This is a genomic window from Aquabacterium sp. (assembly GCF_049317225.1).
Taxonomy (GTDB): domain Bacteria; phylum Pseudomonadota; class Gammaproteobacteria; order Burkholderiales; family Burkholderiaceae_C; genus Aquabacterium.
Window position 1 is genome coordinate 114386 of sequence record NZ_JBMOIR010000004.1, and the last position, 56959, is coordinate 171344.

The 56959-nt window shown below is 60.5% G+C and carries 54 protein-coding genes and 1 tRNA gene (2 of these 55 cut by a window edge); 41 read left to right on the forward strand and 14 right to left on the reverse strand.

Annotated elements, in window-relative coordinates; all coding sequences use genetic code 11:
- The 10 genes from ACOYNB_RS04875 to ACOYNB_RS04920 form a co-directional block, all read left to right on the forward strand.
- Positions 1-368: the 3' portion of a low molecular weight protein-tyrosine-phosphatase gene (locus ACOYNB_RS04875; protein WP_422838004.1), read on the forward strand. 157 nt of this gene lie to the left of the window's left edge; 368 of the gene's 525 nt are visible here — the last part of the coding sequence; its start codon lies beyond the left edge, outside the window; it ends in the stop codon at positions 366-368.
- Positions 369-547: 179 nt separating this feature from the next.
- Positions 548-1081 (forward strand): Fe-S cluster assembly transcriptional regulator IscR, encoded by a 534-nt coding sequence (gene iscR, locus ACOYNB_RS04880; protein WP_374258987.1) that lies wholly within the window; start codon positions 548-550, stop codon positions 1079-1081.
- Positions 1082-1184: 103 nt separating this feature from the next.
- The gene (locus tag ACOYNB_RS04885) at positions 1185-2405 is read left to right on the forward strand and encodes an IscS subfamily cysteine desulfurase (protein WP_422838005.1); all 1221 of its coding nucleotides are present in this window, start codon (positions 1185-1187) and stop codon (positions 2403-2405) included.
- Between the two features lie 33 nt (positions 2406-2438).
- The gene (iscU, locus tag ACOYNB_RS04890) at positions 2439-2825 is read left to right on the forward strand and encodes a Fe-S cluster assembly scaffold IscU (protein ID WP_422838006.1); all 387 of its coding nucleotides are present in this window, start codon (positions 2439-2441) and stop codon (positions 2823-2825) included.
- 76 nt (positions 2826-2901) lie between these two features.
- Positions 2902-3225, forward strand: coding sequence for an iron-sulfur cluster assembly protein IscA (gene iscA, locus ACOYNB_RS04895; RefSeq protein WP_374258986.1), 324 nt, complete (start codon positions 2902-2904; stop codon positions 3223-3225).
- A gap of 76 nt (positions 3226-3301) precedes the next feature.
- On the forward strand, positions 3302-3826 hold the full coding sequence (gene hscB, locus ACOYNB_RS04900; protein ID WP_422838007.1) for a Fe-S protein assembly co-chaperone HscB: 525 nt from the start codon (positions 3302-3304) through the stop codon (positions 3824-3826).
- Positions 3827-3841: 15 nt separating this feature from the next.
- Positions 3842-5710, forward strand: a complete 1869-nt coding sequence (gene hscA, locus ACOYNB_RS04905) for a Fe-S protein assembly chaperone HscA (RefSeq protein WP_422838009.1) — start codon at positions 3842-3844, stop codon at positions 5708-5710.
- A 6-nt stretch (positions 5711-5716) separates the two neighbouring features.
- A complete protein-coding gene (fdx, locus tag ACOYNB_RS04910) occupies positions 5717-6055 on the forward strand; it encodes an ISC system 2Fe-2S type ferredoxin (RefSeq protein ID WP_420816268.1) in 339 nt (112 codons plus the stop codon).
- A gap of 20 nt (positions 6056-6075) precedes the next feature.
- Positions 6076-6801 (forward strand): DNA polymerase III subunit epsilon, encoded by a 726-nt coding sequence (gene dnaQ / locus ACOYNB_RS04915; protein WP_422838010.1) that lies wholly within the window; start codon positions 6076-6078, stop codon positions 6799-6801.
- A 58-nt stretch (positions 6802-6859) separates the two neighbouring features.
- Positions 6860-6934: transfer RNA gene (locus ACOYNB_RS04920), tRNA-Val, on the forward strand.
- 143 nt (positions 6935-7077) lie between these two features.
- Here ACOYNB_RS04920 and ACOYNB_RS04925 read toward each other — a convergent pair.
- Positions 7078-7824 (reverse strand): winged helix-turn-helix domain-containing protein, encoded by a 747-nt coding sequence (locus tag ACOYNB_RS04925; protein ID WP_422838011.1) that lies wholly within the window; start codon positions 7822-7824, stop codon positions 7078-7080.
- Positions 7825-8114: 290 nt separating this feature from the next.
- On the opposite strand from ACOYNB_RS04925, the gene ACOYNB_RS04930 reads away from it, so the two are divergent.
- The 5 genes from ACOYNB_RS04930 to ACOYNB_RS04950 all read left to right on the forward strand — a co-directional run bounded on the left by ACOYNB_RS04930 (position 8115) and on the right by ACOYNB_RS04950 (position 11971).
- The gene (locus ACOYNB_RS04930; RefSeq protein ID WP_422838012.1) at positions 8115-8534 is read left to right on the forward strand and encodes a hypothetical protein; all 420 of its coding nucleotides are present in this window, start codon (positions 8115-8117) and stop codon (positions 8532-8534) included.
- A gap of 29 nt (positions 8535-8563) precedes the next feature.
- On the forward strand, positions 8564-9130 hold the full coding sequence (locus ACOYNB_RS04935; protein ID WP_422838013.1) for a cell division protein FtsI: 567 nt from the start codon (positions 8564-8566) through the stop codon (positions 9128-9130).
- Between the two features lie 14 nt (positions 9131-9144).
- Positions 9145-9849 carry a flagellar basal body L-ring protein FlgH gene (locus ACOYNB_RS04940; RefSeq protein ID WP_422838014.1) on the forward strand — a complete coding sequence of 235 codons (705 nt, stop codon included), beginning with the start codon at positions 9145-9147 and terminating at the stop codon, positions 9847-9849.
- Between the two features lie 73 nt (positions 9850-9922).
- On the forward strand, positions 9923-10906 hold the full coding sequence (locus ACOYNB_RS04945) for a helix-turn-helix transcriptional regulator (RefSeq protein WP_422838015.1): 984 nt from the start codon (positions 9923-9925) through the stop codon (positions 10904-10906).
- 3 nt (positions 10907-10909) lie between these two features.
- The gene (locus ACOYNB_RS04950; RefSeq protein WP_422838016.1) at positions 10910-11971 is read left to right on the forward strand and encodes an AI-2E family transporter; all 1062 of its coding nucleotides are present in this window, start codon (positions 10910-10912) and stop codon (positions 11969-11971) included.
- 5 nt (positions 11972-11976) lie between these two features.
- Here the strand turns inward: ACOYNB_RS04950 and ACOYNB_RS04955 are convergent, their stop codons facing one another.
- A complete protein-coding gene (locus ACOYNB_RS04955; protein WP_422838017.1) occupies positions 11977-12816 on the reverse strand; it encodes a ComF family protein in 840 nt (279 codons plus the stop codon).
- Between the two features lie 73 nt (positions 12817-12889).
- Here ACOYNB_RS04955 and ACOYNB_RS04960 point away from each other — a divergent pair, with 73 nt between their 5' ends.
- Both ACOYNB_RS04960 and ACOYNB_RS04965 read left to right on the forward strand, forming a co-directional pair.
- Positions 12890-13840, forward strand: a complete 951-nt coding sequence (locus tag ACOYNB_RS04960; protein ID WP_422838018.1) for a biotin synthase — start codon at positions 12890-12892, stop codon at positions 13838-13840.
- An 81-nt stretch (positions 13841-13921) separates the two neighbouring features.
- Complete coding sequence (locus ACOYNB_RS04965; RefSeq protein ID WP_422838019.1) at positions 13922-14614, forward strand: SCO family protein; 693 nt, start codon at positions 13922-13924, stop codon at positions 14612-14614.
- On the opposite strand, the gene ACOYNB_RS04970 is transcribed toward ACOYNB_RS04965, so the two are convergent.
- The 5 genes from ACOYNB_RS04970 to ACOYNB_RS04990 form a co-directional block, all read right to left on the reverse strand.
- Complete coding sequence (locus ACOYNB_RS04970) at positions 14587-15450, reverse strand: D-hexose-6-phosphate mutarotase (RefSeq protein ID WP_422838020.1); 864 nt, start codon at positions 15448-15450, stop codon at positions 14587-14589. The genes ACOYNB_RS04965 and ACOYNB_RS04970 overlap by 28 nt on opposite strands.
- Positions 15447-16349, reverse strand: a complete 903-nt coding sequence (locus ACOYNB_RS04975; RefSeq protein ID WP_422838021.1) for a DUF429 domain-containing protein — start codon at positions 16347-16349, stop codon at positions 15447-15449. Before ACOYNB_RS04975 ends, ACOYNB_RS04970 begins: the two co-directional genes overlap by 4 nt.
- On the reverse strand, positions 16346-16774 hold the full coding sequence (locus tag ACOYNB_RS04980; protein WP_422838022.1) for a BLUF domain-containing protein: 429 nt from the start codon (positions 16772-16774) through the stop codon (positions 16346-16348). Before ACOYNB_RS04980 ends, ACOYNB_RS04975 begins: the two co-directional genes overlap by 4 nt.
- 4 nt (positions 16775-16778) lie before the next feature.
- Positions 16779-17504 (reverse strand): GTP cyclohydrolase I, encoded by a 726-nt coding sequence (folE, locus tag ACOYNB_RS04985; protein WP_422838023.1) that lies wholly within the window; start codon positions 17502-17504, stop codon positions 16779-16781.
- A 115-nt stretch (positions 17505-17619) separates the two neighbouring features.
- Positions 17620-18114, reverse strand: a complete 495-nt coding sequence (locus ACOYNB_RS04990) for a hypothetical protein (RefSeq protein ID WP_422838024.1) — start codon at positions 18112-18114, stop codon at positions 17620-17622.
- Between the two features lie 495 nt (positions 18115-18609).
- On the opposite strand from ACOYNB_RS04990, the gene ACOYNB_RS04995 reads away from it, so the two are divergent.
- From ACOYNB_RS04995 to ACOYNB_RS05020, 6 genes are all read left to right on the forward strand, one after another.
- Entirely contained in the window at positions 18610-19263 is a 654-nt protein-coding gene (locus ACOYNB_RS04995; RefSeq protein WP_422838025.1) for a M15 family metallopeptidase, read from the forward strand.
- A gap of 130 nt (positions 19264-19393) precedes the next feature.
- Positions 19394-19660 (forward strand): PAAR domain-containing protein, encoded by a 267-nt coding sequence (locus ACOYNB_RS05000; RefSeq protein ID WP_422838026.1) that lies wholly within the window; start codon positions 19394-19396, stop codon positions 19658-19660.
- 70 nt (positions 19661-19730) lie between these two features.
- On the forward strand, positions 19731-21248 hold the full coding sequence (locus ACOYNB_RS05005) for a hypothetical protein (protein WP_422838027.1): 1518 nt from the start codon (positions 19731-19733) through the stop codon (positions 21246-21248).
- An 18-nt stretch (positions 21249-21266) separates the two neighbouring features.
- On the forward strand, positions 21267-25118 hold the full coding sequence (gene tssM / locus ACOYNB_RS05010; RefSeq protein ID WP_422838028.1) for a type VI secretion system membrane subunit TssM: 3852 nt from the start codon (positions 21267-21269) through the stop codon (positions 25116-25118).
- Between the two features lie 8 nt (positions 25119-25126).
- A complete protein-coding gene (tagF, locus tag ACOYNB_RS05015) occupies positions 25127-26101 on the forward strand; it encodes a type VI secretion system-associated protein TagF (RefSeq protein ID WP_422838029.1) in 975 nt (324 codons plus the stop codon).
- Between the two features lie 59 nt (positions 26102-26160).
- On the forward strand, positions 26161-26898 hold the full coding sequence (locus tag ACOYNB_RS05020; protein ID WP_422838030.1) for an OmpA family protein: 738 nt from the start codon (positions 26161-26163) through the stop codon (positions 26896-26898).
- A gap of 20 nt (positions 26899-26918) precedes the next feature.
- Here ACOYNB_RS05020 and tssA read toward each other — a convergent pair whose 3' ends face one another.
- Positions 26919-27989, reverse strand: coding sequence for a type VI secretion system protein TssA (gene tssA, locus ACOYNB_RS05025; RefSeq protein ID WP_422838031.1), 1071 nt, complete (start codon positions 27987-27989; stop codon positions 26919-26921).
- Positions 27990-28183: 194 nt separating this feature from the next.
- Between tssA and ACOYNB_RS05030 the strand changes: the two genes are divergently transcribed.
- The 6 genes from ACOYNB_RS05030 to ACOYNB_RS05055 are packed head-to-tail and all read left to right on the forward strand — an operon-like array spanning position 28184 to position 34191.
- Complete coding sequence (locus ACOYNB_RS05030; protein WP_422838032.1) at positions 28184-28951, forward strand: energy transducer TonB; 768 nt, start codon at positions 28184-28186, stop codon at positions 28949-28951.
- Between the two features lie 5 nt (positions 28952-28956).
- Complete coding sequence (locus ACOYNB_RS05035) at positions 28957-29796, forward strand: MotA/TolQ/ExbB proton channel family protein (RefSeq protein ID WP_422838033.1); 840 nt, start codon at positions 28957-28959, stop codon at positions 29794-29796.
- A gap of 24 nt (positions 29797-29820) precedes the next feature.
- The gene (locus tag ACOYNB_RS05040) at positions 29821-30276 is read left to right on the forward strand and encodes an ExbD/TolR family protein (RefSeq protein WP_422838035.1); all 456 of its coding nucleotides are present in this window, start codon (positions 29821-29823) and stop codon (positions 30274-30276) included.
- Positions 30277-30306: 30 nt separating this feature from the next.
- Positions 30307-31515 (forward strand): CaiB/BaiF CoA transferase family protein, encoded by a 1209-nt coding sequence (locus ACOYNB_RS05045; protein ID WP_422838036.1) that lies wholly within the window; start codon positions 30307-30309, stop codon positions 31513-31515.
- Positions 31516-31554: 39 nt separating this feature from the next.
- Positions 31555-33465, forward strand: coding sequence for an MFS transporter (locus tag ACOYNB_RS05050; RefSeq protein WP_422838090.1), 1911 nt, complete (start codon positions 31555-31557; stop codon positions 33463-33465).
- Between the two features lie 45 nt (positions 33466-33510).
- The gene (locus tag ACOYNB_RS05055) at positions 33511-34191 is read left to right on the forward strand and encodes a CAAX prenyl protease-related protein (RefSeq protein ID WP_422838037.1); all 681 of its coding nucleotides are present in this window, start codon (positions 33511-33513) and stop codon (positions 34189-34191) included.
- Positions 34192-34241: 50 nt separating this feature from the next.
- Here the strand turns inward: ACOYNB_RS05055 and tgt are convergent, their stop codons facing one another.
- The 3 genes from tgt to queA are packed head-to-tail and all read right to left on the reverse strand — an operon-like array spanning position 34242 to position 38845.
- Positions 34242-35381, reverse strand: coding sequence for a tRNA guanosine(34) transglycosylase Tgt (tgt, locus tag ACOYNB_RS05060; protein WP_422838038.1), 1140 nt, complete (start codon positions 35379-35381; stop codon positions 34242-34244).
- A gap of 12 nt (positions 35382-35393) precedes the next feature.
- Positions 35394-37730, reverse strand: a complete 2337-nt coding sequence (locus tag ACOYNB_RS05065) for an ATP-binding protein (protein ID WP_422838039.1) — start codon at positions 37728-37730, stop codon at positions 35394-35396.
- 26 nt (positions 37731-37756) lie between these two features.
- On the reverse strand, positions 37757-38845 hold the full coding sequence (gene queA, locus ACOYNB_RS05070; RefSeq protein WP_422838040.1) for a tRNA preQ1(34) S-adenosylmethionine ribosyltransferase-isomerase QueA: 1089 nt from the start codon (positions 38843-38845) through the stop codon (positions 37757-37759).
- A gap of 237 nt (positions 38846-39082) precedes the next feature.
- Between queA and recG the strand changes: the two genes are divergently transcribed.
- Together recG and ACOYNB_RS05080 are read left to right on the forward strand one after the other, a co-directional pair.
- Positions 39083-41134, forward strand: coding sequence for an ATP-dependent DNA helicase RecG (recG, locus tag ACOYNB_RS05075; protein ID WP_422838041.1), 2052 nt, complete (start codon positions 39083-39085; stop codon positions 41132-41134).
- A gap of 39 nt (positions 41135-41173) precedes the next feature.
- Positions 41174-42097: a LysR substrate-binding domain-containing protein gene (locus ACOYNB_RS05080; protein WP_422838042.1), complete on the forward strand. Its 924-nt coding sequence runs from the start codon at positions 41174-41176 to the stop codon at positions 42095-42097.
- Here the strand turns inward: ACOYNB_RS05080 and ACOYNB_RS05085 are convergent.
- Together ACOYNB_RS05085 and ACOYNB_RS05090 are read right to left on the reverse strand one after the other, a co-directional pair.
- Positions 42055-42882: a BPSS1780 family membrane protein gene (locus ACOYNB_RS05085; protein WP_422838043.1), complete on the reverse strand. Its 828-nt coding sequence runs from the start codon at positions 42880-42882 to the stop codon at positions 42055-42057. The genes ACOYNB_RS05080 and ACOYNB_RS05085 overlap by 43 nt on opposite strands.
- On the reverse strand, positions 42879-43850 hold the full coding sequence (locus tag ACOYNB_RS05090; RefSeq protein WP_422838044.1) for a homoserine kinase: 972 nt from the start codon (positions 43848-43850) through the stop codon (positions 42879-42881). Before ACOYNB_RS05090 ends, ACOYNB_RS05085 begins: the two co-directional genes overlap by 4 nt.
- A 236-nt stretch (positions 43851-44086) precedes the next feature.
- Here ACOYNB_RS05090 and ACOYNB_RS05095 point away from each other — a divergent pair, with 236 nt between their 5' ends.
- The 8 genes from ACOYNB_RS05095 to ACOYNB_RS05130 all read left to right on the forward strand — a co-directional run bounded on the left by ACOYNB_RS05095 (position 44087) and on the right by ACOYNB_RS05130 (position 52976).
- Positions 44087-44704 carry an outer membrane beta-barrel protein gene (locus ACOYNB_RS05095; protein WP_422838045.1) on the forward strand — a complete coding sequence of 206 codons (618 nt, stop codon included), beginning with the start codon at positions 44087-44089 and terminating at the stop codon, positions 44702-44704.
- Between the two features lie 69 nt (positions 44705-44773).
- Positions 44774-47578: a DNA polymerase I gene (gene polA, locus ACOYNB_RS05100; RefSeq protein WP_422838046.1), complete on the forward strand. Its 2805-nt coding sequence runs from the start codon at positions 44774-44776 to the stop codon at positions 47576-47578.
- A gap of 112 nt (positions 47579-47690) precedes the next feature.
- Positions 47691-49742: a polyphosphate kinase 1 gene (gene ppk1 / locus ACOYNB_RS05105; protein WP_422838047.1), complete on the forward strand. Its 2052-nt coding sequence runs from the start codon at positions 47691-47693 to the stop codon at positions 49740-49742.
- A 91-nt stretch (positions 49743-49833) separates the two neighbouring features.
- Positions 49834-50343, forward strand: a complete 510-nt coding sequence (locus ACOYNB_RS05110; RefSeq protein ID WP_422838048.1) for a SixA phosphatase family protein — start codon at positions 49834-49836, stop codon at positions 50341-50343.
- Positions 50344-50404: 61 nt separating this feature from the next.
- Positions 50405-50899: a tol-pal system-associated acyl-CoA thioesterase gene (ybgC, locus tag ACOYNB_RS05115; RefSeq protein ID WP_374256098.1), complete on the forward strand. Its 495-nt coding sequence runs from the start codon at positions 50405-50407 to the stop codon at positions 50897-50899.
- A 6-nt stretch (positions 50900-50905) separates the two neighbouring features.
- Complete coding sequence (tolQ, locus tag ACOYNB_RS05120) at positions 50906-51622, forward strand: protein TolQ (protein ID WP_422838049.1); 717 nt, start codon at positions 50906-50908, stop codon at positions 51620-51622.
- Positions 51623-51624: 2 nt separating this feature from the next.
- Complete coding sequence (locus tag ACOYNB_RS05125; RefSeq protein WP_422838050.1) at positions 51625-52065, forward strand: biopolymer transporter ExbD; 441 nt, start codon at positions 51625-51627, stop codon at positions 52063-52065.
- Between the two features lie 2 nt (positions 52066-52067).
- Positions 52068-52976, forward strand: coding sequence for an energy transducer TonB (locus tag ACOYNB_RS05130; RefSeq protein ID WP_422838051.1), 909 nt, complete (start codon positions 52068-52070; stop codon positions 52974-52976).
- Between the two features lie 25 nt (positions 52977-53001).
- Here ACOYNB_RS05130 and ACOYNB_RS05135 read toward each other — a convergent pair whose 3' ends face one another.
- Entirely contained in the window at positions 53002-53901 is a 900-nt protein-coding gene (locus tag ACOYNB_RS05135) for a DUF692 family multinuclear iron-containing protein (RefSeq protein ID WP_422838052.1), read from the reverse strand.
- 149 nt (positions 53902-54050) lie between these two features.
- Between ACOYNB_RS05135 and ACOYNB_RS05140 the strand changes: the two genes are divergently transcribed.
- Together ACOYNB_RS05140 and ACOYNB_RS05145 are read left to right on the forward strand one after the other, a co-directional pair.
- A complete protein-coding gene (locus ACOYNB_RS05140; protein WP_422838053.1) occupies positions 54051-56621 on the forward strand; it encodes an ATPase, T2SS/T4P/T4SS family in 2571 nt (856 codons plus the stop codon).
- A 226-nt stretch (positions 56622-56847) separates the two neighbouring features.
- A protein-coding gene (locus ACOYNB_RS05145; protein WP_422838055.1) for a PrkA family serine protein kinase crosses the window boundary here: on the forward strand, positions 56848-56959 show its 5' end (the start). 1811 nt of this gene lie beyond the right edge of the window; 112 of the gene's 1923 nt are visible here — the first part of the coding sequence; the start codon lies at positions 56848-56850; its stop codon lies beyond the right edge, outside the window.

A 56959-nucleotide genomic window follows, 5' to 3' on the forward strand; every position in this document is an offset into this window, starting at 1 on the left:
CCTACCATGTGGGACATGCCCCCGACAAACGTTCCCAGCGACATGCCGCCATCCGAGGCTACGAACTGAGTGCCTTGCGTGCCCGTCAGGTGAGTCCGCAGGATTTCCGCCGGTTCGATCTCTTGCTGGCCATGGACTGGGACAACCTGGCGCTGCTGGAAGACCGCTGTCCGCCGGACCGCATGATGCGCGTCAAGCTCAAGCGACTGACGGAGTTCCTGCCTGCTCAATCCTCGTTTGCCGAGGCGCAGGTCGTGCCAGACCCCTATTACGGTGGCGAGGAAAGCTTCGAGTCCGTGCTGGACCTCATCGAGGCGGCGTGTGATGGCTTGGTTGATCATCTCCGCATGCGCCTAAATGGTGCGTGACACGGGTTTGCCCTTGATCAAAGTTGACTTTTTCAGTCAACTAGTCTATGATTGACTTATTCGCTCGGGATTTGGCCTCTCGGATGCGGCCGGAGATCCTGGCTGCATCACGCGCAGCAGTTTGACCCTCTGATTGCCGCATGCAGAAGCCGCCCGAGGTCCTGACCAAGGAGCGAGACATGCGACTGACAACCAAAGGCCGTTTTGCTGTAACGGCCATGATCGATCTGGCTTTGCGCGAGCACACGGGCCCCGTCGCCTTGGCAGCCATCAGCCAGCGCCAACAGATTTCCCTGTCTTACCTCGAGCAGTTGTTCGGCAAGCTTCGCCGCCATGAACTCGTCGAGAGCACCCGAGGCCCGGGCGGCGGTTATTCGCTGGGCCGCAAGGCAGAAGACATCACCGTGGCCGACATCATCGTGGCGGTGGACGAGCCCATTGATGCCACGGGCTGTGGCGGCAAAGAAAACTGCATGGGCGAAGACGGTGGTCGTTGCATGACGCACGACCTGTGGACCAGCCTCAACACCAAGATGATCGAGTATCTGGATTCGATCAGCCTGCGCAAGCTGGTGGACGATCAGGTGGCCAAGGGTGTCTCGATTGAGGCGCAGCCCATCAAGCGCGCCATCTCGACCCAGCCCGTTGTGAAGCCGATCAAGGTGACGGCGCCGAATTCGGTGTTCGCGCTCGGTTCCACCCTCACCAAATAAGGGACTTGAGGCCTCGCCGCCCAAGGCTCAGGCCCCAGGACCGATAATTCCACCTTTCCCGCTGAGCGCCCCATAGAGGGTGCCCGACCACAGAGTGCCCCACATGGACATGACCCCGCACTTTCCGATTTACATGGACTACGGCGCGACCACGCCGTGTGACCCCCGCGTTGTTGACGCGATGATCCCCTGGTTGCGTGAGCACTTTGGGAACCCGGCTTCGCGTACCCACGCTTACGGCTGGGAAGCGGAAGCGGCCGTGGAGAAGTCCCGCGAGCAAGTGGCCGAACTGATTGGCGCGGACCCCCGCGAAATCGTCTGGACGTCCGGCGCCACCGAGTCCAACAACCTGGCACTGAAGGGCGCGGCACACTTCTACAAGAGCCGCGGCAAGCACATCATCACGGTCAAGACCGAGCACAAGGCGGTGCTGGACACCGTGCGTGAGCTTGAGCGTCAAGGCTTTGAAGCCACGTACCTCGACGTTCAGGACAATGGCTTGGTCGATCTGGAAGCACTGAAGGCTGCCATCCGTCCGGACACCATCCTGATCTCGGTCATGTACGTGAACAACGAGATTGGTGTCATTCAGGACATCCCGACCATCGGCACCCTGTGTCGTGAGAAGGGCATCATCTTCCACGTGGATGCCGCACAAGCCACGGGCAAGGTCGACATCGATCTGACATCGCTGCCGGTGGACCTGATGAGCCTGGCCTCGCACAAAACCTACGGCCCCAAGGGCATTGGTGCGCTGTACGTGCGCCGCAAGCCGCGTGTGCGCCTGGAAGCTCAGATGCACGGTGGTGGTCATGAGCGCGGCATGCGGTCGGGCACCTTGCCCACCCACCAGATCGTGGGCATGGGCGAAGCCTTCCGTATCGCCAAGGAAGAAATGCACACCGAAAACGCCCGTGTGAAGGCGTTGCGCGATCGCCTGCTGGCTGGCCTGCAAGGCATCGAGCAAATTTTCGTCAACGGCGACCTGGAACAACGTGTGGCACACAACCTCAACGTCTCGTTCAATTTCGTGGAAGGCGAGTCGCTGATCATGGGCATCAAGGGCATCGCCGTGTCTTCGGGCTCGGCCTGTACCTCGGCCAGCCTGGAGCCCAGCTATGTGTTGCGCGCCCTGGGACGCAGCGATGAACTCGCGCACAGCTCGTTGCGCATGACCATCGGCCGTTTCACGACCGAAGAAGAAGTCGATTTCGTCATCAACACCCTCAAGGAGCGTGTCGCCAAGTTGCGCGAGTTGTCTCCTCTGTGGGAAATGTACAAAGACGGTATCGACATCAGCACCATTCAATGGGCGGCACACTGATCGTGTGACCCCTCAGAGCAGGAGAACAACACCATGGCATACAGCGACAAGGTCATCGACCACTACGAAAATCCCCGCAACGTTGGCTCGTTCGAAAAGGGTGACGAGTCGGTTGGCACCGGGATGGTGGGCGCCCCCGCTTGCGGCGACGTGATGAAGCTGCAAATCAAGGTCAACCCATCGACGGGCGTGATCGAGGACGCACGTTTCAAAACTTACGGCTGCGGTTCGGCCATTGCGTCGAGCTCGCTCGTGACCGAATGGGTGCGTGGCAAGACGCTCGACGAAGCACTGGACATCAAGAACACTCAGATCGCCGAAGAGCTGGCTTTGCCGCCGGTCAAGATCCACTGTTCGATCCTGGCGGAAGATGCCATCAAGGCAGCCGTCAACGATTACAAGGCCAAACATGCAAGCTGAACAAGCAACCGCCGGTTCGTGCACCAGTGGTCCTGGGACCGGGCCTCTGGCGGACATCGGTGAAGTCAATGCCAACATGACCGTCGGGTTGACCGAGGCAGCTGCGCGGCACATCCTGCGCTACCTGGGTCGTCGCGGCAAAGGCGTGGGCGTGCGTTTGGGCGTGAAAACCACCGGTTGTTCAGGCTTGGCGTACAAGATCGAGTTTGCTGACGAGATCGAGCCCGAAGACATCGTGTTCGAACAACTGGGTGTGAAGATTCTGGTGGACCCCAAGAGCCTGCCTTACATCGACGGGACCCAGTTGGACTTCGTCCGCGAAGGCCTGAACGAAGGTTTCAAGTTCAATAACCCCAACGAGCGTGATCGTTGTGGTTGCGGGGAATCTTTCCGAATCTGAGCCCGTTGGCACTGTGTGCCATCCTGGCAGATGAAGCCCCACCTCGATCGGTGGGGTTTCGCCTTTTGAATCGCCCATGAACATCGACGCCGACGACTTCACCCTCCTGGGTTTGAACAAAAGTTTTGCGCTGAACAAAAGCGACCTGGATGCGGCCTGGAAGGCCTTGCAGGCCCACGTTCACCCCGACCGTTTTGCGGCCGAAGGTGGTGCGGCCCAGCGTCTGGCCATGCAGTGGGCGGTGCGTGTCAACGAAGCCCACCAGCGTCTGAAAGACCCGCTCAAACGCGCCGCTTACCTGTGTGAGCTGGCCGGCGTGCCCGTTCAGTCAGAAAGCAATACCGCCATGCCCGGCGCCTTCCTCATGCAGCAAATGCAGTGGCGAGAGGCGCTGGAAGAGGCTGCGTCGGCCTCAGAGGTCGAAGCGTTGTCTGACGAGGTGCTGGCCGACCGCAAGGCGCGCCTGGCCTGCGTCACCCAATTGCTGGATGTGGACCAGAACGCCCAGCAGGCCGCGCAAGAAGTCCGCGCCCTCATGTTCATCGATCGCCTGCTGGAGGAGATCGATGCCCGACTCGAACGTTACGAAGACGCCAGCTGACCGATACTCCCGACCATGGCACTGCTGCAAATCTCCGAACCCGGTCAATCGGCCGATCCCCATCAGCGCCGCATCGCGGTGGGCATTGACTTGGGCACCACTCACTCCCTCGTGGCGTCGGTGCGCCACGGCTCTGCTGAATGCCTGCCCGACGAGCAGGGGCGCGTGATCCTGCCTTCGGCCGTTCGCTACATGGTGGATGCCAACGGTCAAACGCGCCGCCAGATTGGTTTCGACGCGTTGGCCGCTCAGGCCGAAGACCCGCTGAACACCATCGTGTCGGTGAAGCGTTTCATGGGCCGTCGCCTGGCCGACATCGCCGATGCAGGCCGTCTGCCTTATCAGTTTGAAGATCAGCCCGGCATGGTGGCCATTCGCACCGTGGCGGGTGTGAAGGCGCCCGTGGAGGTTTCGGCCGAAATTTTGGCTAGCCTGCGCCAGCGGGCCGAAGACACGTTCAACGATGATCTGTTTGGTGCGGTCATCACCGTGCCGGCCTACTTTGACGACGCTCAGCGTCAGGCCACGAAGGACGCGGCCCAAATGGCCGGCCTGAACGTGTTGCGCCTGCTCAATGAGCCCACGGCAGCGGCGATTGCCTACGGCCTGGATAACGGCGCAGAAGGTCTGTACGCCATCTATGACCTGGGCGGCGGCACGTTCGACATCTCCTTGCTGCAACTCAGCCGTGGCGTGTTTGAGGTGGTGGCCACCGGCGGCGATTCGGCGCTGGGTGGTGACGACTTCGACCACATCCTGGCCGAGTACGCGTTGGCCACAGCGCAAATGGAAGCGCCGACGCCGCAAGACAAGCGGACGGTGTTGGTGGCGGCTCGCCGCACGAAGGAAAAACTGTCCACGGACGGCAATGCGCACCTGTCGTGCGCGCTTTCTGGCGGCATGCTGTCCGTCACGATCACCCGAGAAAAACTGGCCGAGTTGGCCAAGCCCCTGATCGACAAGACGCTGGCCTCGGTCAAGCGCGTGCTGCGCGACGCCAAGGTCAAGGCCGATGAGGTCAAGGGGGTGGTCATGGTTGGGGGCTCCACCCGCATGCCCGCTGTGCGCGATGCAGTGGGTGGTTTCTTCGGTCAGCCCCCGCTCACCGACCTCAATCCGGACGAAGTGGTGGCCCTGGGTGCTGCCATTCAGGCCAACCTGCTGGCGGGCAACAACGCCCAAGGCGAGCACTTGCTGCTCGACGTCTTGCCCTTGTCTCTGGGCTTGGAAACCATGGGTGGTTTGGTCGAGCGTATCATTCCGCGCAACACCCCGATCCCTTGTGCCCGCGCGCAAGACTTCACCACCTTCAAGGATGGGCAGACGGCGCTCGCCGTGCATGTGGTGCAAGGCGAACGCGAGCAGGTTGAGCATTGCCGCTCCCTGGCGCGCTTTGAGTTGCGCGGTATTCCGCCCATGGCTGCGGGGGCTGCGCGCATCCGCGTGAGCTTCCAGGTGGATGCCGATGGCTTGCTGAGCGTGTCGGCCAAGGAACAGTTGTCGGGTGTGGAAGCCTCGGTGGTCGTCAAGCCCAGCTATGGCTTGAGCGATGACCAGGTGGCGCACATGCTGCGCGAAGGGTTCACCACCGCCGCCGCCGACATGAAAGACCGCGCTTTGCGTGAAGCCCGCGTCGAAGCCGAGCGCATGCTCGAAGCCACGCGCACGGCGCTGGCCGCCGATGGCGACCTGTTGTCGCCTGAACAGCGCGCCCACATCGACAGCCTGATGGCGCAAATCGGTCAACGCTGTGACCGGGGTGACCTGGAAGCGCTCGAGGCCGCCACCAAGGCCCTGGCCCAAGGGACCGAAGCCTTTGCCGCAGAACGCATGAACCGCAGCATCCGCCAGGCTTTGGCGGGGCGTCAACTCGATCAGATCTGATTCACTATGCCCATCATCAAGATCCTGCCTCACGCCACCCTGTGCCCCCAGGGCGTTGAAATCAAGGCGGCACCCGGCACCAGTATTTGCGAAGCCTTGCTGGAAAATCACATCGAGATCGAGCATGCCTGTGACATGAGCGCCGCCTGCACGACCTGTCACGTCATCGTTCGTGAAGGCTTCAACAGCCTCAACGAGATGGACGACACCGAAGAAGATTTGCTCGACCGCGCCTGGGGCCTGGAAGCCAATTCGCGCCTGAGTTGCCAGGCCATCGTGGCCGGCCAGGACCTGGTCGTGGAGATCCCGAAGTACACCATCAACCACGCACGCGAGAATCACTGATTCGCGAACGGAGTTGAAGCATGTCCCGTCAGATCTTTCTGGATACCGAAACCACCGGCCTGAGCCCGGATGCGGGGGACCGTATCGTCGAAATCGGCTGTGTGGAAATGGTCAACCGCCGCCTGACCGGACGGCATCTGCACTTCTACATCAACCCTGAACGGCCCAACAACGAAGAGGCGGTGCGGGTGCACGGCCTGACGGACGAGTTCCTGTCGGACAAGCCTACGTTTGCGGCGCTGGTCGATGAGATCCTGGAGTACTGCGCCGGCGCTGAAATCATCATCCACAACGCCGCGTTCGACGTGGGCTTTCTGGATGCCGAGTTGGCCCGCTGCGGCAAGGGCAAGTTCGGGGATCACATCTCCGGCGTGATCGACACCCTGCTGATGGCGCGGGAGATGTTCCCGGGCAAGTCAAACAACCTCGACGCGCTGTGTCGCCGCCTGGAAGTTGACAACTCGCACCGCACGTTGCACGGCGCCTTGATGGATGCCGAGTTGCTCGCCGAGGTCTACATCAACATGACCCGTGGGCAAGATGCACTGCTCATGGATGTGGAAGATGACAACGCGGCGACGGGTGCTGCAGGCGGGGATGCCATCAGCGTGGACCTGAGCAGCTTTCAGTTGCCGGTGATCCAGCCCTCGCAGCAGGAAGCAGAAGACTTTGCCAAAGCGTTGCAAGATCTCGACAAAGCAAGTGGCGGCAAAACTTTGTGGACAGCCATCCAAAATGTGCTATAGTTCAATTCTTCGCTGATCATCGCGACAAACAAATTGATCAGTGACCCGAACAAGTTTCGGGCGGTTAGCTCAGTGGTAGAGCACTGCCTTCACACGGCAGGGGTCGCAGGTTCGAACCCTGCACCGCCCACCAAATTAAGCCTCATGCAAAAGCATGGGGCTTTTTTGTTTTTGTCCCGCAAAGATGTAGCCGGCAACTTATCCACGTTTTCTGTGGATAAGCTTGTTGACTGCTACTGAGCAAACGGGCTCTGCAAGGCGGACCCCTCAATTTGCCTAAAAATGCAGCACGGCTGGCGTCTTGCTGTCGTGAGGCACAAAGACGTAACCTTGTCCTCGTACTGTTTGAATGTAGCGGGGCACATTGGGGTTGGGTTCAACCAGTTTGCGTAGCCGCATGATGGCTGCATCGACCGCACGAGGTGTGATCTCGCCTGGGCAACGACGCATGGCGTCCATCAGTTGCGGACGGCTGAGCGGTGTACTGGCGCTGTGGACCAGCGCATCCAGCAGCGCAAACTCCACAGGATTCAACGCACGGAAGCCTCGCGCACTTTGAAGGCCGCGTGCTTCGGGCTGAAACTGTTGTTCGCCCATTCGGATGGCGCCGACGTCGACCGTGGTGGCAGCATGAACTGCCTGAGCCATCCGCCTGAGTACCGCGCGGACGCGGGCCACCAATTCTCTGGGGGAGAACGGATGTGAGAGGCAGTCGTCGGCCCCCATCTCCAGACTCAGAATGCGCTCGAGTTCATCACTGCTGTCTGATATGCGGATGAACGGCAGATATCGGTGTTGCTCTCGCATCCGTTTGCATGCATCGATCCCGTTCATCTCTGGTGTGGTTCGACCCAAGATGAGCACATCTGGGCAGAGATCACTTTGTAGTGCGCTCGCGTGCAATGGGCTGGGGGCGCCGTGTGCGTCGAAGCCTTGGCCGACGAGGTAGTGCACCAATTGTTGGCGCTGAATCGTGTCTTGTTCGATCACGAACAGCCGAGTGCGGGAAGAGTGGGACGCCATGGTAACGATGTGCGCCGCCAAGCCAATCAAGGCGGATCGCACACCTATTTTAAAAATGTCTCCAATTTATTTTTTGCTGTATCCATGTCTTCACGTGGCTTTACCTATATGAAGAAGTGTGGCGAAGCATCCTCTTGATATGGGTGTGTGATGCTTTGTGATGTGCTGGTATTTGTAGTGTGTATAAGTATTTCCGCTTATTAATTGGTGGATTAAATCGGGCCTTACGATTGAATTGCTCATTTTATGTGTGACTAATATTCGCTCATCATTTTTGACGGAGGCTGGAAATGAGCTCGATCAAGAGTTTGGGTGGAAATCTTCAGGCGTATGGTTTGCTGCAGCGGCCAGGAACTTACGAAATCAATGCCAAGGAGTATGGGCCTGTGTTGGCGACGGCCATGGCTGGTGCGCAAGTGGTGGGGGAAACGGCGAGCGCTGTCGTCTCTCTGAGTGAGCGCGGTTATCAGGAAATGGCCAACGCGCTGGACTCAGCCGCGGATGCATCCGTGCATGCTTACGAGTCAGTCAAGAGTAGCGTGGAAAACGTTGCCGAGAGCATCGTGGACGGTGTGGAGTCGGCCGGGGAGGCCGTCACGGATTTTGCCGGCAATGTGGTGGATGGCATTGAAAATGCCGCCAGCAGCATCTGTGAGTACGCCGCAGAGGGTGTACGAACAGCGTGCAATGCGATTGATCTCATGGCCTGACCGCAGGGTTCGGAAGAGGAACGGGCGCCATGTGGAATTTATCGCGGGCTCACCTGTGTGGCTGGATCATCCTTTCGCCGGCGGGGCTGCTTGGATGTTCCATCGTGACACCTGCCCCCCTGATTGAGTTGGCCAAAGCCACAGGTGCTGCGGCCAGCACGATGGTCAGCGTGACGCCGAATGAGCCGGTGAATGTGGTTCAGAACGTGGCAGTGTCTCCCAAGTCCGTGTGCATTGAATATAACCCTGTTTGTCCTGTTGTAGATATATTGCCAGCCCTTCAGCAGGGATTGACGAAGAATGGCATATCGAGCAGGGTATATGAGCCTGGCACCCATTTTGGATATTGTAGATATTGGGTTAAGTACAGTGCTTCCATGGATTGGGGTACGCCGCTGATGAGTGATCAGCCGCAGTCTTATCTGACTGCTGCTCGGTTGACGCTGGCGAGTGATGCTGGGATTGTCTTGGCGTACGCCGAATATCGGCTGGGTGGGTTGATGCAGCCTGGAAAGTGGGCCTCTGTCTATCAAAAGATGGAGCCTGTGGTCAGGTCCTTGGTGTCGCAGGGTGGCCAACAATTGGCTGTGAAATAGTTTGAGGTGTTGTCATGAATACTGTTTTGATGCATGGATTTAAATGGCTTGCCAGCGTAGGGCCGTTGGTCATGATTGCGGCATGCAGCACGCCAGATCCCTATGTCACGGCGCCCGTGCAGGTGCCCGTTGCGCCGTCGCCCAACTACATCGAGCCCGTCAACACGGGGGCCATCTTTCAGCCGGGAATGCAGGCCGTGTCGTTGTTTTCCTCTGAAAGGAGGCCACATGCGATTGGCGATACCCTGAGGATTCAGATCGTCGAAAGCACCAAAGCGACCCGGGACCTGAATACCAGTACCAGCCGCGCCAACAAGGTGGCGTCCAAAGGCCCCGGCGGTGGTGGCGGAAAAGGCGGCTTGATCAACCGACTGCTGGACATTGATGCCGAGGCTTCTGGCAGCGACTCATTCAAGGGGGCAGGGAGTACAGACAACACCAGCACCTTGAATGCGGAAATCACCGCCTCAGTGATCAACGTCTTGCCCAACGGTCACTTGGCCGTGGCTGGCGAGAAGGGCGTGGCACTCAATGGCGGTGTCAGCACATTAAGGGTATCGGGGGTTGTGAATCCCCATGACATTGGTCCCGGCAACATCGTGTCGTCTGTCAATATGCTCAATGCCCGGTATGAGCTGGGCGGTCAAGGTGATGTATCTGACGCCGCCACCAGAAATTGGCTGCAACGCTTCCTGACCAAGCACATGACCATTTGGTGAGCCAGCGCAGCCACAACAGCCTGCTAAAGTCCGAAATCAGTCATTCATTGATCACGGACCAAAGCAGCACACCATGGGAAGCAAGACCGAACGTTTCTACAAGATCGAACTGATGATCCGCAATCGCGGGCAAGTCAGCTTTGAAGAAATGCTCACCGAGCTGGAAGTCTCTCGCGCCACGCTGAAGCGCGATCTTCAGTTCTTGCGTGACCGATTGGGCGCACCGATCGTTTATCACCGTGACGACAATGCCTATCGTCTGGACGAAGGCGATCACGGCGACAAGCATGAGCTGCCCGGCATGTGGTTTGATGAGCGTGAGCTGTATGCCATGTTGATGGCGCACCAGTTGCTGTCTCAGTTGGATCAGGACGGCACCCTGAGCCGGCACATGGCCCCGCTGCTGGATCGGATCTACCAACTGCTGGGGACCGATGCGACCCCCAGCAAGGATGTGATGCGCCGTGTGCGCATCATCAGCCCCGCGCGCCGCGCCGTGCCCGGTGTGGTCTTTGAGACGGTTGCTGCGGCATTGTTGGCGCGCAAGCGCTTGCATCTTCAGTACTTCACGCGCTCACGCAAGAAAGCGACTGAACGTGTGGTCTCGCCTCAGCGCCTGATCCACTACCGCAACACCTGGTATCTGGATGCGTGGTGCCATGAGTCCGACGAGCTGCGTCGCTTTGCACTGGACGCCATGGAGCAAGCCACGTTGCTGGACACCAAGGCCAAAGACCTGTCGCTCAAGCGCGTTGAGCAAGAGCTGGATGGCGGTTATGGCATCTTCGCTGGCAACCAGGTGAAGTGGGCCACACTGCAGTTCAGTGCCGATGTTACGCAATGGGTTCAGCGCGAGGAATGGCATCCAGAGCAGCGCTTGACGTCTCAGCCTGACGGCAGCTTGAAGATGGAGTTGCCCTTCGTGGATCAAACCGAGTTGGTCATGGACCTGATGCGCTTTGGCCCTGATGTGAAGGTCGTTTCGCCTGCCGGCTTGCGTCAGGCCGTGGTGGATCGCCTGGCACAAGCACAAGCACAGTACGCCAAACGTGCTTGATGCATGACTGACCATCGGGAGCTCGATGTGGTGACTTCACGCGCAGATCGCATATTGGCCATCGTGGCCTTGGCATTGCTGGGCATTGGCTGCGTGTTCGTGCTGTGGCCCTTCCTCAGTGCGCTGGCTTGGGCGGCCATCTTGGCGTCCACTTGCTGGGCGCCGATGCTGCGCTTGGATAAGGCATTCGGTGGTCGTCGCGCAATGGCAGCGGCAGCCATGACAGGTTTGATCACCTTGGTGTTGCTGGTGCCCGTCGTGGCCGTGGCTTTGGGCTTGGCTGACAACCTCAACGAATTGGGTCAGGCTGTCAGCCGCATCGTGGCCAATGGCCTGCCCGATGCGCCGGATTGGCTCAAAGATCTGCCCTTGATCGGGCAAGCCATGTTTGCTTACTGGCAAAAAATGGCCCACAACGGCAAGGTCTTGATGGCCGAACTCAACAAGGTGTCCGAGCCATTGCAAAGTATGGCCCTGACCGCCGGGCGCGTGGCCGGGAGAGGGGTGGTGGATGTGGCCCTGTCCGTGTTTTTGGCGTTCTTTCTTTTTCTGCACGGCGAGGCTTTGGCGTCCCGTGTCAGGGTGGCACTGGTGCGTCTCGCGGGGCATGCCCGTGCCGACTATCTGCTGGACCTGACCAAAGGCACCGTACATGGTGTGATCTACGGCATTCTGGGGACTGCCTTGGCGCAGGGACTGCTGGCGGCGATTGGCTTTCTGATTGCTGGCGTGCCAGGTGCCATGTTGCTGGGCGTGGCCACTTTTTTTGCTTCGGTGCTGCCGATCGGCCCCCCGTTGATCTGGGGTGGTGCCGCCATCTGGTTGTTTCAGCAACAAGAGGTGGGTTGGGCCATTTTCATGGCGGCCTGGGGCTTTTTCCTGGTCAGCACCGTCGACAACGTCATCAAACCGTTCATCATCAGCCGCGGCTCCAGTTTGCCGTTCGCCGTGGTGTTCATGGGGGTGCTGGGTGGGGTGCTGGCTTTCGGGGTGATTGGCGCATTTCTCGGCCCCACCTTGCTGGCGCTGGGATACCGCTTCATTGGTGAGTGGACCGCCGAATAAGCGCGTTACTCAAAGCGGCTGTGTGTGCCAATGCGGTGGGAGGGCCGGGCCCAAGGTTCGGTTTCCGGCCAAATGGAGTCGGTCGCTCCCTGTAGCAGTTGTTCGGGCGCAGGGGTACGGGCCACGACCCATGCAGTGATGCTGCGAGCCCCGGCTTCTCGCAACACGGCAGCCGCTTCGCTGAGCGTGGCGCCCGTGGTCAGCACATCGTCAACCAGCGCGATGTCACGCCCTTGGATTTGGCGGAGTGCTTCGGGGTTCATCACGAAGGCACCGCGGATCTGTTGACGGCGAGCCTCGGCATCCAGATTCATCAAGCGTTGTGTTTCATGCGTGCGCCGCAAGACATCCGGGTGGGCGGCCATGCCCTGTAAGCGGGCCAGGTGTCGTGCAATCAACCAAGCCTGGTTGTACCCGCGCTCTTGCTGTCGCTTGGCTGATAGCGGAATCGGCACAATCAAATCGACTGCATGGGGATGCTTGGACACCGCATCGTTGAGCAATCTGGCCAACATCGGTGCCAAGGCCGTGTCATCCATGAATTTCAGGCGCGCCAACAGCCCGGCCCAAGGGACGGCATAGTCCAGAGCGGCAATGGTGCGGTCAAACTCCGGAGGGGTTTCCTGGCAGGCCTGGCAAACCGAATCGTTGGCATGGTGGGGAAGCAGGATGGCGCATCGCGCGCACCGCATCCCCGGCTGACGCCAGCGCGTCAGGCACGGTTGACACACCAGCTCGGACTGCCAACTCTGACACAACCGGCATTGCGTCGGCAACGCCAGAAAAGATTTCAGACGAGACAGGCGAGAGGGTAAGTAAAGCCCATCGGTCGATGCGGTAGACATGGAATCAATATACTGGGACCCCCCGATCCATGGGTATCACCCGCAGTGGGGACTTACCCGCCCCATTACAGCGATGACCGAGAATCTTTCACGTTCTGTCAGTTCTTCTCTGCCTGCGTGCGCGCCACAGCCCGAGGCAATTGATCGCCAACTTCGACGGCTGGCGCTGCAGGCTCAGACGCCTTGGTTGCATGAAGAGGTGGCGCGACGCTTGGCCGCCAAGTTGGGTCCTATCCGGATCGAGCCCAAACGGTGGTTACACTGGTCTGCTCACGTCGGTGGGGGGGCTGAATGCGTGACCGAGCAGTATCCCAATGCACAGAAATGGATTGTTGAACCCCATGCGGCATTGGCGGATCGGATGCGTGCGTCGGTGTCTCAGCATGCGCGCCGAGACTGGCGCACCCTGTGGCGCAAGTCGGCCGAGGAAATTTTTCTGGAACCCGTGGGTGCGGATGCTCCTTGGACGGGCGCTGGGGTAGACATGTTGTGGGCCAACATGACCTTGCATGGCAGTGCCAACCTTCCCGACATGATGAGTCAGTGGCACAAACATCTGGCCGTCGGCGGTTTTTTGATGTGCTCGGGTTTGGGGCCCGACACGGCGCGAGAGTTGCGTCAGATGTATCAGCTGTTGGGATGGTCGCGGCCCACCATTGACTTCGTTGACATGCATGACCTGGGCGATGAACTGGCCAAGGCTGGTTTCACGGACCCCGTCATGGACATGGAGCGCTTGACGCTGACCTGGGCCTCACCTCAAGCCATGCTCGACGAAGTGCGCACGTGGGGGGGCAATGTCACGTGGGGCCGCTTTGCCGGATTGCGCACGCCACGGTGGCAGCGCCAACTCATTGATGCCATTCAGCAGCATCTTGGTCGGCCGGATGGGCGTGTGGGCTTGACCCTGGAGCTGATTTACGGGCACGCCATCAAAGGGGCGCCACGTGTCAAAGTTGAGGCTGAAACCCGTTTTTCTGTTCAGGACATGAAGCAAATGATCCGTCACAGTGACAAACGCTGAAAGTTTGCGCTGCATCGGTTTCCTGTTTGCTGGTGGCCGGTAAAGTCTCTGTCCGAGATCCAACCTTGTTCGACTCATTTCATGCACAAGTCACTGTTTGTCCTCTGCCGCCGCGCTTGGCTGGTGGCAGCCTGTTTGGGTTTGACGCTGTCGCTGGCTGCATGCGACCAGTGGTCTGCCCCCAAGCCGACCAGCGCGCTGAAGTTCAATGCGGTGGACATCACCGGGGCAGATTACGCCCGCCAACTTCAACTCAAAGACGTCGATGGGCATCCTCGCTCCTTGAGCGAGTTCAAAGGCAAGATTGTTTTTCTGTTCTTTGGCTACACCCAATGTCCCGACGTGTGTCCCACCACCATGGCCGAACTGGCCGAAGTGCGGCGTCGTCTGGGTGTAGATGCGTCGTTGGTGCAGGGGGTGTTCGTCTCCGTGGATCCTGAGCGGGATACGCCGCAGGTGCTGAAGGCGTATTTGCACAGCATGGACCCGACGTTTTTGGGCTTGACGGGCTCGCGAGAGGAAATCGACAAGGTCAGTCGCGAGTTCAAGATTTTTTATCAAAAGGTGCCCACCAAATCTGGCAGCTACACCATCGATCACACTGCCGGGGCATACGTGTTTGATACCACCGGGCAGGTGAGACTGTTTGCCCGCTATGGCATGGGCGCTGACGCGTTGACGGCCGACATCAAGCAGTTACTGCCTGTCCATCCGCCCGTCAACGCATCGGCCCCGTCGGCCGCAAATCAAGCCGCCAGCAGCGAAAAGCTCTGACGGCCGCTCCACGCTTCGTCCGGTCCCAGGGTGACCGGCTTGAGTACCTGTGCTGCTTCGATGCACAGCATGTGCTGCCACCCCTCGGCAGGCATGTCGGGCAGCGCTGCGCACTTCTCGGGGCCGGGATTCCAGATGACCGTGTCCGAGAAGCCTGCGCTCTCGATGCTCAAGCGTCGAGGTCCGTCACGGAGTAACAAGTCCCGGGTGTGCGCATAGATGCGATCCACTTCACCATGGAAACGTTTTTCCGGGTGATCTTCCAGGGTTTCTCCGCCCACCACGCGGTCTTCGTAGCGGCAGCCCTCCAGCCCTTGCAGGCGAACATGGGACAGTTCCGAGACGCCCAGGTAGGTGTGCAGCGCGGCGGCAAAAGACCAGCGACTCTCACCCGGGTTGTGGGCGTACAGCTCCAAATCCAGGCGACCCGCCCCCACGGAGATGGTGAGCTCCAAAGTAAATGCGTGTGGCCAGATGGCGCGTGTCTCGGCGCTATCGTCCAGCACCAGGGTCAGCAAGGCGCAGTCCTTGTCTCGACGGCTGCTCTCGACGGTCCAACGACGCGTCCGAGCAAAGCCATGTCGCGGCAGGCAGGTGTCCGGGCCGCGAAGCTCGAATTGCGGAAAAATCACGGGAACCCCACCGCGCACAGCCTTGCCCTCGCCAGTCACAGCTTTGGGGGAAAGGTAAAGCTGCTCCTCGCCACCCGCAGGCACCCAAGACACCACCTGTGCGCCGTGCAGCAACACGGTGGCGTGGGCTCCGTCTGCGGCTTGCACGCGCACGGCGGGCTCGCCCAATACTTCCAATGTTTCAAAAATCAGGTTTTCACTCATGCCGTGAGTATCCATCCTTCAACAGGGTCGACACACGTGGGCAGGCCCCACAAAGGATGACCTTGTTGATGCTGAACCAACGCCCAGGCCGCTTGCATCATGCACATCACGGCATCCAGCTGATCGCCTTTGTGATCTGCTGCCAACCGATCTCGTTGGGCTGGCGTCATTTTCAGACGCAGGCCAAGGCGGCTGTGTCCCGCCTCCAGTGCATCCAGGATGGTCAGTCTGGCCACGAGTCGGTCAGCATGGTCTGTTGATTCGTTTTTATAGCTGCGCCGACCAATCAGTTCATGGGCCAGAAAGCCGGGATAGGCCTCCAGTGCGATCGCATGGTCTCGACCTGCTCGCATTGCAGGGATGCTGACATCGGCTTGAACCAGGCGCCAGAACCCTTCAAAGTACATCTTGCCAACGGGCACGTACCTTGTCTGCAGCGGACTGGTGCTGGTGACGCCTGGTATGGCCTGATCGGTCGGACGATGTGGCAATTTGCTGCCGGGGGCACGTTCTGTGTGCCACGTGGTTCCCCACTCGTCGATCAAGGTCTGAAAACCGGCTCGGTTGACGCAGTAGCGCCGCAAGGCACTGATCAGCCGGTCACATTCGGGGCGAGCCGATGCGGGCGCCTGCAGCTTGTCTCGAAGGTCTTGTGGGCCATGCGTCCATAGGGCATTCACGAAAGATCGTGGTAAACCAAACGGGAAATCGCACCCCATCACAAAGTTGCCAGCCTCGCTCAGATGGGTTGCCAACTTTTCAAGCGTGTCCAGCTCTGACACACCCGCCAAGCGAACCACACTGCCATGCACGGCGCCTTGCGCCAAGGTCAACGGCTTGCGCTGACTGGGGGCACAACTGAAATCCAGCCCAAAGAGCCGGGGTGAATCCGCCGTCAATTGGAGCGACTGATGATGGAGGCTGTTGCCAGCAACTCATCCAGCAAAGCCATGGCTGCGTCGCCTGACACGGCATAGGGGTCCAGCACAGCGCGTTCCGAATACTTCAGCAGGATGGACGGGTTGACGCGCTCCAGATTCACCTGGCCCATGGTCCACCCAGCGAAGTGACGCTCGGTGATCTCGTCGTACTTCAGCAGAATCACGTCCTTGTGGCGTGCGTCGGCACAGATACGACGGTACAGCGCATTCACCGTGTCGCGCCCCCCCTCCAGCACCTGCATGAAGATGTCGCCACTGTGGCACAGCAAGCCGGTAATCCCCAGAGCCGGGTTGGTCTTGCGAGAGGTGGCGAGGATGGCGTCAATGACGTCGGGCGTCATCACGTCGGCGCTGCGACTTGCGTACAGCAGGCGAACCAGCATGGCATCAGCCTTTCTTATGGTTGACCAGAGAGAGGAATTCTCGGCGCAGGTGCGGGTCTTTCAGGAAAGAACCACGCATCACGCTGTTGATCATTTTCGAGTCCATGTCTTTGACACCACGCCAATGCATGCAGAAATGATCCGCCTCCATGACCACGGCCAGACCGTCCGGGTTCATGCGCTGCTGCAGCACGTCGGCCACTTGGGTCACGGCTTCTTCCTGGATTTGAGGGCGGCTCATGATCCAGTCAATCAGCCGCGCATACTTGGACAGCCCAATGAGGTTGGAGTGCTCATTGGGCATGATGCCGATCCACACCCGACCCATGATGGGACACAAATGGTGTGAACAAGCACTGCGAACGGTGATCGGTCCCACGATCATCAACTCGTTGAGTCGTTCCACATTGGGGAATTCTGTGACCGGCGGTGCGGGTTGATAGCGGCCGCGAAAGATCTCATTGAGATACATCTTGGCCACACGTCGCGCGGTATCTTGCGTGTTGTGGTCGCTTTCAGTGTCGATCACGAGGCTGGACAGAACGCTGTGCATCTTGGTCTGAACTTCGTCCAGCAGTGCATCCAGTTCACCGGGCTCGATGAATTCGGCAATGTTGTCGTTGGCGTGAAAACGCTTGTGGGCCGCTTTGATTCGCTCGCGAATCTTGACGGACACCGGCACACCATCCGGAGAGTCGGTGTGATCGGGCAGAGAGTTGGAAGAAGTCATGTCGCGTCCTGGGGGCAGGGCCTCTTACAGATAAAAGGCATCCTAGCGCGCCAGCCGACATTTTGCCTGTGAGCGCACCCGTTTCCCTGCCCGAAACAGGGATGCCGTCACAGAGTCAGTGACTATCGCTGCAAACACTCGCGCCAGCGTGCTGAACGCAATACCTGGCTCGGCATGCTGAGGCGGCTGCCTCCACCAGTGCGGTGCAGCGCTGCCATGCGGCTTCGCTGGATGTGTGCTCCCCCGGCTTGCGGTGGTTGCTGTGCGCAAACATGGCTTCCAGCAGTGCCACATCGTCGTCCGCATGTTTGCGCTTGGCTTGCTTCATGGTCGATGGTGGCTTGCTGCTGGGGTGCACGGCCATTGCCTCGGTCCGCGCAGAGGGCGACGTGGGCACCGTCTCGTGTGTGGCGTTGGCGGGCGTCGAGGGGCCGGATGCCGCTGAGCCCACCGCTTCAATGATCTCGATGGTGGCGACCTGATCTGCCTGCCGGTGCGGCGCTGATGGTGCCGGATGCGCAGTGGATGCGGCTGTGGCAGCGCGATGGGGTGGCGCGACGTTGGGGGCATCAGGATGACCCTCCTGGATCACCATGGCAAAACTGGCCAAGACACTCACAATTCCCACCAACATCAGTGCGAGCAGGACTTTGGATTGCCAGGAGTGACCTTTGTGGCGGCGCTTTGATCGTGCAGTTGACCCACCCCGTCTGGACGATCGACGGGACGATTCCAGCGTCGATAGAATGCGCACGCTTTGAAGCTCATCGACCGCGCCTGACGTCCCTGTGTCCATGCCTGCAAACAGGCTGGGTCGGTCCAGCGACGGCTGTTCAGGTGGGATGGGGCGCGCGGTGTGTAGAGGCAAAAGATTGCCTTGGCCATGGCTCACGCCTGACTCCCTGTTTTTTGTTGATCGGCGCATTCTATGGACGACCGATCTGCTGTCCATACCGCAATTGGCGGGGTTGCAAACAATCGTTACAGCATCATGCAAGCTGCCTGGGTTCTCCTGTTGTTCATGGTCGGTGGGGTTGGCCTAGGCATGGTGACCTTTTCAGAGATGCGTGACTGGATGTGGCAGACCTGTTCTGGTCGGTTGCTTGTGGCACGGAAACGTACCATCTTGGTAACGGGGGGTGTGGTGGCTTTGGCCTTGCCGGTGTGTCTGGCGCTGTCGTGGGGTGCATGGGGGAGGCGTTCGATCGACGGGTTTGATGACCGCGTGGAGCCTGCCAACACGCAGGTCGCACATTTGCTGCAAGGCGAACATCTGGTGCCGCCACCGCCGCTCCCTCCTGGAGCGTTCCAGTCAGCCGAGGTCGAGACGTCTCGCCCCTTGCTCGCATCGGCAGATCGCCGTTGGGATCAGATGGATCCAGAGTTTGTTCAGATGCTGCTACTGGCTTTCAAGATCATGAAAGACGAGCATGGCTATGACATGGCCTTGCTGGAAGGCTGGCGGAGCCCCGAGCGACAAGCGATGCTGGCTCAGAAGGGGACCCACGTCACCATGGCTGGTGCTTGGCAGAGTTACCACCAGTATGGTGTGGCGGCCGATTGCGCGTTTTTCAAAGAAGGCAAGCTAGTCATCTCCGAGCGAGATCCCTGGGCGATGCGTGGCTATGCACTCTATGGTCAAGTGGCCGAACGTCTGGGGCTGACGTGGGGTGGGCGTTGGCAGTTGCAAGACTTTGGGCATGTCGAGTGGCGCAAGCCCGGCATCAAGGCAGCCATGCATGCTGCACGTAACCCTTGAGTGCAGACGACACACTTCGTAACGTCATCTCCCCAATAGCGGGGGAGACGCTCATGCCCTCCGAACCTTAGACTGCGCCCGCACTCACAACGATTGGGTGCGTGACCTATAAGCAGCAGGGAGTGAGGCCATGGGCCGACCATTCATTGTCCTGGGGGACACGACCAGTCACGGCGGTACGGTCGTTGGGGCATCTGGTACGACCGGTACACATGGCAAGCGCATCGCGCGTGTGGGAGATCAGGTGACCTGCCCCAAGCGCAGCCACGGCACCACTGTCATTGTTTCCGGTGACCCAACCATGCTCATTGACGGCCAACCGGCCGCCCGTCATGGCGACATGTGTGCCTGTGGTGCCACCTTGATCTCGGCGCAAGCCGTTTCCACCGCCAACTGACTCCCTCGCTGTCAGGCGCAGCAGTCGCAGGTGTTCGCTGCATCGGCGTTGTTTGCATCTCAGTCTATGTATGACCAAGGTTCTGAAAGCCGGCGGCCTGTGGCTGTTGATCTCCATCATCGTCTGGGCGGTTTCCATGTGGCGCTGGCTGGGCGCTTCAGATGTCTCAACGGGACAGATCGTCGCGCAACTTGTGGTGCTACCACTGGCGCTGACGCTCGTCTTCATCGGGGTGTTGTTCGGTGTGCATCGTTTGCGGCAAATCTCTGTCAGTGCAGGTGCCCAGGCATCTTCGTCGCCTGATACGTCCGTACCACTTGGCTCAGAAGACCCGCATCCGCTGGGGCGCACTGCCTGGCTTCTGGCCGACGCTGTGACGCTGACACTGGGGCACGACTCCGACAGTGCCTGGTCTTCGGCGCGAACCGGGGTCCATCGTCCTGGTCTGGATGCCACCTTGAAGGATCAGGATGATCTGCCTATCTTCTCTGCACGCGTCGAAGATATTGCTCTCGATTCATGGTGGTTGGGTGAGCCCGACTTGCCGGATTGCCTGATGCAGCCGCACGTGGCCAGGGTGCTGCAGTTGCTGACGCCATCCCTGCAACATGTTCTGGATGTGCTCGGATCTTTGGTGCGGTCGCTGGAGAATGACACCTCCGTTGCTCACATCGCGCGCCACGATCCATCAGACATGCCTAACCATCTGTCAGGCGTGGCGCAAGCTGTGCGAGGGGACGTGAATCAGGCTACGCACATGCTGCAAGTGTCTGTGCGCTTGGTATGGCCACAGCATTGGCATCCGGAGGTACGAGAGGCCGCCTCCGAATGGATGCGTCGTCAGGCCGGGGCGCTGTTCGAGTGGGCTGGTTACCATCCAGTGCAGAACGTCAGATGGCAAGATAGTGCTGTGGAGAGTGAGCAGGTTTGGTGGCGAGAGTGGGCTCAAATATTGAGCCATATTGAGCAGGATGAGCGCCCGAATCTGATCATGGTTTTCGCGGCGGACAGTGCGATCGATGATGGCGCCGTGGCGCGCATGCAAGCAAAGGGTGAGTTGTTTACGGCGCGCCATCAGACTGGATGCATCCCGGGGGAGGGTAGCGTCGGCCTGATGTTCGCCAATCGTCTGGCGGCAGATCTGCTCCGATCGCAGTGCCCTGACATGCTTTGTGTGAGCCATCCTATCCGAGGTCAGCGAGAAAGGTCTGCAGATGCCATGGGACGGTCTGGATGTGGCGTTCTGTCTGACCTGTTCGCCAGACTGCATGCGCAGTGGCCATGCGAGGCATCGGAAATCAAGGTGATTTCCGATGCCGACCATCGGGCCAGTCGGACTGCCGAGTTATACGAGGCTACCTTGGCGGTCACACCTGATGCCGATCCGATGACCAGTGTGATTCGCTTGGGCGATCAGTGCGGAGATCTCGGCGTTGCGCGCTGGCTGGTGCCTCTGGCGGTTGCGGCGGCCGCAGTGCGGTCTGCAGAAGGTGCATGCGGGGCAGCATGGGTTGCCCATGTCCACGATCCCTCTCACCGGGCTGTGCTGGCTGTGGCCTCCACCGGGTTGAACGCTCGGGTAGCTTGATCAATGATGGAAGTTTGAATGCAAAGAATCTGGCAGTTTCTTCTGGATGCCCGCACGCTGACGGTGATCGGCGTGCTGGCATTGGCGGCGCTTTTGTTGATCGGTGCCGATGCCTTGCGCGTGGGGATGGTTTGGGCCATCACCATCCTGGCTGCCTTGATGCTGGCTGCGGCTGTGGTTTGGGTCCGCAAGCGCTGGCGAGAGGGTCAGGCGGCCCAGGCCATGGCGCAGGCCTTTGATGATGAGGCGCAGAAAGCCGTTCAGGCCGCGACGTCGTCTGGCAAGCAGGATGAGGTGGTAGCAGTCCGCGAGCGCATGTCAGAAGCGGTGAAGCTGATCAAGCGCTCGAAGCTGGGGGAAACGTCGGGCGCTGCAGCACTGTACGAGTTGCCTTGGTACGCCATCATCGGCAACCCTGCTGCAGGCAAAAGCTCTGCCATCGTTCAGTCTGGCTTGAAGTTTCCATTCGCCGATCACACGGACAACGTGATTCAGGGGATCGGTGGAACGCGTCACTGCGATTGGTACTTCACGACCGAAGGCATTGTGCTGGATACCGCGGGTCGCTACGCCGTGCACGAAGAGGATCGCAGCGAGTGGTTGGGCTTCTTGTCTCTGCTGAAGAAGCATCGTCCCAAAGCGCCGATCAACGGTGTCATCGTGGCGGTCAGCGTTGCGGAGTTGGGCGGTAACAAGCCTGAGTTCGCGATTGACCTTGCTCGGAAGTTGCGCCAGCGGGTTCAGGAGTTGACCGAGAAACTGGAAGTTTTCGTGCCGGTCTATGTGCTGTTCACGAAAGCGGATCTGATCGCTGGCTTTGTGGACTTCTTTGAGGATCGGGATCGTTCGGAGCGCGACAAGGTGTGGGGGGCGACCTTGCCTTACGACACCATGACGCGCTCAGGCGATCACGGGGACGCCGTGGCTCAGTTTGAGGTGCATTTTGACAAGCTCTATCAAGGTCTCAAAGATGCATCTGTGGCGCGCATGTCGTTGCATCGCGGTGAGCAACTGCCACCCGGCGTGCTGACATTTCCGCTGGAGTTCTCTGCTCTCAAGCCTGCCTTGCGCACGTTCATGAACACCCTGTTCGAGGACAACCCATATCAATTCAAGCCCATTTTCAGGGGCTTCTACTTCACCAGTGCGGTACAGGAAGGGCAGTCCACCAGCCGCGCCAGCCACCGTGTGGCCGAGCAGTTTGGTCTGCAACTCCAGCCCGGGACTGCCGCAGCGGTGTATTCACAAAGCGGCTTTTTCTTGAGAGAGCTCTTTTCCAGAGTGATCTTTGCCGACCGTGAATTGGTCAAGCAATACACCAGTCGCACGAAGATGCGCGTGCGCTATGCGAGCTTCATCGGGGGCATGGTGCTGCTGGGCCTGTTCATGGCGGGCTGGACGTTGTCATACATGGGGAACCGGCAATGGGTGGCCAACGTGCAAGCCGACTTGAACAAGGCCTCGCAAGTGCAAAGCGACCGCGTTGACTTGGCGTCACGACTCGAGGCGCTGGCCATCTTGCAAGATCGACTGGAGCAAGTGCAACGGTACCGAAATGCGCATCCCTGGTCCATTGGATTGGGGTTGTACCAAGGGCAGGCCATTGAGGAGCGTCTGAAAGAAGAGTATTTCCATGGCTTGGATGCTGTGCTGCTCAAGCCTTCCGCGCAAGCGATGGCTTCGTATTTGACCGAGGTGAATGTGCGAGCCGCCGAATTGCGCCCCATCCAGCGCTCGGTGGATGCGAGTGCGCAGCAGGTGCCAGTTGCAGACGCCGCATCGTCCGTCGCTGTCTCGACCGTGATGGATCAAGATCCACCCGCAGCCGGCGTGCCGTATTCGACGGTTTCCAGAACCAGTGTGACGGAAGCCTATAACGCGCTGAAGGCCTATCTGATGCTGGGTGACCGAGCACGTCTGGAGCCGGGTCACATGAGCGATCAACTCACTCGGTTCTGGCGCGGTTGGCTGGATGCCAACCGAGGCAACATGCCTCGAGAGCAGTTGATTCAGAGGGCCGAGCGGGTGTTGTCGTACGCGATGGCACAGATGGCTGATCCGGCGTTTCCTCAGCAAGAACTCAATCTGACCTTGCTGGATCAAACCCGCGAGAATCTGCGTCGGGTGATCAAGGGGATGCCTGCGCGTGAACGTGTGTACGGAGAAATCAAGGCACGAGCCGCCACGCGTTTTGCGCCGGTGACCGTCGCACGTTATGTCTCTGACGTCGACCGAAACATGGTGGCGGGCAGCTATGCCGTGTCCGGTGCCTTCACCAAAGAAGCCTGGGATCAGTACGTGAAGGAAGCCATCCAGAACGCAGCCCAGAAAGAGCTGCAGTCAACAGATTGGGTGCTCAAAACCAACGTGGCGGATGACCTGACTTTGGAGGGAAGCCCAGAGCAGATCCAGAAAGCACTGACGCAGCTGTACAAGGCGGACTACGCGCGGGAGTGGCAAAAGTTCATGCAAGGCATCACGGTGCAGGAGTTTGGCAACTTTGAGCAGGCCGTGGTGCACATGAATCGCCTCGGTGACGCCAGTACTTCCCCAGTTGGCATGTTGCTCAAGACCCTTTATGAGCAAACGTCCTGGGATAACCCGTCGATGCTGAATGATCGTTTGGCAGAAGGGGAAAAGTCTTTTGTTGAATGGTTCAAGCAAAAGATCCTGGGCATGGCACCGGCTGCGGTGCCCGTCAATTTGAGTGTCAGCTTGGGGGGCGATGTGCAGATTCCCATGGGGCCCATCGGGAAAGAATTTGCGAGCCTGAACCGGCTCATGATGCCTCGTGACGGTGGAGAGCCGCTGGTCCGGAGTTACCTGGCTGCTCTGTCCAAGATCCGTGCGCGCTTCAATGACATGAAGACCCAAGGCGATCCTGGTCCAGCCGCTCGTCAATTCATGCTCCAGACGTTCGAGGGCAGTGGTGAGTTGGCCGAAGCGTTGAAGTTGGTGGATGACCAATTGCTGACCGGTATGAGTGAATCGGCAAGGCAGGCGCTGCGCCCGCTGCTGGTCCGCCCGTTGATGCAGGCGTTTGCTGTCATCGTCAAGCCTGCAGAAGCGGAGCTCAATCGTGTCTGGATGGCTCAGGTGTTCGAACCCTATCAGCGGACACTGTCGATGAAGTATCCATTTGATCGCGCATCCAAGATCGAAGCCAGTCCTGCTGAAATGGCCAAGGTGTTTGGCGCAGAGGGCAGCGTGGCCAAGTTCGTCGAGCAGTCTCTCGGTGCACTGGTTCTGAAGCGCGGTGACAACTTGAGCGCACGAACCTGGGCCGACATGGGGGTGACCTTGACGCCCGAGTTCGTCGGTGGTGTTGCGGCGTGGGTAGCGCCATTGGGCGGGCAAGTTGCTGCGAGCGGCAGTGGTGGGGCCGGTGGTGCATCGGCAGACGCGCAGACGGTCTTTCAGATGCTGCCAGTGCCATCTCCCGGTCTGTCGGAGTACACCGTGGAGGTCGATGGGCAAACCCTTCGGTATCGCAATGGTGTCGCCACATGGGGGCACTTTGTTTGGCCAGGTCCCGGGACGGCGGGCGTCAAGATTTCGGGTGTCACCAATGATGGACGAAGTGTGGTGTTCTTCAATGAGCCGGGGCGGTTTGGCTTGGAGAAGATGATCAATGCTGCTCAGCGCAGACGGGTGGAAGGAAATACCTTTGAGTTGCGTTGGACCACCACCGGGATGAATGTTGCTTTGCAGTTGCGCATCATCTCGAACGCGAGCACGGCTTCTGCTGAGACCAACAACGCCGTCGTGGCGGCGAAGCCAGGGCAGTTGCCGGCCATCATCGCTGGTCGCGTCGAAGGTGGCGCCGTTCAGGCCGGGCCGGGTGTGCGGTCGGGGGGGGCTGCACTGTGAGCAGTGTGATGTCGACTCCGACCGATCTGATGTATTTCGGGAAACTCCCGTCAAGGGGGGACTTTGTGCGCAGTCCCCATCATGCCAATCTCATTGACTTGGTGGATCGATGGCAGTCACAGACCATGGAGCGACTGTCGGCAGATCCCCGGTGGAAATTGACTTACGACAGCGCGCATCCGATTCAGTTCGCTGTGCTGGGGACGGGGAGCAATGTGGGCCTTGCCGGGTATTGGATGGCCAGTCAAGATGCCTCAGGGCGGCGGTTTCCTTTTGTCACGGCTGCATCGTTTGATCTGACCCTACCAACGCAGTTTGCCTCGTTGGCGCCCATTGCGTTGTGGAAAACCTGGTCGAGGTTGGAACAGGTCAGTCGTGTGGCGCATGCCGCAACGGACTTTGCCCATGCTCAGGCCAGCTTGCATGCGCCCATGCCAGTCAATGTGAATTTGTCTGGTGCGCGGGTCGTTTTGCAGGATTTTCTGGATACACATACCGTGGCCAGCCTGGAGCAAATGCTGGCCTCAGGCTGTGGGCGCTTGGTGATGAGGCAAGCCATCCTCGCGTTGGGCTTGTTGCTGCAGCCCGCCATGACGATGGGGGCGTCGCGACTCACGCGGGTGTTGCGTTTACCGTTGCCGGCTGACGCCGGGAAGCGCGGATGGGTGGCCGCATGGTGGTTGTCACTCATTCTGGGTTTCTTTGCTCGGCATGAGATCGAACTGGGCGTCTATCTGACGGTGCATGCCGATGGCCCCCAACTCCTGCTAGGTTTTCAAGGTGCGTCTGCCGCGACCTTGCATGCGGTGATGGATCCCGTGGTGCTGTCAGCGCAGTCTGTGAGCTTGCAGCAATCGGAGTGGGTTGAGGGCGAAGTTCAGTCTGACCATGGCGTTCGCAAGCTGTCCAACTATCTATTGGATCCGAGCTTGTCATTGGCGCAAGCACTGAGCAGTTTTCAAGAAGTCTTTCTCGGGGTGTGACGATGCGATATTCGGGCTGGGGGCAGTGCCGCGTGGTGATGGCATGGGCGTGGATGACGATGTCTGCTTGTGTTCAGGCGCAGGGGGGGGCACAGGTACAAGGACAAGGGCAAGTTGTGGTGTCCGGGACGGTGCCGGATGAGGCCACGCGGGTGTCTGTTGTAGCCCGCTTGCGCGAGCTCTATGGTGCTGACCGCGTGGTCGATCAATTGTCATTGGGCACCGTGGTGGCCCCGCCCCAGTGGTCGCAGCATGTGGGCAAGTTGCTTGGCGCCACACTCAAGCAGGTCACCCATGGGCAACTGAGTGTGCAAGGCACGACGATTGACCTGCGGGGCGAAGTGTCCAATGAAGCCGTGCGTCAGCAGGTGGCTGGCGAAGTCGCCCAGTCTTTGAATCCCACCTATACGGTGCGCAACGGGCTTCGTGTCGCCGTTCAAGAGCAAGCGGTGATTGACAAGGCCCTGGCCAATCGCATTGTGGAGTTCGAGCCGGGCAGTGCTGTGTTGCGCCCTGCAGGTTTGCTGATTCTGGATGAGATGGCCGCGACGATGTCGAAGTTGAAGGAGCGTCGCTTTGAGATCATTGGCCATACAGACGCCTCAGGCAACCGTCAGGCCAACGTGAGCTTGTCCTTGGCCAGGGCTCAGGCCGTGAAGAGCTATCTGGTCGGCAAGGGGATGCCTGCCGATCGATTGAGCGCCACGGGTGCTGGGCCCCATCAGCCTATCGCCAGCAATGAGACGGACGAGGGGCGCGCACGAAACCGGCGTATCGAGTTTAGGGTGGGAACCTGATGCGCCAGCGGCTTGCCGAGTCAATATGCTGGTGGGTCGGCGGGGGCCAGGCCCAGTAGCTCTTGAATGTGAGACATGGCTCCTTGCTCCTTGACGACTTCGCGTAGCCATTCGTGCAACGGCATGTCCCCCCATTTCACTGCCTTGTCCACCAGATAGGCGACAGGACTATGAGGTTCGGTCCGACGGAAGAACTGCGCCACCTCGCGCAATTGCTGGAGCGCTTGCGCCCGACCATATGGCGTGCTGTGAGTGGTCATGTGTCCAGAGGGTTCATCTGCCGTGTCGGCATGTCCGTTTGGCTGGTCTGATGGGGGCTGTGACGCCGGTATCAGGGTGCCGGCCTCTCGGCACAGGCGGGTGAGCTCGTATTCAGCCCTGGTAAGGGCTTCTTTCGCTGAGACAAAGCTGGGGCCATCTGCGCCGAGTCGTTCGTCGATGACGGCTTGCCAGTCTTGAAGATGGCGCAGGCTGGCTTGGAGACCATCGAGTGCGGTGCGCTGGTGCGTGGAAGGCGTTTCGCGCAGTGCCCGATTGAACTGGTCAAGGGTCACTTTGCTGCTTGCATCTTTGGCCATGTCATCGGGCGCGCGCTCTGCGACCGCGGCCTGCTGACGCGCGATCTGAAGGTCGCGTAGCGTGAACGCCGTACCGTGTCTTCCCTGGGCAACGGGCAAGGTGTCCGACAAGGCCTCAACGCGTTGCAGGAGCCAGCTCATGTTGCCAACGCGTTCTTCCTGATCTCCGTCATCTGCTTGCGGGTGGACGGATGGCCAGTAGCGTCGGCAGAGTTCTGTGCACAACTGCAGGCCGTGGCTCAGGCCAGGATAGCCCTGCGTGAGCGTCCAGGCTTCGCTGAGCCACATGGCAACGCGCAAATCTTTGGTTTGGTTTTCCAGCAGGCGTTGGCATTGCTCGGCAACACCAGGCCAGTCCGCCACCTTCAGTGTGGTGACCCATTCGCCTTGGTCCAGGGTGGGGTCATCTTCTCGGCGCATCTCGGCGATGTGATCGAAGGCGGCGGAGAACGACAGATCAACCCCGCAAGGGGTGTCGGGCGCGATGGGCGCCAGTAGTACTTCCAAGTCCATGAGATCCCTGATTCATCTTGAGCCTCCCCAAAAAACAGGGGGGCGTTTGTGGGCGGAATCTTCACATGGCATCAACCCGACGAGATGCCCCCATCGCGGGTGTCTCAGTAACCTAATGTGTCAGTGCCTGTTTGGTTTCATTTTTGTTAATAAGAGTGATTCGCAATTGCAAACAAAAGTGTTAGACTTGCTGCATGGCTTCTCTCGTGCTTTCTCCGACACACCATTCACTGCTGCCGCCTGATTTGAACCCGGTGCAGCGTTGGTTTCTGGCCGCGAGCGTGTTTGTTGTGCATGTGGTGCTGGCCAGCGTGGTTGTCACGGCCATGCGTGCGCCCGAATTGGTCGCTGAGCCTCGTGCGATGGAGGTGGCGTTGATTTCTGATACGCCTCAGGTGCAGCGTGTGCAGGATCCTGTTGACCCTCAAGTGCCGCCCCAGCCAGCCGTTGCGAAGCCCGCTCCGGCACAGCCCCAGTTGCCTGCGCCCGTGCTGGCTGCCAATCGACCCGCTGCGCCAAACGATGTGCAAGCGGCACCGCCTGCACCACCGGTACCCGCAAAGCCAGCAGACACGGTAGCTCCCACAAATCCTTCAGCCGCAGCATTGCCGGCCGGCCCCACGGGGCCTGTGACCGCAGCACCGTCCAGCGATGCAGGGCGTCAGGCTGTGGTGCCAAAAGTGTTGCCCTCATCGGCGGTCCGCTATTTGGTGGAGCCGGATCTCGTTTATCCACGTGCCTCGCGTGAGCTGGGCGAATCGGGCGTGGTCCGACTCAAGGTGTTAGTGGACGAGCATGGCCGTCCACGTGACATCGAGGTCGTTCGCTCGTCCGGCTATCCCCGTCTCGATCAGCAGGCCGTGCTGGCGATGAAAAAAGCACGATTCCAACCCCACCTAGAGGACGGCGTGGCCCGTACTGTGTGGGTGGTTGCTCCCCTTACGTTCAATTTGGAAGACTGATCATCATGACTGATTTGGCCGCCTCCGCTCCTGTGATGGCAGAGACCGCAAGTGCCGTGGACGCCAGTGCCGCCGTGGCAACACAAGCCGCTGCACCCGAGTTGGGTTTCACCCATTTCATTGCGCAAACCGATGCCGTTGGTCAAGGGTTGTTTGCCATTTTGGTCATCATGTCCCTGGTTTCCTGGGCTTTGATCGTGACCAAGGGTGTCTCGTTGTTTCTGCGGCAGCGGCGCAGCAAGACGTTCCTGGATTTTTTCTGGAATGCCACGTCGCTGGAATCTGTTCAGCACGAAATTGCGACGCACGGTGTCCATGAGCCTTTCGCGCATCTGACCGCACATGCCATGCATGCCCAGGCTCACCACGCTCGCTTTGGCGCAGCCAAGCTGGAAGAGGCGGGCAGTGCGCAAGACTTCCTGACGCGCACGATCAAGAAGGTGCTGGACGAGGACACCATGCGCATGGAAAGTGGCCTGAGTGTGTTGGCCACCATTGGTGCCACCGCACCTTTCGTGGGACTGTTTGGCACCGTCTGGGGTGTTTACCACGCCCTGTTGGCAATTGGTGCGACGGGAGCGGGGACCCTGGACAAGGTGGCCGGTCCGGTCGGCGAAGCGCTCATCATGACTGGTGTGGGGCTGGCTGTGGCGATTCCTGCCGTGATGGGCTACAACTGGCTGACGCGTAGCAACCGCGTGTGGGGTGCGCGACTGGATGCCTTTGCGTTCGAATTGTTCACGTTCTTGTCGACGGGGCAGACACTCAAGACAAGCAGCGAGCAGGAAGCGGGCAACGGCGCGGCCGCCAACGTGCGTGCCATCAAGCCAGGCTCTGCAGCCTGATCTCGGATCGGAGAGGATTGAATCATGGCCTTTGCCAGTTTCGACAACAAGGGGAGCAGCGCCCCGGTTGCAGAGATCAATATGGTGCCGCTGATTGATGTGATGCTGGTGCTGCTGGTCATCTTCATCGTGACGGCACCTTTGCTGAGTCATCAGGTCAAGCTGGAGTTGCCCAAGGCCAGCGCGCAAGTGATGTCTGCCAAGGCTGTGAAGATCGACTTGTCGATCGATGCAGACGGTGTGCGTTATTGGAATGGTCAGGCCTTGAGTCGTGATGAAGCGGCTGCACGTTTCGCTGCCGAGGGCGCCAAGCCCACTCAGCCGGAAGTGTATTTGCGAGCAGATCAAGCTGTGCCCTATCGGGCGGTGGCCGAGACTTTGGCCGACGCATCCAAGGCCGGCTTGACCAAAATCGGTTTTGTGACGGATCCGGCCCCTGTGAAGGGTGCTGAGCACAACGGCAAGACGAGCAAACCGTAAAGAGCATCGGGGGCGCGCTACCATGCCGGCATGCGTACGCCTGACCTGACTTCCATCGTGCCACCACAGGCCCTTGCCGGTCTGAAAGTGGTTGAACTGGGCCAGCTGATTGCTGGCCCTTTTGCTGGCAAGACTTTGGCCGATTTTGGTGCCGAGGTGATCAAGATCGAGCCCCCCGCGACCGACAGCGGCGCGGGCGGGGATCCCTTGCGCCAGTGGCGCATGCTGCACAACGGAACCAGTGTGTGGTGGCAGGTTCAGAGCCGCAACAAGAAGAGTGTGGTCCTGGACTTGCGGACGGAGGAAGGGCGCGATATCACCCGGCGACTCATCGATGAGGCTGATGTGGTGATTGAGAACTTCAAGCCTGGCACCATGGAAAAGTGGAGTATGGGCTATGACGTCCTGAGCGCCCGCAACCCTGGGCTGATCATGTTGCGTATCAGCGGCTATGGCCAGACGGGGCCTTACAAGGAACGACCAGGTTTCGCCGTGGTGGCGGAAGCCATGGGCGGCATGCGTTATCTCAATGGTGAGCCTGGTCGTGCGCCGGTGCGTGCGGGGGTGAGTCTGGGGGATACCTTGGCTGCGTTGCATGGCGTCATTGGGGTGTTGCTGGCCTTGCAGGCTCGGCAGCGTTCGATCAGTGACGATGCGCCCAAGGGCCGGGGGCAGGTTGTGGATGTGGCCTTGTATGAGGCCGTGTTCAACTGCATGGAGAGTTTGCTGCCCGAGTATTCGGCATTCGGTGCCGTGCGGCAGCCCGCTGGCTCTGCGCTACCGGGCATCGCGCCCAGCAATGCCTATGCTTGCCAGAACGGCATGGTGGTCATTGGTGGCAATGGCGACTCCATCTTCAAGCGCTTGATGATTTCGATTGGTCGGGATGACCTGGCCACTGATGTGGAGTTGTCCAGCAATCCGGGACGCGTCAAACGTGTGGCCGAGATTGACCAGGCGATCGGTGATTGGACCGGGGCTCGATCCGTTGAACAGGTGTTGGCCGTCTTGAACGCGGCCAGCGTGCCGGTGGGGCGCATTTATTCGGCACAGGACATCGCGCAGGATCCGCACTATCGTGCCCGTGACATGATCGTGCCCGTGACCACGCCCGATGGTTTGACCGTTGACGTGCCAGGCATCGTGCCCAAGCTCTCGGTTACGCCCGGTGCGATCACGCGACGAGCGCCGCTATTGGGAGAAGACACCGATGCGGTGCTGGCGTCATTGAAGCGCTGAGTGGCTTCGTTCATTGAGCATGAAATCTGGAAGCAAGACGTGACGGATATTTCCTCTGAAAAAGAGCGTGGGCAATTTGCCTTGTTGTCGCAAAGACGGTTCGCTCCGTTCTTTCTGACGCAGTTTCTGGGTGCCGCGAACGACAACTTGCTCAAGTTCGCGTTCACGGTGTTGGTGACCTATCAACTCCAGGTGAGTTGGTTGCCAGCGAAGCTGGCTGGCTTGGTCATCGGTGCACTGTTCATCTTGCCCTTCGTGCTGTTGTCGGCCACCGCCGGGCAGTGGGCTGACAAGTATGACAAGGCCAAGGTCATGCAGGCGGTGAAGGTGCTGGAGATCGTCATCATGGTCCTGGCCATGGTGGGTTTCTGGATGCAGTGGATTCCTTTGCTGCTGGGCTGTGTGTTCTTGATGGGCTTGCATTCCACCTTGTTCGGCCCGGTCAAGTACGCCTATTTGCCCCAGCATTTGTCGGAGCGTGAACTCACTGGTGGCAATGGCCTGGTGGAGATGGGGACCTTCGTGGCCATCTTGCTGGGCAACGTGGGGGGCGGCTTGCTCATGAGCGTGCCCGGCAACGGTGTGCACTGGGTGGCGGGCGTGTGTCTGGCGGTGGCTGTGTTGGGCTGGCTCGTCGCGCGAGGGATTCCAGCTTCACCCTCGTCGGATCCGGCCTTGAAGTTGAATTGGAATCCCGCGACCGAGACGTGGCGTAATTTGAAGCTGGCTTATGAATATCCCAGCGTGTTCCGCTCTTTGCTTGGCATCTCTTGGATGTGGTTTTTCGGCGCGGTGTTTCTGTCTCAGTTCCCGGCATTTGCGCGCGATGTGATCGGGGGCGATGAACGTGTGGCGTCCCTGTTGCTGGTGGTGTTTTCGGTGGGCATCGCAGCTGGTTCATTGCTGTGCGAAACCTTGTCCCACCGGCATGTGGAGATTGGCCTGGTGCCCATCGGTGCTGTGGGGATGACCGTTTTTGCGTTTGACCTGTATCTGGCCGCAGCGGGGTTGCCGACTGTGCAGGGTGCCTGGCTGACGGTGAGTGCTTTCGTGTCGCAACCTGCGCATTGGCGGATCATGGCTGACTTGGCGTTGTTGGCGTTCAGTGCAGGGCTCTACAGCGTGCCGATGTACGCGTTGATCCAGCTGCGAGCCAAGGCCAGCCACCGGGCGCGCATCATCGCGGCCAACAACATTCTCAATGCGATCTTCATGATCGTGAGCAGCGTAATGGCCGGTGCGCTGCTGGGCGCGGGTTTGTCCATTCCTCAGGTGTTTGGTGTGACCGCTGTGTTGAATGTGGTCGTCGTCGGGTATGTGTTCTGGCTGATGCCCGAATACATCATCCGTCTGGTGATGCTTGTCATTACGCGTTGGGTGTACCGCTTGCGTGTGCGTGGGGATGAGCACATTCCCACGGATGGGCCAGCCATCCTGGTGTGCAACCACGTGAGCTTTGTCGACGCCATCATCCTGGGCGTTTGCAGCCCACGTCCCATGGTGTTCTTGATGGATCACCGCATTTTCAAGACCCCGTGCATCGGCTGGTTCTTCCGCATGGTCAAGGCAATTCCGATCGCGCCACAAAAGGAAGATCCACAAGCGTACGAGCAGGCCTTCGAGCGTGCCAAGCAGGTATTGCGAGACGGTGATCTTTTGTGTTTGTTCCCGGAAGGCGCCATCACCCGCGATGGGCAATTGCAAACTTTCAAGGCTGGCATCATGAAGATCCTGGCGTCTGACCCGGTCCCCGTGGTGCCGGCGGCTTTGCACAACCTTTGGGGCTCCACCTTCTCGCGCATCGAAGGGGCGGCCATGGCCAAGCCGTTGCGGCGCGGTTTGTTCAACTGCGTGGGTCTGGTGGTGGGGCCGGCCATGCCTGCCGGAGAGGTTTCGCCTGAGGGACTGCAAGCCCGCGTTCAGGCTTTGTTGAACGAGCCTTCACCCTGATTTCGAGGGGCGATGGGATTAGGTGAGGGTGGCAAAATTCTGACCATGGACAAACTGCTCACCCGCGCCGCATGGGCCCGTGTCATTCCCTTTGCACTCTTCATGGCCTTGCTGGCCGTGCGGGGCTTGGTGCCCGCAGCGGAGGGCGCCACCCTGGATGGCCGATGGCTCTATGGGGTTTCGGTCCTGGTGGTGGGGGGGAGCCTGGCCTACTTCTGGCGTGACTACACCGAATTGGCATCGGACGCGAGGCTGAGTTGGCTGCAGGGACTGCTGTCCATCATCGTTGGGGTTGTGGTGTTCCAGTTGTGGATCGTGCTGACCGAGCCATGGATGATGCTGGGGCAAGCGACTGCCAGCTTTCGACCTGTCGATGAAGAAGGTCAGTTGCAGTGGGGGCTACTGGTGACCCGCTGGATGGGGGCTGCGCTGGTGGTGCCCTTGATGGAAGAGCTGTTTTGGCGCTCGTTCCTGATGCGATGGGTCGACAACCCCGACTTCGAAAAAATCTCGCCCACCGCGGTGACGGTCAAGGCGATCGCCTTGTCGACCTTGGTGTTCATGCTCGCCCACACACAATGGCTGGCGGCCATTGTGGCGGGGGTGGCTTATGCGGGCCTGTATCGGTACACCGGTAAGCTGTGGGCACCGATTTTGGCGCATGCTGTCACCAACGGCGTTCTGGGCGTCTGGGTGGTGTTCACGGGCGCTTGGCAGTTCTGGTGAGGATGAATCGGGCAAGCGGGGATCCCCCGTCGCCCGTTTCTTCTGACTGATCAGACGCCGCGGGCGCGATCGGTTGCAAACTGCTGCTGGAAGGCGGCAAAGCGGCCGGCGTCCAGCGCATCCCGTACTTCCTGCATCAGGTTCAGGTAGTAGTGCAGGTTGTGGATGGTCGTCAGCATGGGGCCCAGCATCTCGCCGCAACGGTCGAGGTGGTGCAGGTAGGCACGGCTGAAGTTCTTGCAGGTGTAGCAGGTGCAGGTTTCGTCGATGGGGCGCTCATCGGCCTTGTTGCGACTGTTGCGCAAGCGCAGATCGCCAAAGCGGGTAAACAGGTGGCCATTGCGCGCATTGCGGGTCGGCATCACGCAGTCGAACATGTCCACGCCCGTTGCCACGCCGGCGACCAGGTCTTCCGGTGTGCCCACGCCCATCAGGTAGCGGGGCTTGTGCGTGGGCAACTTAGGTGTGATGTGGTTCATCACACGCATCATTTCGTCTTTGGGTTCCCCGACGCTGACACCACCGATGGCATAACCGGGCAGGTTCAGATCGACCAGGCCGGCCAAGGACTCTTCGCGCAGATGCTCGAACATGCCGCCTTGGACGATGCCGAACAGGGCGTTGGGGTTTTCCAAACGTGTGAATTCCGTGATGCATCGCTTGGCCCAGCGCATGCTCAATTCCATGGAGGCGCGGGCCTCCTTTTCGGTGGTGATGTGCCCCAGCGACTTGTCTCCCTTCCAGTAGGGCGTGCACTCGTCGAACTGCATCACGATGTCCGAGTTCAGAATCGTCTGGATCTGCATGCTGATCTCGGGCGTGAGGAAGAGCTTGTCACCGTTGACCGGCGAGGCAAAGCGCACACCCTCTTCACTGATCTTGCGCATCTCGCCCAGAGACCAGACCTGGAATCCGCCCGAGTCCGTCAGGATGGGCTTGTTCCAGGATTCGAATTTGTGCAGGCCACCGAACTGCTTCATGATGTCCAGGCCAGGGCGCATCCACAGGTGGAAGGTGTTGCCCAGAATGATCTGTGCGCCCATTTCTTCGAGCGAGCGAGGCATGACCCCCTTGACCGTGCCATAGGTGCCAACGGGCATGAAGATCGGGGTCTGCACCACACCGTGGTTCAGGGTCAGTTGGCCACGGCGGGCTTCGCCTTCGGTCTTGAGAAGTTCAAACTTGAGCATGATGGTGTGAGATCAGTCTGTTGATCGATGTGGTCGTGCGGCCAGAAGGCGCTCCAGCAGGCGCTCGCTGCGGAAGGGCTTGGCCAGCACTTCGAGACCCGAGTCGTTGAGTCGGGCCAGTTCGGAAGGGCTGGTATCTCCAGAAACAATCACTGGCTTGACGGTGTGTCCTTGTGTGCGAAGCTGCAGGCCCAGATGTTGAGCCAAGGCCAAGCCGTCCATGCCGGGTAGGCGATAGTCCGTCACCAAGGTGTCGGGCAGGCATTCCGGGTCGGCGGATCCCAAGAGATCCGGCAATTCATCAATGAGCGCCTCGGCGTCCGGCCAGGTCCGGGTATGTGCCCCCCAGTTGTGGAGCATTTCTCCCAAGGCGCGACGCAGGATCATGTCGTCTTCTACCAGCCAGATGACGCGGCCAGCCAAGGGCTGTTTGGGCGTATCTTGAATTTTGGCAGGTTTGGTTGGCACGAGGTTGAGCGGCAACTCGATGGCAAAGCAAGAGCCTCGACCAAGCTGAGAGCGCACGCTGATCTGTTCGCCCAGGATGGACGCGGTGCGCCGGACGATGGCCAGGCCCAGACCAATGCCACGCTTGCGATCGCGGGCGGCGTTGCCGACTTGGTAGAACTCTTCAAAAATGCGCTCTTGCTGCTCGGGGGCAATGCCAATCCCGGTGTCCCAGACCTCGATGCGCAGCCGGTGCTTGCCGCGTCGACGTGCCGCCACGAGGACGCCTCCTTGCTGCGTGTACCGGATGGCGTTGGCAACGAGGTTACGCAAGACACTGTGCAATAGCATGGGATCAGTGAGCACCATGAGTTGATTGCTTTCGTGCTGGCGAGGCAGGCGGAAGCGCAAGTCCAGTCCCTTGCCGGCTGCGGCGCTGTGTTCGTGCACCTTCACGGCTTGAAAAACGTCGTGCATCGACACGGACTGGAATTCTGGTTTGACGGCGCCAGCGTCCAGCTTGGAGATGTCGAGCAGCCCCACTAGCAGCGATTCCATCGACGACACGGCCTCATCCAGCATGTTGGCCAGGTCTTTGGTTTCTGGTGTGGTGGCTTGTTGGCGCAGCAGGCTGACCAGCAAGCCGATGGCGGCGGTGGGTTGACGCAAGTCGTGGCTGGCCGCAGCGAGAAAGCGCGTTTTCGACTGGTTGGCCACTTCGAGGGCCCGGGTGCGCTCGGCCACACGTTCTTCCAGCGTCACGTTGAGCCGCTCTGACAGGTTCATGGCATCAATGAACTTGCGCATGAGTGTCAAGGCGAAGCCCAGGAAGATGATGGGGGCGAAGTAGGGGGTCCAGTACAGGTCCGTGACCTGGACATAAGGTGTCAGGAACAGATAGTCGTGCGCCATGCTGATCAGTGTGCCGACAGGCCCTAAGGTCATGGCTGTGGCTTCAAGCCAGTGCTTGGTCCAGGCAGTCTCGACGACCTTGTAGACGACCAGCACCCCGCCCAGCATCATCATGGGGTAGGCAAACATCCGCATCAAATCCAGATAGGGCGTGCCCATGGCAAACACCCCGAGAACGGGCAAGCCAAATCCCATCATGCGCAGAGGCGGGACAAATCGCGCGGCCTTGACGTTGGCGTACGCCATGCCAAACATCACCTGGTAGTAGGTGGTCACGGCATGGGTGGCAAAAAACAGCCAGTCAACGACCGGCGTGGGCCAGGCAATCGTTTCGACGAAGTACAGCGCATTGCGGCCGCACATCACCAGCATCAGCCAACCGAAGTAGGCAAAGATCACGTCTCGCGGCCGTGAGCGCCAGGCCAGCAGCAGGAACAAGGCCATGCCTGCCACGCTCATGTTCAGCGTTTGTGGCAGATCCACGGTCCACCAGTTGGCGCTGTCGAAGTCGTTGCGCATGTCCGCCATCGGCCCGAACTGGAAGGGCGCAACACCGGGTTTGCGAAACGGATTCATCCGGACATCGATCTCGATGTCGTTGTCACCTGCGCCGAGCACGTTGACGGGCAACTCGATCAGGTACGGCAGGGGCGCCATGCTGGTGATGGTGCTGCCTTCCATGTGGCGAGTGGCCAATTGAAAGCCGTTGACGGTCACCCGGTGATTGCCCGGCAAGCGGTCAATGCGCAGTGCCCATGGCACGACGGGGGAGCGCTCCATGACCAAGCGGACACGGTAGCAGTATTCGGCCGGTGGCTTGATGCCCATCTGCCGCCAGTCGTCTGGCAATTTGACTGGCCGACCTGGCGTGCGCTGAGCGCAATTGCCAGGTGCCAGCATGGCGTCCGTGATGACAACGGCTGGCGCCGCCCAGGCCAGATTGGCCAGGCACAGCGCACTCCAGCACAGCAACCTGATGATGAATCCCATGATTTATTTGATTTTTTTTCGTCGTATCAGCGCTGGATCAGCATGGCATCGCCATAGCTGAAGAAGCGGTAGCCCCGCGAAATCGCATGGCTGTAGAGCGCCTTGATGTGCTCATAGCCAGCGAAAGCGCTGACCAGCATCATCAGGGTGCTCTTGGGGAGGTGGAAGTTGGTGATCAACACATCCACCACCTTGAACTGAAAGCCCGGGGTGATGAAGATGTCGGTGTCCCGACTGCCTGTCTCCAGTGTCGTGCCGGCCGGGGCGTGCAGCGCAGCCGATTCCAGCGCACGCAGGGTGGTGGTCCCCACCGAGATGACGCGTCCCCCTGCGGCTTTGGTGGCCTCGATCAAAGCCACGGTGGTGGCAGGCACTTCAAACCATTCGCTGTGCATTTTGTGCTCAGCCAGGTTGTCGGTGCGAACGGGCTGGAATGTGCCTGCGCCCACGTGAAGCGTGACCTCTGCCGTGCGGATGCCTTTGGCTCGCATGGCGTCCAGCAAGGCTTCGTCAAAGTGCAGTGCTGCGGTGGGGGCCGCCACGGCGCCCGGTGCCGATGCAAAGACGGTTTGATAACGGCGAACGTCATCGGCCTCATCGGCATGGGTGATGTACGGCGGCAGGGGCACGTGACCGTACTGATCGAGCAGCTCAAACGGATCCCCCGACAGCCTCAGGTGAAACAGCCCCCCATCGGGGCCGCCGCGCCCCAGCACTTCGGCGTCGAAGGCATCGGCAAATCGAACGACGGCACCGGGTTTTGGGGACTTGCTCGCCCGCATGTGGGCCAGCACTTCGTTGTTGGGCAGAACGCGCTCCACCAATGCCTCGACCGCACCGCCGGACTGCTTGGCGCCATACAAGCGCGCTTTGATGACGCGGGTGTTGTTGAAGACCAGCAGATCACCGGGTTGGAGCAGATCTGGCAAATCTTTGAAGATGCGGTCGACGGGCGTCTCTGCTCGGCCATCCAGCAGTCGAGACGCTGTGCGTTCAGCAGCGGGATGTTGGGCGATCAACTCGGGCGGAAGCTCGAAATCGAAGTCACTGAGGGTGTAGTGACGGGCAGCGTCTGCCGCAGGCGCAGGGTGCGCCGAAGATGAGGTGTGTTGCATGCCGTTGAGGGACTGACGAGTCCCGTGCCAAGGAAACCCGATATTGTCGCTGATCTGCGCCACCCTTCGAGGGTGCTCACATGAGTGGCTGGTGCAGGCACAATCGAGCTTCTTGCATACCTGTGTTTGCTTACAGTGTCTTCTTCGTCTTCTGTCCCGCCCAAGGTATCGACTGTCAGCTCGTCCGCATCGTCGAACGGGTCGACCGGTGCTGCGAAATCGGCACCGCAAAAGGCCATGGAGAGACTGGGCTTGCGCCGGGACATCGACCTGGCCTTGCATTTGCCCCTGCGCTACGAAGATGAAACGCGGCTGGTCCGGCTGGATGAGGTGCGGGATGGTGATACGGCACAGATTGAAGGCGTCGTGCGCGACAGCCGTGTCGAGATGCGTGGGCGACGTCAATTGCTGGTGCGGATGCAGGATGAGTCGGGCGAGGTTTTGCTGCGATTCCTGAATTTCTACGGGTCGCAGCAAAAGAGTTGGGGCCCGGGGGTGCGCTTGCGTGTGCGTGGAGAAATCCGGCATGGCTTTTTCGGGCGGGAGATGGTGCATCCGCAGGTGCGCATCGTTAAACCGGATACGCCTCTGGCATCGTCTCTGACGCCGGTGTATCCGACCAGTGCGGGGCTGCCTCAGACTTACTTGCGCAAGGCGGTGGCGGCGGGCTTGGCTCGCGCGCCTTTGGACGAAATCATCCCCGCGCCCTTGTTGCCGATGCAATGGCCGAGTTTGCGAGAAGCCTTGTATTTCCTGCATCACCCCAGTGCGAGCGTGTCCCTGGCTGCATTGGAAGACCACAGTCACCCGGCGTGGCAGCGCCTGAAATTTGAAGAGTTGCTGGCTCAGCAGGTGTCACAAATGCAGGCCAGGGCCGAGCGGGCGCATCTGAAGGCGCCTGTGCTGAAGGCCGGCCAGCAAGGGCTGCCTGATCGTTTGCTGGCGGTCTTGCCCTTTCAGTTGACGCAGGCCCAGCAGCGTGTCGTGGCCGAAATCACGCACGACCTGACTCGGCCGCAACCGATGCACCGCTTGCTGCAAGGTGACGTCGGCTCCGGCAAAACCGTGGTGGCGGCGCTGGCGGCTGCCGTGGCCATGGATGCCGGATGGCAATGTGCCTTGATGGCCCCTACTGAAATCCTGGCAGAGCAACACTTTCGCAAGTTGGTTGGCTGGCTGGAGCCACTGGGGGTGAAGGTCGCCTGGCTCACCGGTAGTTTGAAGGCAAAAGCCAAGCGCGAGCAGATCGCCGCCGTGGCTTCGGGTGAAGCGCAACTGGTGGTGGGCACCCATGCCGTCATTCAGGACCAGGTTGAATTCGCCAAGCTGGGCTTGGCCTTGATCGATGAGCAGCATCGCTTTGGCGTGGCCCAGCGCCTGCAATTGCGCCGCAAGCTCGAAAGCAGCGAGCTGGAACCCCACTTGCTGATGATGAGTGCCACGCCGATTCCCCGAACGTTGGCCATGACTTACCTGGCTGATCTCGAAGTCAGCACGATTGATGAGTTGCCACCTGGCCGTACCCCCATCGTCACGCGCGTCTTTTCGGACAACCGCAGAGAAGAGGTGATCGCACGCATTCGTGATGAGGTGGCCAAGGGCAGCCAGGTCTATTGGGTTTGTCCGCTGATCGACGAAACCGAGGACAGCGATCAGCAAGCGGATGAGGCTGCCGGTCGCGTGAGCAATCAGCGTCCGCCACTGGATTTGAGCAACGTGACGCAAACGCATCAGGACTTGAGTGAGGCCTTGCCGGGCGTGGGGGTGGGGCTGTTGCATGGCCGATTGCCGGCAGCAGACAAAGCCGACGTGATGAGTCGTTTCTCATCGGGCGAGCTGTCTGTGCTGGTGGCCACCACGGTCATTGAGGTGGGGGTCGATGTGCCGAACGCCAGTTTGATGGTGATTGAGCATGCCGAGCGATTTGGATTGAGCCAGTTGCACCAGTTGCGTGGTCGGGTTGGCCGCGGTTCGGTGGCCAGTGTGTGTGTGTTGTTGTACTCGTCTCCCTTGTCGGACTCAGGCAAGCAGCGGCTGAAGGCCATGGCTGAAACCACAGACGGCTTTGAGATTGCCCGGCGGGATCTGGAGATTCGCGGGCCTGGTGAGTTCATGGGGGCCCGGCAGTCTGGCTCGGCGCTGCTGCGCTTTGCAGATTTGAACGAAGACCAAGGTTTGGTGAGTCGGGCGCGTCAGGTTGCCGAGCTGTTGCTGCGAGAGCACCCCCGTGTCGCGCAACGCCATGTCATTCGGTGGTTGGGTGATAAAACGGAGTACCTCAAGGCCTGAGGCCGAATCGATGACGCAGATGCAGCACAATCACCGACCATGACGCTCACTGAACTTCGCTATATCGTTGCCGTGGCTCGCGAACGGCACTTTGGTCGCGCAGCCGAGGCCTGCTTTGTTTCCCAGCCGACGCTGTCTGTGGCGGTGAAAAAGCTGGAGGAAGAGTTGGATGTCAAGCTCTTCGAGCGAGGCAGCAACGAGATCAGCGTGACACCGTTGGGTGAGGAGATCGTGCGTCAGGCGCAGGCCGTGCTGGAGCAGGCGCAAGCCATCAAGGAGATCGCCAAGCGGGGCAAGGATCCGTTGGCAGGAGCGCTGAGGCTGGGGGTGATCTACACCATCGGCCCTTATCTCTTGCCGGACCTGGTGCGTTCGGCAATTGCCACCGTGCCGCAAATGCCCTTGATGCTGCAAGAGAACTTCACCGTGAAGTTGCTGGACATGCTGCGCTCGGGTGAGCTGGATTGCGCCATTCTGGCGGAGCCCTTCCCTGAGACCAATCTGGCTGTGGCGCCGCTGTACGATGAGCCATTCATGGTGGCGGTACCTCGCTCACACCCTTTGGCTCAGCGTGAGCGCATCCATGCCGAAGAACTCAAGCGCGAGACCATGCTGCTGCTGGGATCCGGGCATTGCTTCCGCGATCATGTGCTGGAGGTGTGCCCGGAGTTCGCTCGTTTTTCGAGTGACACGGAGGGCATCCGCAAGAGCTTTGAAGGCTCTTCGCTGGAAACCATCAAGCACATGGTGGCTGCGGGCATGGGGGTGACGGTGGTGCCCCGCTTGTCGGTCCCTGCGGAGCCCAACCCGCATGTGGTCTACATTCCTTTTGATGAGCCCGCCCCGACCCGACGGGTGGTGCTGGCCTGGCGACGTAGCTTCACGCGCTATGAAGCCATTGCCGCCTTGCGCAACGCAATTTACGCTTGCCCGCTGGTGGGTGTGTCGCGGTCAACGGACTGATCGGGTTCTGCCGACGGTGCGGTGGGCTCAAAGCAGTCCACCACCGTGAAATACAGCGAGGCATAAAACGCGGATGCCAGCCACATCCCCGCCACGATGGTGACAACGTTCGCCACCCACGCCACCGGGATCAGGGTGACCAGAGCCTGGGTCAGCAGCCCCAGCAGGATCACTGACACGCCCCACGACAGTCCGTATACGACGAACGCGCCCAGGTTGCGCCAGCAGGCAATCCCACTGAAAAACAGGGATTTGCCCACGGGCAGTCCAGCCCAGAGGATCAGCGCAGGGGCATGCCAAAACAGCAGCGACACGGGAATGGTCAACAGGCCCCGGATGGTGATGTCTTGCTGAACCATCGGGTTGTTGATGACATCAGTCACGTCTTTGGCTGCGTCGAACACGTCTGCCAGTGCTTCAGGGTCGGGGCCCACAAACTGGGCAAATTGCATGATCAGCAGAGTGGCCATGACATAAAAGCCACCCAACTGTGCCAAGGTGCGGCGGGGCGCATCCGGGCCTCGAAAGGCCTCAAACAAGACGATGGGGCTGACACGCATGCCTTGCAGGACCCGACGTGTGGCCAGCATGAATCCCAACCACATGGCCGGCATGCCGCCCACTACGATGAGCGGGCCCACCACTGGCAGTCCGATCAGCACCATGGCCAACGACAGCGAGAGACCGAGCAAACTCACGAACGTCAGCGGTTGATGCCGGCTGACGATCAATCCCTGACGGAACCATGCAAAGCCCTGAGCAGGCTTGACGAGTTTGAGCTTCATGCTGCGTGCCCAGAGCGGGTGTATGCCCAGGGCACTTGGCGGCGCAACGTCAGCACACGCTCGAAGTGTGTGGGGTCGTGCGGCTTCAGCATGGCGGCATCACGCGGCAGGTAGAAATCCCACAAACGCGAGGTCCAGAAGCGCAGGGCGGCTGCGCGCAACATGGCTGGCAACAAGGCCAGTTCGTCATCGGTCAGTGTGCGCTGGGCGTCGTACGCTGCCACGAAGGCCTGCGCGCGCGCCACATCCAGTGCGCCGGTGTTGAGGTCGATGCACCAGTCGTTGAGGCATACGGCGATGTCAAACGCAAAGGTGTCGCAACCCGCGAAGTAGAAGTCGAAGAAGCCCGACAGTTGGGGGCCGTCGAACATCACGTTGTCGCGAAACAGGTCGGCGTGGATGGGGCCTTGGGGCAGCGCGCGGTAAGCCTCGTCTTGTGCCAGGCTTTGCTGGAACGCCAACTCGGATTGAATCAGTTCAGTTTGCTCGGCATTCAGGTAGGGCAGCACCACGGGGATGGTGTCGGTCCACCAGGTCAGGCCGCGCAGATTGGGCTGCTGGGCCGCGTAGTCCTGACCTGCAGCATGCATGCGCGCGAGCATGGCACCGACTTGCTCGCAGTCCGCCACCTGCGGGCTCATCTGGTTGCGCCCCTTCAGGCGGGTGACCACGGCAGCCGGCTTGCCTTTGAGGCTGTGCAGGATCTCGCCTTGCGCATTGGCCTGAGGTGCGGGCACTGGAATGCCGCGAGCAGCCAGGTGGTGCATCAGGTTCAAATAAAAGGGCAATTGTTCGAAGCTCAGGCGCTCGAACAGCGTCAGCACGTAGTCGCCACGGTCGGTGCTCACGAAGTAATTGGTGTTCTCGATGCCCGAGGCGCACCCTTGCATCGATTGCAAAGTGCCCAGGTCCAGCGAGGCCATCAGACCAGCAGCTTCGGGCGGGGTTACTTCAGTGAAAACGGCCATGAGACGTATGGAACATTGGGGGTGATTTTCTGCCTGTTGCCCGGGTCTAGGGGAAAGCCCCGACCGTCCGGCGTGCGTCAGGGCGAAGATTCAGCGAAAACCCCCGGGCTGCAGGGGCGCGCAAGCCCGTGATTGTAGAAGTCAGCATGGCAGACTTGATTGCAAATCGAGAAAACCATCACGTTTTTCACGTGATTGGTGTCTGGCAATCTGTACGGAAGAACTGGTTCAGCATCATGAGCATTTCTGCATCGCGCAAGATCTTCGCATCCTTGTCCACCATGGCCCTGGCGGCCTTGTCGCTGACCAGCGTGTCGGCCATGGCGCAGGAGCTGAAGCCTGAGTCGGCCCCCTTGGGGCTCTATGCCGGCGCCACCTTTGGCCTGAGCGCTGCGCAATGGCATTGCGGCTCGTCGTGTGATCGTGTCACCTTCAGTGGCAAGCTGTTTGGCGGCAAGCGCATCACGCCTGGCCTGGCTGCAGAAGTGAACTACATGTTCTTCGGCGGGATGGACCGCGCCAACGATACGGCCCGCACCGCCGAAACCGGTGAGGCTGCCATGCGCCAGAAAGAGCGCGCGGTGACCTTGGGTATCAATTGGGAGGTGGAGCTCAAGCACGGCTTCACCAACCAGTTGCGCGCAGGCTGGGCCTTCACACGCCAGGATCAAAAGATCACCACGGCTGACAACACCGAGGTGCGCAAGATGGTCTATGACTCGGCCCCGTATGTGGGCGCTGGCATTGCGTTCCAGGTCAATCGTGAGGTGAAGCTGTTGTCTGGCTTTGACTACATCATCAATGGTCACGAGAGCCAGTACCTGTTCAGTGTGGGCGCATCGGCCGAGTTCTGATCAGGGTAGGCAAGGCCTCACAAGGCCACACACGGGTCGGATGCTGCATCTGGCCCCACAATCCGGGGCATGAATGCCCCGGTTTCCATTTCTGGCGACGCTGCTGCCGATCGCCCCACGCTGCTCCTGATCGACGGGTCCAGCTATCTGTACCGCGCCTTCCACGCCATGCCCGATCTGCGTGGCCCGCAAGGCGAGCCCACGGGGGCCATGCATGGCATGGTCAACATGCTGAGACGCCTGCGTGACGAGGTGCCTTGCGAGCACGCGGTGTGCGTGTTTGACGCCAAGGGCCCGACCTTCCGCGACGAGTGGTACCCCGAGTACAAGGCCCATCGCCCGCCGATGCCCGATGACCTGCGCACGCAGATCGAGCCCATCCATGAAGTGGTGAAGCTGCTGGGCTGGCCTGTGCTGGAGGTGCCCGGGATCGAGGCCGACGATGCCATCGGCACGCTGGCGCGGGTGGCTGAGGCGTCGGGTCACCGCGTGGTGGTGTCCACGGGCGACAAGGACATGGCACAACTCGTGACCGAGCATGTCACTTTGGTCAACACCATGACCAATGAGCGACTGGACATCGAAGGGGTGACGACCAAGTTTGGTGTGCCGCCCGAGCGCATCATTGATTACCTGACGCTCATCGGGGATGCCGTGGACAACGTACCCGGCGTCGAAAAGGTTGGGCCGAAGACGGCAGTGAAGTGGCTCTCCGAGCATGGTTCGCTGGATGGCGTCATGGCGTCGGCTGGTGCGATCAAGGGCGTGGCCGGAGAGAACCTGCGCAAGGCGTTGGACTGGCTGCCGCAAGGCCGTCGCCTGATCACCATTCGCACCGATTGCGACCTGCGCGGGCATGTGACCGCTTGGCCTGCACTGGATGCACTGGCCTTGCGCGCACCGGACACGGTGGCGCTGCTCGATTTCTACACGCGGTTTGGTTTCCGGTCTGAGGCGGCACGCTTGCGTGGTGGCGCGGCACCTGCCGCAGCGCCCCAAGCTGCGACAGGACAGACCGACGATCTGTTCGGTGGGCCGGATGCTGCGCCCGTGGTGCCAGCTGTGACCGAAACCCATTACGACACGGTGCTGGACTGGGCCACCTTCGACCGCTGGTTGGCGCGCCTGGACGCGGCCGCGTTGGTCGCGTTTGACACCGAGACCGACTCGCTGGATGCGATGCAGGCACGCATCGTGGGGTTGTCGTTCAGCGACAAGGTGGGCGAAGCATGCTACATCCCGCTGCGCCACGAAGGCATGGAGACGCCTGCGCAGTTGCCGCTCGGCGAGGTGCTCGACAAGCTGCGTCCCTGGCTGGAAGACGCCAGCCAGGCCAAGGTGGGGCAACACATCAAGTACGACACGCACGTGCTGGCCAACCATGGCATCACATTGCGGGGCTATGCCCACGACACCATGCTCGAAAGCTATGTGTTGGAGGCGCATCGCAAGCACAACCTCGGTGATCTGGCACAGCGCACGGTGCAGCGCAGTGGCCTGAGCTATGAAGATGTGGCGGGCAAAGGTGCGCAGCAAATTCCGTTTGCGCAAGTGCCCGTGGACAAGGCCGCGCGGTACTCGTGCGAAGACAGCGACCTTACCCTGCATGTGCACCAGGTGTTGTGGCCACGTCTGCAAGCTGAACCGGGTTTGCTGGACATTTACCAACGCTTTGAGATGCCTACCTCGCGCGTGCTGCAGCGCATCGAGCGCAATGGCGTGCTGATTGACAAGGCCTTGCTGCAACAGCAAAGCCATGAGCTGGGGCAGCGCATCATGGCGCTGGAAAAAGAGGCCCACGAACTGGCCGGTCAGCCGTTCAACCTCGGTTCACCCAAGCAGATTGGCGACATCCTGTTCAATCAGCAGAAGCTGCCAGTCATCAAGAAGACGGCCACCGGGGCGCCTTCGACCAATGAAGAGGTGCTGGAAAAGCTGGCGGAGGACTATCCGCTGCCGGCTCGCATCCTCGAATACCGGGGCATGGCCAAGCTCAAGTCCACGTACACGGACAAGCTGCCCTTGATGATCAACCCGGCCACAGGACGTGTGCACACCAACTATGCGCAGGCGGTGGCAGTGACCGGGCGTTTGTCGAGCAATGACCCGAACCTGCAAAACATCCCGGTGCGCACGGCCGAAGGTCGTCGCATCCGCGAGGCCTTCATTGCGCCACCCGGCCATGTGATCGTCAGCGCCGATTATTCGCAGATCGAGCTGCGCATCATGGCGCACATCTCGCAAGACGAGAACCTGCTGCGGGCCTTTGCCGAAGGGCTGGATGTGCACCGCGCGACCGCCAGCGAAATCTTTGGCGTGTCACCCGATGAAGTCAGCAGCGAGCAGCGCCGCTATGCCAAGGTCATCAACTTCGGGTTGATTTACGGCATGAGCGCGTTTGGCCTGGCGTCCAACCTGGGCATTGAGCGCAGTGCGGCAGCGGCTTACATCGACCGCTACTTCATGCGCTATCCCGGCGTGAAGCGCTACATGGACGAGACGCGTGCGCAAGCCAAGGCTCAGGGCTATGTGGAAACGGTATTTGGCCGCCGCCTGTGGCTGCCGGAAATCAACAGCCCCAATGGCCCCAGCCGGGCCGGTGCCGAGCGTGCGGCCATCAATGCGCCCATGCAGGGCACAGCCGCCGATCTGATCAAGCTGTCGATGGTGGCGGTGCAGGATGCGCTGGATGCGCAAGGCAAGTCCACCTTGATGATCATGCAGGTGCACGACGAACTGGTGTTCGAGGTGCCCGAGGCCGAGCGTGACTGGGTCAAAACCGAGGTGCCGCGCCTGATGGCTTCGGTGGCGCAACTGCGTGTGCCGCTGGTGGCCGAGGTGGGGGAAGGTCCTAACTGGGAAGCGGCGCACTGACACAGAACTGTCATCATTCTGTCGCCCTCGACGTTCTAAACTGAAAGCGCCGCGCTATTTCCTTGCTGGAATCGCGGCGCTGTCCGTTTCTACAAGAACAGGGTGTCATCAGGTGTCAGTTCCCGCGCGCGTGCAGTTGTTGAGTCGCGAACAAGCCATTCTGGAATTCAACCGTCGAGTGCTGGCTCAAGCCCGGCGAGAAGATGTGCCGCTGCTGGAGCGGCTTCGCTATATCTGCATCGTGTCGTCCAACCTCGACGAGTTCTTCGAGGTGCGGTATGCCGATGTGCTGGAAGCCTCGCGCGTGCGAGGTACCGGGATCGATCGTTCTTACCTCGAAGCCGTGGCCAAGGCCTCGCACGAACTGGTCGAAGAGCAATACACCATCCTCAATGAGGAGGTGGCACCTGCATTGCGCCAGGCTGGCATCCAGATCCTCAACCATGCGGATCGCACTGCGGCCCAGCGCGAGTGGGTCGCGGGGTTCTTTCGCCGGCAGGTGCAACCGCTGTTGGTGCCCATCGGGCTGGACCCGTCGCATCCTTTTCCGCAGGTGGCCAACAAGACACTCAACTTTGTCGTGAAGTTGGGCGGGCGAGATGCCTTTGGGCGCGACAACGACATCGCGATCGTGCGCATTCCCCGCGTGTTGCCGCGGGTCATCAAGTTGCCAGCACACGTGGTCGAGCCGGGGCAGCAAGCCTTTGTGTTGTTGTCGAGCGTGATCCGTGCTCATCTGGATGAGTTGTTCCCGGGACGCGAGATTTTGTCGTTCTCGCAGTTCCGCCTGACACGCGATTCGGATCTGGATGTGGATGAGGACGACGTGGCCGATCTGCGCGAAGCCCTGCGCTCCAAGATGAGTACCCGTCAGTTTGGGCAAGCCATTCGTCTGGAGGTGGTGCGTAGTTGCCACGAAGACCTGTCCAACTTCCTGCTGGAACAGTTCAGCCTGCCGCGCCAGGCCTTGTTTGAGGTGAATGGCCCTGTCAACCTGGTGCGCCTGACGCAGCTTATCGATCAGGCCGAAGGCGATCACTTGCGTTTCCCGGCCTATCAGGCAGGGTGGCCGGAAAGCCTGCCACAGTCGGGCAGCATGTTCGAGCACTTGCGGCATCACGACTGCCTCTTGCACCACCCCTTCGAGTCGTTTGATGCTGTCGTGGCCTTCCTGCGTGAGGCGGTGAACGATCCCAACGTGCTGGCCATCAAGCAGACCATTTACCGAACGGGCAGTGAGTCCGTTTTGATGGAGTTGCTGCTGGAGGCTGTTCGGCGCGGCAAGGAGGTGCTGGCCGTGGTGGAGTTGAAGGCGCGCTTCGACGAAGAGGCCAACATCAACTGGGCCGAACGCCTCGAGGCCGTGGGGGCCCAGGTGGTGTACGGCATCGTGGGCATGAAGACCCACGCCAAGATGATGCTGGTCACGCGCCGTGAGGGCGCACGCCTGCGTCGCTATGCGCATTTGTCCACGGGCAACTACAACCCAAAAACTGCACGGCTCTACACTGATGTGGGCTACCTGACAAGCCAGCCGGATCTGACGGCGGATGTGGACCGCGTGTTCCACCAACTGGCCAGCCTGGCGCAGATTCGGTCGTCTCGCCAATTGCTGTTGGCGCCGTACAGCATGCAGCGCCAGATGTTGCGCTTCATCGAGCGTGTGGCTCAATCGGCCAAGGCGGGTCGTCCGGCGCGCATCGTGCTCAAAGTCAACTCCTTGACCGATGAGCCTTTGGTGCGCGCGTTGATCGCAGCAGGCCAGGCGGGTGCGAGCATTGATCTGGTGGTGCGGGGGGCCTGCATCCTGCCGCCGGGTATTCCGGGCCAGACAGAGAACATCCGCGTGCGTTCGGTGGTGGGGCAAATGCTGGAGCACACCCGTGTGCTCTATTTCCGTTGGGGGGAAGGGGATCACGAAGAAGCGTTGTATTTGTCGAGCGCTGACTGGATGAATCGCAACATGACCCGTCGCATTGAAGCCGCTTGGCCCGTGCGGGACGGTGCGCTGCGTCAGCGCGTGATCGACGAGTGCCTGGTGCCGTATTTGCTAGATGGGCGGGATGCTTGGGTGCAAAGCCCCGATGGGCGCTATGAGCGCGTGGCTCAAACGGGCTTGAGTGCCCAGCAAGCCTTGATGGATCGCTACCGCGCAGCGGTGTGAGCCGGCCGGTTGTCATCTGCCTGACGCGCATGAGGGGTACCATCGCCTGGTGCGGCCCAGGCCGCACCGATCGGCCAAGACAGGAGTGAACATGGATTTGATCTTGTGGCGACATGCGCAGGCAGAGGATCTTGCGCTGGACGAGGCACTCAGTGCCGAGCAGGGTGATGTCACCATTCACATTGACCCCGCCAAGGACTTGGCTCGACGCTTGACGAGCAAAGGTGAGCGCCAGGCGGAGCGCATGGCCGAATGGTTGAACCAGCGCCTGCCAGAGGGCACACGCATTCTGGTGAGTCCAGCCCAGCGCACGCAGCAAACCGCCTTGGCTTTGGGGCGCCCGTTCAAAATGGTGAAATCGCTCAATCCATTGGCCAGCGTGGACGACTTGCTGCGTGCCGCCAAGTGGCCAACCGGACGGGAGCCGGTCCTGATCGTTGGGCATCAGCCCATTCTGGGCATGCTGGCTGCCCGACTGTTGACTGGGAATGACTTCGCCCTGTCGATCAAAAAGGGGGCCGTGTGGTGGTTGCGTTCGCGCGTTCGCGATGGCGTGGCACAGGTGACCTTGCACGCGGTACAGGGGCCTGACTTTTTGTAAAGGTCGGCTTTGCAGCGGCGGGCGTGAAAGCAGGCGCGCCAGCGGGGATAATTGGCGCCCTATGAGCGCAACCACGCCTGTCCGTCCTGATCCTGCTGCCTGGCACCACCAGCACACCGTACGTGTGTACTGGGAAGACACCGATGCCGGTGGCATCGTCTTCTACGGCAACTACCTGAAGTTCATGGAGCGCGCCCGCACCGAATGGCTGCGGACGATCGGCTTTGAACAAGAGACCATGCGCAAGGCGGGCGAGGGCATGTTCATCGTGGCCGATACCCAGTTGCGCTACTTGCGTCCGGCCAAACTGGACGATTTGCTGACGGTGTCGGTCACCATCCGCGAGATCGGCCGGGTGTCCGTGGTGTTCGAGCAGACCGTGTGGCGCGGGGACACCTTGTTGACGCAGGGGCAGATCCGCATTGGTTGGGTCGAGCCCCGTGCGGCGGACGCCGCATCACAGACAGATTCGGATCAGGACGCTTTCCGTCCTGGGCGCATTCCTGCGCGCATCCTGGCGCGACTGCCGGCGCCGAAACCCGTTATTGGAGGTTGAGCTTTCATGAACCAAGACTTGTCCATTTTTGCCCTGATCCTGCACGCCAGTCTGGTCGTTCAGATCGTGATGGCGCTGCTGCTGACGGTGTCGGTGGCCAGCTGGAGCGTGATTTTCGGCAAGGTGATTGGTCTCAAGCGCGTGCGGGAGGACAACGAGTCCTTCGACCGGGATTTCTGGGCGGGCCGCACCTTGCAGGAGCTGTATCAGGATGCGACGCGTGGCAGTGGTCCGGTGTCGCCGCAGGAGCGTATTTTTGCGGCGGGTATGCGCGAGTTTCTGAAGCTGCGTGAACGCCGGGTGACCGAAGTTGGCGCCTTGCTGGACGGGGCACGTCGCGCCATGCGCGCCAGCTACCAGCGTGAAATGGACACCATCGAAGCCCGTCTGGACTTCCTGGGCTCGGTGGGTTCGGTGTCTCCGTATATCGGCCTGTTTGGCACGGTCTGGGGGATCATGCACGCCTTCACGGGCTTGTCCAACCTGCAGCAAGTGACGCTGGCCACTGTGGCGCCCGGCATTGCCGAAGCGCTGGTGGCAACGGCCATTGGCTTGTTTGCAGCGATCCCTGCGGTGCTCGCCTACAACCGGTTTGCCCGCGACATCGATCGCATCGCCATCCAGATGGAGTCCTTCATCGAGGAGTTCTCGAACATTCTGGCGCGTAACGCGGCACCGGTGGCTGGGGCACCGGACGTCGGTCGTCAGAACGTGGGGCGCTGATCGTGGCAGAGCTCAATGCACGAGGCGGCGGACGTCGCCGTCGTACCCGCAACGAGATCAACATGGTCCCGTTCATTGACGTCATGCTGGTGCTGCTCATCATCTTCATGGTGAGTGCGCCCTTGTTGCCGACTGGCGTGGTGGACCTGCCGACCGTGGGCAAGGCACGCCAGGCCCCTGAAAAGGTCGTCGAGGTGGTGGTGGAAGAGGGCGACCGGGTTCGATTGCGCATCAACCGTCAGGACGCCGACACCTTGTCCGTGGCCGAGTTGCCCGCCCGTGTCAAAGGCTTGCAGGACGAAGCCGCTGGTGGCGCCAGTGCGGTGCCGGTCATCATCAGCGCGCGCAAGGACGTGCGCTATGATGAGGTTGTGCACATCATGGACGTGCTGCAAAAGGCTGGCGTGGCCCGCGTGGGCTTGTCGGTGCGCACCGGAGGCTGAGGGTGAACGCGTTTGCCACCTCGTCTTTGGGGCCGACGGCGCTGCGTCCGCGTGAAGCGGATGGCTGGCGGGCCGGCTTCATGCTGGCTGTGGGCGCGCACTTGTTGCTGGTGATCGGTCTGGCCTTGGGCGTGCAATGGAAAATGCACGATGAGGCCCCCATTGAGGCCGAGGTGTGGTCGGAGATTCCGGAGGTCGCGGCCCCGCCTTTGGCGCCACCTCCCCCCGCAGAACCCGAGGTGCTGCCGCAGCCCGAGCCCGAGACCGAGACGGTGAAAGCCCCTGAACCCGAGCCGGAGCCCGAAGTGGTGCCGGAGGTGGTAGTGGCCAAGGCGCAGCCCAAGAAGGAAGAGCCCAAGAAAAAGGTGAAGGAGCCGCGCGAGGTGTTCGAGACCGCGCCGCCAAAAGTGAAGGCCAAGCCCGAGCCCAAGGAAGAAAAAAAGAAAGACGAGAAGAAGCCTGAGAAGCCGCCTGAAAAGGCCGTGGCCAAGCAGGCGCCTGTGCCTTCCAAGGTGACCTCACCCGATGGCGCCGGCATGTCGGCGGTGGAGCGCGAGGCCCTTCGTAAGGCCAATCTGCAGCGCATGATGGCCGATCTGGGCGGGCAGGGTAGTCTGGGGACATCGTCCCGTTCTGCTGGCCCCTCCGCGGCCTACGGTGCCCGCATCCGTGCTCGCATCAAACCCAACATTGTCTTCACGGATAACGTCAATGGCAATCCGCTGGCGGTGGTGGAGGTGCGGTGCGCGCCTGATGGCCGGATCATGTCGATCAAGTTGCTGACCTCTTCCGGGGTGCCCTCTTGGGATGAAGCTGTGCAAAGAGCGGTTGATCGAACTGCCGTGCTGCCCGCCGAGGATGGGCGCGTGCCACCTGTGATGCAGTTGGAATTCAGACCCAAGGATTTCTGAGGCTGCTCACCGTGCTGTGAGCTGCTCAGTTGAACAACTCGGTCTGCTCGCAGTCGTGCTGCTCGCCCAGATATTGGGCGGCCAGACGGGCCTCGTCCAGCAAGACGGCCAGCGGGGGCAGTTGGTGATTCCAGTCGATCAGGGTCGGGACGGCGCCCAAGTGCTCCAGCGCCTCTTCGTAAAGTGACCAAGCGGTCGGTGTCAGGCGCTGGTTGCGTTCCGGGGTGATGTCTTCACCCGGCTCAGCGGGCCACAAGAACCCGCCCAGACGCACTTCGCCCACGAGGGACGGCGGCAGTCCCCAGATCAAGTCGAGGGCCTCGGCACGGGCCATGCCCAGTGCGCGCAAGGTGTCGGCGTGCCCCGATGCCAAGGTCCAGCCTTGCTGACGGGCGCGGTTGAGGCCTTGCACCAGCAGGGCGTGCAGGTCGAGTTGCAATTGGCACCCACTGCGCTGGCACAGATGCACCAGGATCTCCGCCTGATCCGCAGGGGCCCAGCCGGCATGCCAGACGGGTGATGCGTCCAGCAAGATGGGCTGTTGCAAACGCTGACGCAAATCGGACAGCTGGGTCAATACCGGCTGCCAAGCCAGATCTGGGGGGTGGCAGATGCAAGTGGCATCCAGGGCCACCGTCACACGTTCCACGTCAATGGCAGCCAGCTGTTCCTGGAGCTTGTCCAGTTGCGCAGATGCCGGGCCATGGGCTGTGCCGATGGTGAGCCAGTCGGCCTGCAAGTGAACAGGGTAAAGCTGAGACAGCGGTTCGACCCACAACTCGGAGGTGTCGGCCACGGACACAAATGCGAGCGGCGAGGCCGAGGCCAGCATCGCCGGTGCGTGAGGCGACTGAACACAGATGCCAATGGGCGTCTGTGTTGATGGGCGGCGGGGGGCTCGGCGGTGCGGCATGGTGAGAGTCATTGTGCCGACCTGCGGGATGTCGCGTCCACGCAATAAGGCGGCTTTGAGGCCCCAATTGCTTGATCGGAAGCGCAACCCCTGACTTAATATGATCCTGCAGTCGCAGGGTGTTGGCGCCCTGTCGTTTGACCCTGCGCACCAATCACACCATGGATACTGTTCCGATCCCACTCGAATCCCTGGGCGATGCCTGGCCTAAGTTGAGCCTGACACAACCTGAGCCAGTTGGCGATGCGGGTGAGACGTCGACGGACGAGGCCTTGGACGGTGGCGGATACCGGTGGCCCACACCCCCCTACGCGTGTTACCCGAAGGCTTCGCCGCAGCGTGAGCATGAGGCGTGTGAGATCGTCGGCTTGAATGGCCGGGTCATGGTGGGGCGATTGAACTTCTTCGTGCCCGAAGAACAGGTTGCGTACGTGCAGGTACCACCCGCGCGCACGACCATGACCCTGCGCTTCAATCAGTTTCGCAGCCTGCTGCTGACACGGCCCATCAAGCCGGTGTTGCATGAAGCGCTGGATGAGGTGCATGCCGAGACGCTGGCCCAGCGCCCGGTCACCGACTATCGGGTGGATTTGCACAGCGGCGAGGTGTTGACGGGGCAAACCATCGGCCATGTGTCCACTGACATGGGGCTGTTTTTGTTTCCGCCGGTGGGCTCAGATGGCGATGTGATGCGTCTGTTCGTGGCGCATGACGCCATGCGCAGTGTGGAGTTTGGTCCGCTGATCGGGCAGGCGCTCATCGACAGCAAGGCGGTCACAGCCGAGCAGGTGAGCCAGGCCGTTGAAAAGCAAAGCAGTCTGCGCAGTCAGAAGCTTGGCGATATCTTGCTGACGCAGCAGGTGGTGGATCCTGCACAGTTGCTGGTCGCGATTGAGCAGCAAAGCAAAATGCCCATGGTGCGCATTGGCGAGGCTTTGCTGGCCATGAACCTGATCAGCGAAGATCAGTTGCAGCAGGCTTTGGATCAACAGAAGAAGGATCGCTCTTTGCCGCTGGGCGAGTTGCTGATCACGATGGGCCTGGTGTCCCGTCAGGACTTGTTGACCGCGTTGGCACGCAAAATGGGCTATCCGCTGGTCGACCTGACCCGGTTTCCCATTGATCCGGACGCCCTGACGAAGCTGCCATTTGTCGTGGCGTCACGCCTGATGGTGGTGCCGCTCTTGTCACGTGATGGCACCCTGATCGTCGCCATTGATGACCCCAGCAAACGCCTGGTGTTGTCCGAAATCGAGTTCGTGACGCAATGTCGCATCGTGCCGGTCCTGGCGCAACACAGCCAGATCGAGTGGACGATCAAGGATGCCTACGCCAAGATTGGTGCGGATGTGTCCTCGATGACGGTCAGCTCGGATGTTGACTCTGGCATGTTCGAGTTTGATGCGCTGACTTCTGGCAAGTTGGTGGAGGATTTGGAGCGTGCTGGTGACAGTGACGGAGACGACGACAAGCCAATCGAGCAGAGCGACAACTCGCTGGTTCGCCTGATCAACTCCATGATTGTCGAAGCGCACAACCAAGGCGTCTCCGACATCCACATCGAGAGCTATCCCGGCCGGGAAAAGATCAAGATCCGCTTCCGCAAGGATGGCGTGCTGGTGCCTTATCTGGAGTTGCCGCACAACTACCGTGCGGCCATGATCGCGCGCATCAAGATCATGTGCGATCTGGACATCTCCGAGAAGCGCAAGCCGCAGGACGGCAAGATCAACTTCGCGCGCTTTGTGCCGCAGTACCGCATCGAATTGCGGGTGGCAACCATCCCGACCAATAATGGTCTGGAAGACGTGGTCATGCGGATTCTGAGTTCGGCCAAGCCTTTGCCGCTGGACAAGATCGGCCTGAGTCCAACCAACCTGAGCCGCCTCAAGGAGGCCATGGAGCGCCCCTACGGCATGGTGCTGTGCGTCGGGCCCACGGGCTCGGGTAAGACGACCACCCTGCATTCGGCGCTCAGCTTCATCAACGTGCCCGAGCGGAAGATCTGGACGGCAGAAGACCCGGTTGAAATCACCCAGCCGGGTCTGCGTCAGGTGCAGGTGAACCCGAAGATTGACTGGACCTTTGCCAAGGCCTTGCGGGCCTTCCTGCGTGCCGACCCTGACGTCATCATGGTGGGTGAAATGCGGGACACGGAAACGGCCAGCATGGGCGTCGAGGCCTCGCTGACGGGGCACTTGGTGCTGTCAACCCTGCACACCAATTCGGCGCCGGAAACGGTGACCCGCCTGCTCGACATGGGCATGGACCCGTTCAACTTCGCCGACTCTTTGCTGGTGGTGCTGGCGCAGCGTCTGGTGCGCCGGCTGTGTCCCGCCTGTCGGGTGGCTGAGCCTGCCAGTGAAGAACTGGTTCAAGAGCTGTTGTATGACTACTTGCAGGTGTTTGCGAAGGCCGGCATCGATCAGGATCCAGCGACTTTGCGTGCGCAGTGGGTGGCCCGGTTTGGGCAGGATGGCAAGCTGATGCATTACCACAGCCCGGGTTGCCCGCAATGCAGTCAGACCGGGCTGAAAGGACGTGCCGGTATCCATGAGCTGATGTCGGTGAGCCGTGACATCCGTCGATTGATTCAGACGGGTGCGCGCGCGGAAGAGCTGCAAAAGCAGGCGCTGCTGGAGGGCATGCGAACACTGCGACAGGACGGTCTGGAGAAAGTCTTGGCGGGTGTGACCAGTCTGGAAGAGGTGCGCGCAACCAGCAATGGTTGATTGGTGTATTTGTTCTCGGCACGCAGACTCAAAAAGGTGCAAGATAGTCAGCATGGAATGCGCTGATCGGGGCTGAAGTTCGCGTTTATCCGAGCTTGCAAGTGCCCTGGTTTGCAGGATCTTTGGTGTTGTGGCGATGCTTGCAAGGTCGCGCCGGGTCACCAGCAGTTTTCTCCGGCGGGATCGCTTGGCATCGATGGCGTAGGTCGATGACTCGGAGGTCTGCATGGACGTGATCAGTCACTTCGCCGCTCGCTACGAGCGCACCCGTGAAGAGGAGTACTCGCTAGAGGAATACCTCGATCTGTGCAAGCGAGACAAGATGGCCTATGCCACGG

Bases quoted from the DNA above. Each gene is read 5' to 3' on its own strand.
- fdx (WP_420816268.1), top strand. From the start codon at position 5,717: ATGCCCATCATCAAGATCCTGCCTCACGCCACCCTGTGCCCCCAGGGC.
- ACOYNB_RS04940 (WP_422838014.1), top strand. From the start codon at position 9,145: ATGAATACTGTTTTGATGCATGGATTTAAATGGCTTGCCAGCGTAGGG.
- folE (WP_422838023.1), bottom strand. From the start codon at position 17,504: ATGACTTCTTCCAACTCTCTGCCCGATCACACCGACTCTCCGGATGGT.
- tolQ (WP_422838049.1), top strand. From the start codon at position 50,906: ATGAACCAAGACTTGTCCATTTTTGCCCTGATCCTGCACGCCAGTCTG.
- ACOYNB_RS04980 (WP_422838022.1), bottom strand. From the start codon at position 16,774: ATGCTGGTTCGCCTGCTGTACGCAAGTCGCAGCGCCGACGTGATGACG.
- ACOYNB_RS04960 (WP_422838018.1), top strand. From the start codon at position 12,890: ATGACCGAGAATCTTTCACGTTCTGTCAGTTCTTCTCTGCCTGCGTGC.
- ACOYNB_RS04965 (WP_422838019.1), top strand. From the start codon at position 13,922: ATGCACAAGTCACTGTTTGTCCTCTGCCGCCGCGCTTGGCTGGTGGCA.
- ACOYNB_RS05020 (WP_422838030.1), top strand. From the start codon at position 26,161: ATGTCTGCTTGTGTTCAGGCGCAGGGGGGGGCACAGGTACAAGGACAA.
- ACOYNB_RS05055 (WP_422838037.1), top strand. From the start codon at position 33,511: ATGGACAAACTGCTCACCCGCGCCGCATGGGCCCGTGTCATTCCCTTT.
- queA (WP_422838040.1), bottom strand. From the start codon at position 38,845: ATGCAACACACCTCATCTTCGGCGCACCCTGCGCCTGCGGCAGACGCT.
- ACOYNB_RS05045 (WP_422838036.1), top strand. From the start codon at position 30,307: ATGCGTACGCCTGACCTGACTTCCATCGTGCCACCACAGGCCCTTGCC.
- ACOYNB_RS05080 (WP_422838042.1), top strand. From the start codon at position 41,174: ATGACGCTCACTGAACTTCGCTATATCGTTGCCGTGGCTCGCGAACGG.
- ACOYNB_RS05000 (WP_422838026.1), top strand. From the start codon at position 19,394: ATGGGCCGACCATTCATTGTCCTGGGGGACACGACCAGTCACGGCGGT.
- ACOYNB_RS04930 (WP_422838012.1), top strand. From the start codon at position 8,115: ATGAGCTCGATCAAGAGTTTGGGTGGAAATCTTCAGGCGTATGGTTTG.
- ACOYNB_RS04955 (WP_422838017.1), bottom strand. From the start codon at position 12,816: ATGTCTACCGCATCGACCGATGGGCTTTACTTACCCTCTCGCCTGTCT.
- recG (WP_422838041.1), top strand. From the start codon at position 39,083: ATGGAGAGACTGGGCTTGCGCCGGGACATCGACCTGGCCTTGCATTTG.
- ACOYNB_RS05090 (WP_422838044.1), bottom strand. From the start codon at position 43,850: ATGGCCGTTTTCACTGAAGTAACCCCGCCCGAAGCTGCTGGTCTGATG.
- polA (WP_422838046.1), top strand. From the start codon at position 44,774: ATGAATGCCCCGGTTTCCATTTCTGGCGACGCTGCTGCCGATCGCCCC.
- tgt (WP_422838038.1), bottom strand. From the start codon at position 35,381: ATGCTCAAGTTTGAACTTCTCAAGACCGAAGGCGAAGCCCGCCGTGGC.
- dnaQ (WP_422838010.1), top strand. From the start codon at position 6,076: ATGTCCCGTCAGATCTTTCTGGATACCGAAACCACCGGCCTGAGCCCG.
- ACOYNB_RS04885 (WP_422838005.1), top strand. From the start codon at position 1,185: ATGGACATGACCCCGCACTTTCCGATTTACATGGACTACGGCGCGACC.
- ACOYNB_RS04945 (WP_422838015.1), top strand. From the start codon at position 9,923: ATGGGAAGCAAGACCGAACGTTTCTACAAGATCGAACTGATGATCCGC.
- ybgC (WP_374256098.1), top strand. From the start codon at position 50,405: ATGAGCGCAACCACGCCTGTCCGTCCTGATCCTGCTGCCTGGCACCAC.
- tagF (WP_422838029.1), top strand. From the start codon at position 25,127: ATGTCGACTCCGACCGATCTGATGTATTTCGGGAAACTCCCGTCAAGG.
- ACOYNB_RS05040 (WP_422838035.1), top strand. From the start codon at position 29,821: ATGGCCTTTGCCAGTTTCGACAACAAGGGGAGCAGCGCCCCGGTTGCA.
- ACOYNB_RS05085 (WP_422838043.1), bottom strand. From the start codon at position 42,882: ATGAAGCTCAAACTCGTCAAGCCTGCTCAGGGCTTTGCATGGTTCCGT.
- hscA (WP_422838009.1), top strand. From the start codon at position 3,842: ATGGCACTGCTGCAAATCTCCGAACCCGGTCAATCGGCCGATCCCCAT.
- ACOYNB_RS04925 (WP_422838011.1), bottom strand. From the start codon at position 7,824: ATGGCGTCCCACTCTTCCCGCACTCGGCTGTTCGTGATCGAACAAGAC.
- ACOYNB_RS05140 (WP_422838053.1), top strand. From the start codon at position 54,051: ATGGATACTGTTCCGATCCCACTCGAATCCCTGGGCGATGCCTGGCCT.
- iscA (WP_374258986.1), top strand. From the start codon at position 2,902: ATGACCGTCGGGTTGACCGAGGCAGCTGCGCGGCACATCCTGCGCTAC.
- ACOYNB_RS05005 (WP_422838027.1), top strand. From the start codon at position 19,731: ATGACCAAGGTTCTGAAAGCCGGCGGCCTGTGGCTGTTGATCTCCATC.
- ACOYNB_RS05035 (WP_422838033.1), top strand. From the start codon at position 28,957: ATGACTGATTTGGCCGCCTCCGCTCCTGTGATGGCAGAGACCGCAAGT.
- ACOYNB_RS05095 (WP_422838045.1), top strand. From the start codon at position 44,087: ATGAGCATTTCTGCATCGCGCAAGATCTTCGCATCCTTGTCCACCATG.
- ACOYNB_RS04970 (WP_422838020.1), bottom strand. From the start codon at position 15,450: ATGAGTGAAAACCTGATTTTTGAAACATTGGAAGTATTGGGCGAGCCC.
- iscR (WP_374258987.1), top strand. From the start codon at position 548: ATGCGACTGACAACCAAAGGCCGTTTTGCTGTAACGGCCATGATCGAT.
- tssA (WP_422838031.1), bottom strand. From the start codon at position 27,989: ATGGACTTGGAAGTACTACTGGCGCCCATCGCGCCCGACACCCCTTGC.
- ACOYNB_RS05110 (WP_422838048.1), top strand. From the start codon at position 49,834: ATGGATTTGATCTTGTGGCGACATGCGCAGGCAGAGGATCTTGCGCTG.
- ACOYNB_RS05065 (WP_422838039.1), bottom strand. From the start codon at position 37,730: ATGGGATTCATCATCAGGTTGCTGTGCTGGAGTGCGCTGTGCCTGGCC.
- ACOYNB_RS05030 (WP_422838032.1), top strand. From the start codon at position 28,184: ATGGCTTCTCTCGTGCTTTCTCCGACACACCATTCACTGCTGCCGCCT.
- ACOYNB_RS05135 (WP_422838052.1), bottom strand. From the start codon at position 53,901: ATGACTCTCACCATGCCGCACCGCCGAGCCCCCCGCCGCCCATCAACA.
- tssM (WP_422838028.1), top strand. From the start codon at position 21,267: ATGCAAAGAATCTGGCAGTTTCTTCTGGATGCCCGCACGCTGACGGTG.
- ACOYNB_RS04950 (WP_422838016.1), top strand. From the start codon at position 10,910: ATGACTGACCATCGGGAGCTCGATGTGGTGACTTCACGCGCAGATCGC.
- iscU (WP_422838006.1), top strand. From the start codon at position 2,439: ATGGCATACAGCGACAAGGTCATCGACCACTACGAAAATCCCCGCAAC.
- hscB (WP_422838007.1), top strand. From the start codon at position 3,302: ATGAACATCGACGCCGACGACTTCACCCTCCTGGGTTTGAACAAAAGT.
- ACOYNB_RS04935 (WP_422838013.1), top strand. From the start codon at position 8,564: ATGTGGAATTTATCGCGGGCTCACCTGTGTGGCTGGATCATCCTTTCG.